Source organism: Variovorax sp. FW305-3-2-15-B-LB1, assembly GCF_058787635.1.
Genome location: NZ_JBYSZY010000032.1, coordinates 1 through 56,663, shown reverse-complemented (window position 1 = coordinate 56,663; position 56,663 = coordinate 1). Strand labels below are relative to the sequence as shown.

Annotated in this window: 49 protein-coding genes (1 of these 49 running past the window's edge); 32 read left to right on the top strand and 17 right to left on the bottom strand. The window is 67.7% G+C overall.

Going from position 1 to position 56,663, the window contains the following annotated elements; translation table 11 throughout:
* The 5 genes in view from AC3WQR_RS19720 to fabG are tightly spaced (at most 20 nt apart) and all read left to right on the top strand, a layout consistent with a single transcriptional unit that may run on beyond the window.
* Positions 1-720: the 3' end of an MMPL family transporter gene (locus tag AC3WQR_RS19720; protein WP_492743218.1), read on the top strand. Its footprint begins 1,686 nt before the window's first position; only the last 720 of its 2,406 coding nucleotides appear in the window; the start codon falls outside the window, past its left edge; its stop codon occupies positions 718-720.
* A 20-nt stretch (positions 721-740) separates the two neighbouring features.
* On the top strand, positions 741-1,574 hold the full coding sequence (locus AC3WQR_RS19715) for a polysaccharide deacetylase family protein (RefSeq protein ID WP_492743217.1): 834 nt from the start codon (positions 741-743) through the stop codon (positions 1,572-1,574).
* Positions 1,571-2,341: a class I SAM-dependent methyltransferase gene (locus AC3WQR_RS19710; RefSeq protein WP_492743216.1), complete on the top strand. Its 771-nt coding sequence runs from the start codon at positions 1,571-1,573 to the stop codon at positions 2,339-2,341. The genes AC3WQR_RS19715 and AC3WQR_RS19710 overlap by 4 nt, the downstream gene beginning before the upstream one ends.
* Positions 2,338-2,811, top strand: a complete 474-nt coding sequence (locus AC3WQR_RS19705) for a hotdog family protein (protein ID WP_492743215.1) — start codon at positions 2,338-2,340, stop codon at positions 2,809-2,811. The genes AC3WQR_RS19710 and AC3WQR_RS19705 overlap by 4 nt, the downstream gene beginning before the upstream one ends.
* Positions 2,808-3,539 (top strand): 3-oxoacyl-ACP reductase FabG, encoded by a 732-nt coding sequence (gene fabG / locus AC3WQR_RS19700; RefSeq protein ID WP_159271769.1) that lies wholly within the window; start codon positions 2,808-2,810, stop codon positions 3,537-3,539. Before AC3WQR_RS19705 ends, fabG begins: the two co-directional genes overlap by 4 nt.
* A 264-nt stretch (positions 3,540-3,803) precedes the next feature.
* Here fabG and AC3WQR_RS19695 read toward each other — a convergent pair whose 3' ends face one another.
* From AC3WQR_RS19695 to AC3WQR_RS19680, 4 genes are all read right to left on the bottom strand, one after another.
* Entirely contained in the window at positions 3,804-4,496 is a 693-nt protein-coding gene (locus tag AC3WQR_RS19695) for a P-loop NTPase family protein (RefSeq protein WP_492743214.1), read from the bottom strand.
* A gap of 79 nt (positions 4,497-4,575) precedes the next feature.
* Positions 4,576-5,874 carry a type II toxin-antitoxin system HipA family toxin gene (locus tag AC3WQR_RS19690; RefSeq protein WP_492743213.1) on the bottom strand — a complete coding sequence of 433 codons (1,299 nt, stop codon included), beginning with the start codon at positions 5,872-5,874 and terminating at the stop codon, positions 4,576-4,578.
* Positions 5,871-6,191 carry a helix-turn-helix domain-containing protein gene (locus AC3WQR_RS19685; RefSeq protein ID WP_070060699.1) on the bottom strand — a complete coding sequence of 107 codons (321 nt, stop codon included), beginning with the start codon at positions 6,189-6,191 and terminating at the stop codon, positions 5,871-5,873. Before AC3WQR_RS19685 ends, AC3WQR_RS19690 begins: the two co-directional genes overlap by 4 nt.
* A gap of 55 nt (positions 6,192-6,246) precedes the next feature.
* Positions 6,247-7,017 carry a hypothetical protein gene (locus AC3WQR_RS19680; protein ID WP_159276935.1) on the bottom strand — a complete coding sequence of 257 codons (771 nt, stop codon included), beginning with the start codon at positions 7,015-7,017 and terminating at the stop codon, positions 6,247-6,249.
* Positions 7,018-7,130: 113 nt separating this feature from the next.
* On the opposite strand from AC3WQR_RS19680, the gene smc reads away from it, so the two are divergent.
* The 5 genes from smc (at position 7,131) to def (ending at position 15,038) form a co-directional block, all read left to right on the top strand.
* The gene (smc, locus tag AC3WQR_RS19675; protein WP_492726847.1) at positions 7,131-10,646 is read left to right on the top strand and encodes a chromosome segregation protein SMC; all 3,516 of its coding nucleotides are present in this window, start codon (positions 7,131-7,133) and stop codon (positions 10,644-10,646) included.
* A 13-nt stretch (positions 10,647-10,659) separates the two neighbouring features.
* Positions 10,660-11,766 carry a cell division protein ZipA C-terminal FtsZ-binding domain-containing protein gene (locus tag AC3WQR_RS19670; RefSeq protein WP_492726845.1) on the top strand — a complete coding sequence of 369 codons (1,107 nt, stop codon included), beginning with the start codon at positions 10,660-10,662 and terminating at the stop codon, positions 11,764-11,766.
* A 26-nt stretch (positions 11,767-11,792) separates the two neighbouring features.
* The gene (gene ligA / locus AC3WQR_RS19665; RefSeq protein WP_492743212.1) at positions 11,793-13,889 is read left to right on the top strand and encodes an NAD-dependent DNA ligase LigA; all 2,097 of its coding nucleotides are present in this window, start codon (positions 11,793-11,795) and stop codon (positions 13,887-13,889) included.
* 119 nt (positions 13,890-14,008) lie between these two features.
* Positions 14,009-14,449 (top strand): hypothetical protein, encoded by a 441-nt coding sequence (locus AC3WQR_RS19660; protein ID WP_307590163.1) that lies wholly within the window; start codon positions 14,009-14,011, stop codon positions 14,447-14,449.
* 49 nt (positions 14,450-14,498) lie between these two features.
* Positions 14,499-15,038 (top strand): peptide deformylase, encoded by a 540-nt coding sequence (gene def / locus AC3WQR_RS19655; protein WP_070060694.1) that lies wholly within the window; start codon positions 14,499-14,501, stop codon positions 15,036-15,038.
* A 20-nt stretch (positions 15,039-15,058) separates the two neighbouring features.
* Here the strand turns inward: def and AC3WQR_RS19650 are convergent, their stop codons facing one another.
* On the bottom strand, positions 15,059-15,448 hold the full coding sequence (locus AC3WQR_RS19650) for a DoxX family protein (protein WP_062471245.1): 390 nt from the start codon (positions 15,446-15,448) through the stop codon (positions 15,059-15,061).
* 179 nt (positions 15,449-15,627) lie between these two features.
* On the opposite strand from AC3WQR_RS19650, the gene AC3WQR_RS19645 reads away from it, so the two are divergent.
* Genes AC3WQR_RS19645 through AC3WQR_RS19635 form a run of 3 tightly spaced genes read left to right on the top strand, consistent with a single transcriptional unit; the run spans position 15,628 to position 18,721 of the window.
* A complete protein-coding gene (locus AC3WQR_RS19645; protein ID WP_492743225.1) occupies positions 15,628-16,671 on the top strand; it encodes an amino acid ABC transporter substrate-binding protein in 1,044 nt (347 codons plus the stop codon).
* Complete coding sequence (locus tag AC3WQR_RS19640; RefSeq protein WP_492743211.1) at positions 16,668-17,666, top strand: amino acid ABC transporter permease; 999 nt, start codon at positions 16,668-16,670, stop codon at positions 17,664-17,666. The genes AC3WQR_RS19645 and AC3WQR_RS19640 overlap by 4 nt, the downstream gene beginning before the upstream one ends.
* Entirely contained in the window at positions 17,663-18,721 is a 1,059-nt protein-coding gene (locus AC3WQR_RS19635) for an amino acid ABC transporter permease (RefSeq protein WP_159271774.1), read from the top strand. Before AC3WQR_RS19640 ends, AC3WQR_RS19635 begins: the two co-directional genes overlap by 4 nt.
* On the opposite strand, the gene AC3WQR_RS19630 is transcribed toward AC3WQR_RS19635, so the two are convergent.
* The 3 genes from AC3WQR_RS19630 to AC3WQR_RS19620 form a co-directional block, all read right to left on the bottom strand.
* A complete protein-coding gene (locus tag AC3WQR_RS19630; protein WP_492743210.1) occupies positions 18,676-19,089 on the bottom strand; it encodes a PPC domain-containing DNA-binding protein in 414 nt (137 codons plus the stop codon). The two genes, AC3WQR_RS19635 and AC3WQR_RS19630, sit on opposite strands and share 46 nt — an antisense overlap.
* 16 nt (positions 19,090-19,105) lie before the next feature.
* Positions 19,106-20,761, bottom strand: a complete 1,656-nt coding sequence (gene pgm / locus AC3WQR_RS19625; protein ID WP_492743209.1) for a phosphoglucomutase (alpha-D-glucose-1,6-bisphosphate-dependent) — start codon at positions 20,759-20,761, stop codon at positions 19,106-19,108.
* Between the two features lie 124 nt (positions 20,762-20,885).
* Positions 20,886-21,128 (bottom strand): helix-turn-helix domain-containing protein, encoded by a 243-nt coding sequence (locus tag AC3WQR_RS19620; protein WP_307693575.1) that lies wholly within the window; start codon positions 21,126-21,128, stop codon positions 20,886-20,888.
* A gap of 198 nt (positions 21,129-21,326) precedes the next feature.
* On the opposite strand from AC3WQR_RS19620, the gene AC3WQR_RS19615 reads away from it, so the two are divergent.
* Entirely contained in the window at positions 21,327-21,959 is a 633-nt protein-coding gene (locus AC3WQR_RS19615) for a LuxR C-terminal-related transcriptional regulator (protein ID WP_307638146.1), read from the top strand.
* A gap of 53 nt (positions 21,960-22,012) precedes the next feature.
* Entirely contained in the window at positions 22,013-22,357 is a 345-nt protein-coding gene (locus tag AC3WQR_RS19610) for a hypothetical protein (RefSeq protein ID WP_056580768.1), read from the top strand.
* A gap of 24 nt (positions 22,358-22,381) precedes the next feature.
* On the opposite strand, the gene AC3WQR_RS19605 is transcribed toward AC3WQR_RS19610, so the two are convergent.
* Entirely contained in the window at positions 22,382-24,991 is a 2,610-nt protein-coding gene (locus AC3WQR_RS19605) for a [protein-PII] uridylyltransferase (protein WP_492743208.1), read from the bottom strand.
* Positions 24,992-25,013: 22 nt separating this feature from the next.
* Positions 25,014-25,838 (bottom strand): type I methionyl aminopeptidase, encoded by an 825-nt coding sequence (map, locus tag AC3WQR_RS19600; protein ID WP_062471267.1) that lies wholly within the window; start codon positions 25,836-25,838, stop codon positions 25,014-25,016.
* Between the two features lie 156 nt (positions 25,839-25,994).
* Here map and purL point away from each other — a divergent pair, with 156 nt between their 5' ends.
* Complete coding sequence (purL, locus tag AC3WQR_RS19595; RefSeq protein ID WP_492743207.1) at positions 25,995-29,963, top strand: phosphoribosylformylglycinamidine synthase; 3,969 nt, start codon at positions 25,995-25,997, stop codon at positions 29,961-29,963.
* Positions 29,964-30,073: 110 nt separating this feature from the next.
* Here purL and AC3WQR_RS19590 read toward each other — a convergent pair whose 3' ends face one another.
* Positions 30,074-30,757: a GntR family transcriptional regulator gene (locus tag AC3WQR_RS19590; protein WP_095745340.1), complete on the bottom strand. Its 684-nt coding sequence runs from the start codon at positions 30,755-30,757 to the stop codon at positions 30,074-30,076.
* A 123-nt stretch (positions 30,758-30,880) separates the two neighbouring features.
* On the opposite strand from AC3WQR_RS19590, the gene AC3WQR_RS19585 reads away from it, so the two are divergent.
* Genes AC3WQR_RS19585 through AC3WQR_RS19575 form a run of 3 tightly spaced genes read left to right on the top strand, consistent with a single transcriptional unit; the run spans position 30,881 to position 33,966 of the window.
* Positions 30,881-31,567: a DUF2848 domain-containing protein gene (locus tag AC3WQR_RS19585; RefSeq protein ID WP_492743206.1), complete on the top strand. Its 687-nt coding sequence runs from the start codon at positions 30,881-30,883 to the stop codon at positions 31,565-31,567.
* Positions 31,568-31,583: 16 nt separating this feature from the next.
* Positions 31,584-32,942, top strand: a complete 1,359-nt coding sequence (locus AC3WQR_RS19580) for an amidase (protein WP_492743205.1) — start codon at positions 31,584-31,586, stop codon at positions 32,940-32,942.
* Positions 32,943-32,979: 37 nt separating this feature from the next.
* Positions 32,980-33,966, top strand: a complete 987-nt coding sequence (locus tag AC3WQR_RS19575) for a Bug family tripartite tricarboxylate transporter substrate binding protein (protein WP_492743204.1) — start codon at positions 32,980-32,982, stop codon at positions 33,964-33,966.
* 48 nt (positions 33,967-34,014) lie between these two features.
* Here the strand turns inward: AC3WQR_RS19575 and AC3WQR_RS19570 are convergent, their stop codons facing one another.
* From AC3WQR_RS19570 to AC3WQR_RS19545, 6 genes are all read right to left on the bottom strand, one after another.
* Positions 34,015-34,800, bottom strand: a complete 786-nt coding sequence (locus AC3WQR_RS19570; protein ID WP_062471282.1) for a peptidylprolyl isomerase — start codon at positions 34,798-34,800, stop codon at positions 34,015-34,017.
* Positions 34,801-34,929: 129 nt separating this feature from the next.
* Positions 34,930-35,208, bottom strand: a complete 279-nt coding sequence (locus AC3WQR_RS19565; RefSeq protein WP_095745336.1) for a BolA family protein — start codon at positions 35,206-35,208, stop codon at positions 34,930-34,932.
* Positions 35,205-35,744 (bottom strand): septation protein A, encoded by a 540-nt coding sequence (locus AC3WQR_RS19560; protein WP_062471286.1) that lies wholly within the window; start codon positions 35,742-35,744, stop codon positions 35,205-35,207. Before AC3WQR_RS19560 ends, AC3WQR_RS19565 begins: the two co-directional genes overlap by 4 nt.
* A complete protein-coding gene (gene msrB, locus AC3WQR_RS19555) occupies positions 35,741-36,154 on the bottom strand; it encodes a peptide-methionine (R)-S-oxide reductase MsrB (protein WP_070060682.1) in 414 nt (137 codons plus the stop codon). Before msrB ends, AC3WQR_RS19560 begins: the two co-directional genes overlap by 4 nt.
* Positions 36,151-37,632 (bottom strand): protein adenylyltransferase SelO, encoded by a 1,482-nt coding sequence (locus AC3WQR_RS19550; protein WP_492743203.1) that lies wholly within the window; start codon positions 37,630-37,632, stop codon positions 36,151-36,153. Before AC3WQR_RS19550 ends, msrB begins: the two co-directional genes overlap by 4 nt.
* A gap of 73 nt (positions 37,633-37,705) precedes the next feature.
* Positions 37,706-38,797: an AraC family transcriptional regulator gene (locus AC3WQR_RS19545; protein WP_139701692.1), complete on the bottom strand. Its 1,092-nt coding sequence runs from the start codon at positions 38,795-38,797 to the stop codon at positions 37,706-37,708.
* A gap of 149 nt (positions 38,798-38,946) precedes the next feature.
* Between AC3WQR_RS19545 and AC3WQR_RS19540 the strand changes: the two genes are divergently transcribed.
* From AC3WQR_RS19540 to AC3WQR_RS19480, 13 genes are all read left to right on the top strand, one after another.
* The gene (locus AC3WQR_RS19540) at positions 38,947-40,791 is read left to right on the top strand and encodes a carboxylesterase/lipase family protein (RefSeq protein ID WP_492743202.1); all 1,845 of its coding nucleotides are present in this window, start codon (positions 38,947-38,949) and stop codon (positions 40,789-40,791) included.
* A gap of 117 nt (positions 40,792-40,908) precedes the next feature.
* Positions 40,909-42,552: a 3-(methylthio)propionyl-CoA ligase gene (locus AC3WQR_RS19535; protein ID WP_070060678.1), complete on the top strand. Its 1,644-nt coding sequence runs from the start codon at positions 40,909-40,911 to the stop codon at positions 42,550-42,552.
* Between the two features lie 140 nt (positions 42,553-42,692).
* Entirely contained in the window at positions 42,693-43,922 is a 1,230-nt protein-coding gene (locus tag AC3WQR_RS19530) for a branched-chain amino acid ABC transporter substrate-binding protein (RefSeq protein WP_062471303.1), read from the top strand.
* A 201-nt stretch (positions 43,923-44,123) separates the two neighbouring features.
* On the top strand, positions 44,124-45,365 hold the full coding sequence (locus tag AC3WQR_RS19525; protein ID WP_062471306.1) for a branched-chain amino acid ABC transporter substrate-binding protein: 1,242 nt from the start codon (positions 44,124-44,126) through the stop codon (positions 45,363-45,365).
* Positions 45,366-45,448: 83 nt separating this feature from the next.
* Positions 45,449-46,402 (top strand): branched-chain amino acid ABC transporter permease, encoded by a 954-nt coding sequence (locus AC3WQR_RS19520; RefSeq protein WP_062471309.1) that lies wholly within the window; start codon positions 45,449-45,451, stop codon positions 46,400-46,402.
* Positions 46,403-46,406: 4 nt separating this feature from the next.
* On the top strand, positions 46,407-47,732 hold the full coding sequence (locus AC3WQR_RS19515) for a branched-chain amino acid ABC transporter permease (RefSeq protein ID WP_062471312.1): 1,326 nt from the start codon (positions 46,407-46,409) through the stop codon (positions 47,730-47,732).
* A complete protein-coding gene (locus AC3WQR_RS19510) occupies positions 47,733-48,509 on the top strand; it encodes an ABC transporter ATP-binding protein (RefSeq protein ID WP_062471315.1) in 777 nt (258 codons plus the stop codon).
* Position 48,510: 1 nt separating this feature from the next.
* A complete protein-coding gene (locus AC3WQR_RS19505; RefSeq protein WP_062471318.1) occupies positions 48,511-49,206 on the top strand; it encodes an ABC transporter ATP-binding protein in 696 nt (231 codons plus the stop codon).
* 237 nt (positions 49,207-49,443) lie between these two features.
* Positions 49,444-51,546, top strand: coding sequence for a 3-hydroxyacyl-CoA dehydrogenase NAD-binding domain-containing protein (locus AC3WQR_RS19500; RefSeq protein WP_492743201.1), 2,103 nt, complete (start codon positions 49,444-49,446; stop codon positions 51,544-51,546).
* A 25-nt stretch (positions 51,547-51,571) separates the two neighbouring features.
* The gene (locus AC3WQR_RS19495; protein ID WP_492743200.1) at positions 51,572-53,050 is read left to right on the top strand and encodes a M20 family peptidase; all 1,479 of its coding nucleotides are present in this window, start codon (positions 51,572-51,574) and stop codon (positions 53,048-53,050) included.
* A 49-nt stretch (positions 53,051-53,099) separates the two neighbouring features.
* The gene (locus AC3WQR_RS19490; RefSeq protein WP_070060672.1) at positions 53,100-54,275 is read left to right on the top strand and encodes an acetyl-CoA C-acyltransferase; all 1,176 of its coding nucleotides are present in this window, start codon (positions 53,100-53,102) and stop codon (positions 54,273-54,275) included.
* 2 nt (positions 54,276-54,277) lie between these two features.
* Positions 54,278-54,757, top strand: coding sequence for a PaaI family thioesterase (locus AC3WQR_RS19485; RefSeq protein ID WP_492696290.1), 480 nt, complete (start codon positions 54,278-54,280; stop codon positions 54,755-54,757).
* An 18-nt stretch (positions 54,758-54,775) separates the two neighbouring features.
* Positions 54,776-56,629, top strand: coding sequence for an acyl-CoA dehydrogenase (locus AC3WQR_RS19480; RefSeq protein WP_492743199.1), 1,854 nt, complete (start codon positions 54,776-54,778; stop codon positions 56,627-56,629).
* Positions 56,630-56,663: the final 34 nt, after the last annotated feature.

Here is a 56,663-nt window from a genome sequence, read left to right as displayed (position 1 = left end):
CGCCTCGGACCCTTCGTGGCCGACGTGGAGGCTGCGCGCAAGCAAGCGCCCGTGCAGCGCGCCGACCTCATGGGCGGCCCGCTGGACTCGGTGGTCAACACGCTGATGTACGAGCGACCGGGTGGTGGCTGGTCCACGCTGGTCGTGCTGCATCCCGGCCCCGGCTTCGAACAGGCGCGCCTCGAGGAGGCGCTGGCCGGTCTGCCCGAAGTGCAGGTGGTGGACGTCGGCCGCGAGCTCGGCGGCCTCTACCAGCGCTACCTGCACGAGGCCTTCGTGCAGGTGCTGCTGGGCGCGCTGGCGGTGGTGGTGCTGCTGGGCGTGTACCTGCGCTCGTGGCGCCGCCTGCTGGCCGTGTGCCAGCCGCTGCTGTTCGCGGTGGTGCTCACGCTGGGCGGCATGGCGCTGGCGCAGGCGGCACTCGGCATCCTGCACCTCGTGGGGCTGTTGCTGATCGTCGCCGTGGGATCGAACTACGCGCTCTTCTTCGACCAGCTGCGCACGACCGGTCGCGCCGACGAAGACACGCTGGCCTCGCTGATGCTGGCCAACCTCACGACGGTGGTGTCGTTCGGGCTGATCGCGATCTCGGACATCCCGGCGCTGTCGTCCATCGGCCGCGTGGTCGCGCCGGGTGCCTTGCTGGCGCTGCTGCTGTCGGCCGCGTTCGCGCGCAACGTGGCGCCCGGGAAGGGCCCGAGCCCGCAGCGGTCGCGCTGATGGGAAAATCCGGACCCACCATGTCGCCGCCTTCCGCCCCTGTCGCCGCTACCGAATCCTGGCCCTGGCCGCCGGCCATGCGCGCCAGCGCGGCCGTGCATGTGGCGGCCCTCGGCGCGGGCGTGCTGGTGCCCGGCGCATGGCCCTGGGCGCTCGGCGCGGTGGTGCTGAACCATGCGCTGATCACCGGCGCAGGGCTCACGCCGCGCAGCAACCTGCTCGGCCCGAACGTCACGCGCCTGCCGGAGGCGGCCGGTGCGCGTCGCGAGGTGGCGATCACCATCGACGACGGGCCCGAGCCCGAGGTCACGCCCCGCGTGCTCGACCTGCTGGACGCCCACGGCCAGCGCGCCACCTTCTTCTGTATCGCCGAGCGCGTGCTGGCGCATCCTGCGCTGGCGCGCGAGATCGTCGCGCGCGGCCACAGCATCCAGAACCACACGGCGCGGCATCGGCACAACTTCTCCTTCCTCGGCCCGCGCGGCTTCGCGGCGGAGATCGCGCGCGCGCAGGACATCCTGACCGACGTGACCGGCCAGCGCCCGACCTGTTTCCGCGCGCCCGCCGGCCTGCGCAACCCTTTCCTCGAACCCGTGCTGCACCGCCTCGGCCTCTCGCTCGTGAGCTGGACGCGGCGCGGTTTCGACACCCGCGAAGGCGACGCCGCCAAGGTGATGGCGCGCCTCGCCCGCTACCTGCAGGCGCGCGACATCCTGCTGCTGCACGACGGCAATGCCGCGCGCACCGCGGCGGGGCAACCCGTCTTGCTGGAAGTCCTGCCCTTGTTGCTCCAACGCCTGCGCACCGATGGATTGCGCGCCGTGACCCTGCCTGAAGGATTGAAGACCGCATGAGCGCCGTGATGCCATCGACGATGACCACCGACCAAGCCTGGCGCGAGCTGCACGAAGCCGCGACCGTGCCCTACAAGAAGGGCGGCACCTTCGCCTGGCAGTTCGCGCGCGGCAAGCTCGGGCGCGACCCGGTGTTCCGCGGCCTGCTCGAACGCGGGCTGATCGACGCGCAGCACCGGCGCGTGGTCGACATCGGCTGCGGACAGGGCCTCTTCGTGAGCCTGCTGGCGTCGATGAGCACGATGCAGCAACAGGGACGTTGGCCGGCCTCCTGGGCCGCCACGCCCGCTGCCGCGGACTACACGGGCATCGAGCTGATGCCGAAGGACGTGGCGCGCGCCGAGGCGTCGGTCGGCCACTTGCAGCCGACGCCGCGCCTGGTGTGCGCCGACATGTGCTCGGCCGCCTTGCCCGACTGCGATCTGGTCGTGATCCTCGACGTGCTGCACTACGTGGACCTTGCGGCGCAGGAGGGCGTGCTGACCCGCGTGCGCGACGCGCTGCGCCGTGGCGGCAACCCGAAGGCGCGCCTGCTGCTGCGCGTGGGCGATGCGTCGAGCACGCGCGGTTTCGCGATCAGCCAGTGGGTCGATCGCACCGTGACGCGCATCCGCGGCCACAAGGTCTCGCCGACCTGGGGCCGCCCGCTGACCGAGTGGATCGCCGTGCTGCAGCGCCTGGGTTTCCGCGTGCAGAGCCTGCCGATGAGCGAAGGCACGCCCTTTGCCAACGTGCTGCTGGTCGCCGACCTGGAGACTGCCGCTTGACGGCACCGCAGACGCTCGACCGCGCGGGCATCGCCGCGCGCATTCCGCACAGCGGCAGCATGTGCCTGCTGGAGCGCCTCGAAGGCTGGGACGGCGAATCGATCCATTGCAGCACCACGACGCACAGCCAGGCGGACAACCCGCTGCGCACCGAGAGCGGCCTGCTTGCACCCAACGCCATCGAGTACGCGGCGCAGGCCATGGCGCTGCACGGCGGCCTGCTGGCCGCCGAGGGCAGCACGCCGTCGGCCGGCTTCCTGGCCAGCGCGCGCAACGTGAAGCTGGCGGTGGCGCGGCTGGACGACATCGCCGGGGCGTTGCAGGTGCGGGCGAAGCGCCTGTCCGGCGACGACCGGCAGGTCTTGTATGAATTCACGGTGGCGGCCGACGACGGCCGCCTGCTGGCCGAAGGCCGGGCCGTGGTGGTCTTGAACACGCCGCTGGCGGACATGGGAAGCACACCGTCATGAGTTTCGAAGGAAAACGCACACTGATCACCGGCGCCAGCGGCGCGCTCGGCGCGGCCATGGCGGAGCGTTTTGCACGCGACGGCGCCACCGTGCTGCTGCATGCGAACTCGCGGCCCGAGGCCATCGAGCAACTGGCCGCGTCGATCACCGCCGCCGGCGGCAAGGCGGAATGCCATGTGTTCGACCTGCGCAGCGACGAGGCCTGCGCGGCCGGCTGCGCACGCATCCTCGAAGGCGGTGCGGTGCAGATCCTCGTCAACAACGCAGGCGTGCACGACGACGCCGTGCTGCCCGGCATGCGCGCCGAGCAATGGCACAAGGTGATCGACGTGTCGCTGAACGGCTTCTTCCGCGTGACCCAGCCGCTGCTGCTGCCGATGATGCGCACCCGTTGGGGGCGTGTGCTGAACATCTCGTCCGTCGCCGCCATCGCGGGGAACAAGGGGCAGGTGAACTACGCCGCGGCCAAGGGCGCGCTGAACAGCGCGACCAAAGCGCTGTCGCTCGAAGTGGCGTCGCGCGGCGTGACTGTGAATGCGATCGCACCGGGGATCATCGCCTCGCCGATGGCCGATGCAGTGTTCGATCCCGCGCTCATCAATCAGATGGTGCCCGTGAAGCGCGCCGGAACGCCGCAGGAAGTGGCGGCGCTGGCGGCGTTCCTGGCAAGCGATGAAGCCGCGTACATCACGGGTCAGGTGATCTCGATCAACGGCGGAATGATCTGAGGCCCGGCTGCTTCGTTCTTCCTTGCGAAGGACAGTGCATCCGTTTCACCCCGAAGCCCGGCAGGCGGTGCGGTGTGGGCGGCCCCTCTGTGCCGCCGAGGAGCGCAGCGTTTCGCGGATCAGGGCTCGCAGCTGTTTGAGCGCAACGCAGTGGAGCGAGTTCTGCGAGACCCCGCGAAACGCGAGCACCGCAGGGGAGCCGCGAAGCGGCCGGCATAGTGGGGCCGACCACGCCGTGCCGCCTGTCGGGCGCCCCCGCAAAGCTCAAAGAGGCAGCGTATCGAACGCAGCGTAGGCAGTAGCCAGCCAAGACTTCACGCGCTGCCGTTCCAGCAACCCAAGCGCATGCGGCCCTTCGCGGTCGTTCACGGCCTTCCAGAAGCTCGTGTTCTGCGCATCGATCTTGCGCATGCTGGCCTCGTGCAGGCGCGGCAAGGCAATCACGCGCGCGCCATTCGCATTGGCCTTCGACAGCGACTGCGACGCCAGCAGCATCCCGAAGTCGCTGCCGCGCCCGTAGTTCTGCACCACGATGTAGTTGGGCCGATTGCCGAAGGTGTCGATCAGCGTGCCGAGCAGGTCGGTGGAGTCCTTGCCGTCGTCCAGCACGTGCCAGAAGTTGACGGTGACGTCGATCTCTTCGACCACGTCGAACAGGTCGGATTCCTTGATCCAGCGCGACAGCGGCGCCAGCGTCTGCGCCGCGAGGTCGACGATCACGCTCTGCTTCGGGTTGGTCTCGAAGCCGTTCACCACTGTGTCCAGGCCTTCGAAGCTGTCGACCACCACGGGCGAGGCAAAGCCCTCGTAGAAGCGCGTGAAGGAGCTGTGCGAACGGTCGGTGTCGAAGCCGGTGAAAGGCCGGCTGCGATCGATGAAGTACTGGGCCAGCACGCGGGCCGTGACCGATTTGCCGACACCGCCTTTTTCGCCGCCGATGAAGTTGATGGAGCTCATGAGTGGTTGCTGCCTCGAATGGGTTGAGGGGTGGAGGAGGGCGGATTCATTCTAGGGGTCGCCTGTCGCACCACTGTGGCTAGTGACCCCGCTTGCTCATGCCCTGCAGCAAGGGATGTGCCTGCAGGCGCTGCTGCAGCCGTTTCTTCCACGGGGCTGGCAGTGCCGACGCGTCGATCATCGCGGGCCACTGGTCGCGCGCGAGACGGGCCGTGTCGGCGACCACGCGTCGCATGCGCGGCTCGTGCAAGCCCGCCGAGAAACAGAATGCGCGCACATTGGCCGGCGTGAACATCGCGGTGCGACGGGCCGCGGCGGCGCCAACCGGGGCTGGCAGCAGCGGCAACGCATGGCCCTCGACGCCCTGCAGCGCCGCATAAGCCACGATGTCGTAGGCCGGCGCCAGGCGCGGCGCGATGCCGTCGGGGTACAGCACGCCGAAGTTCTTCAGGTGGGCATCCGGGTTGCCCAGCAGGTCGTTGACCACGAGCCGGCGCACCAGTTCGAGCACGGCATCCTCGCCCAGCGACGGAAAGGCGCGCATCGCCAGCGCCATGTCGAGGTAGCTTCCGCTGTACTTGTGCATCGGGTCGACCGCGAGCACCTGGGCGAAATCTTCGAAATGGATGCGGCGCGCACCGTCGCGGTCGAAGCGCGTGACGGCCAGGAACTCGGGCTCGTCCGGCAGCGCATAGCTGTGCTCCGCCGCAATGGCCGACAGCGGCGCGAGTTCGGCGTGACACACCTCGATACCCGCCACCCCGGCCATCTGCAGCGAAAGCATCTCGAGTTGCGGCATGTGCGGTCGGCCGGCCACCGGCAGCTTGGCGATCACGCGCGTGCTGGCGCCGGCGCGCACGCGCGCCACGTAGCGCCCGCCCTGGCGGCGCAGACCGAGCTTGGGTTGCACGCCCGAGACCGAGATGCCCTGCGGCATCGGCAACTCGACCACCGACATCTCGAGCGCGTCCTGGTCCTGCGTGATGAGCCGCTGCAGCGTGCCGCGGTCCACCGACACCGGGCGCGCGGCCACGGCGCCGGGGAGGTCGCCGCCGCAGGCTGCCAGCAATTCGAAATGGTCGTTCTCGCGGCAACCGCGCAACTGCGCGATGTGGCTGCGCAGCACGCCCTCGGGCAGCAGGTTCTGGAAGAAGCCGGGCAACTGGCCGCCCTGGGCGTTGAACAGCGGGTTCTTCACGTCGCTCCACAGCGCGGCCTGGGCCGCCGGCTCGCTCGCGACCATCGACAGCGAAAGCACGCCGGGCATCGGGTTGGCGATCAGCTCGGGCTCCGCCACGAAACGGCACAGGTCGGCGTACTGGAACAGCTTGCCCAGGCGGTGCGCGCCGAGTGAAATCTCGAGGATCTTGACGTTCATGGCGGTGAGCGGCGGCCCCGCACGTAGGGTGGCGCGGCAGGCGCTTCGGCCAGCGCACGACCGACGCGCGTGGCGACCGGGCGGTAGCCGGGATCGACGGCCGTGCCTTCGCCGAAGCCCTTGGGCGCGAGTTGCAGCTCGAGCCCCAGCGCATCGACCAGCGCGAGCAGCGACGACAGCTGCGGATTGCCCTTCAGGCTCAGGGCATTGCGCACCGAGCGCTCGGTGAGCCCCGAACGCAAGGCGATCTCGGCGTTCGTGAGGCCGGTGGCCCCGCGACGCGCCGTGAGGGCGGTGATGAGTTCCTGCTTGTCCACGGAAAGATATTACCGCAAATTCCTATTTGGGAAACATATTTCCGATGCAAAGAACCTACTTGGGTATCAGCGTGAAGAGCGGCATGACCACGCCCATCACCCAGTTCTGGCCGAAATCGAGGGCCGCGCGGCGGTATTTCTCGTCGGCCTGCGCGGCCAGCAGGTCGAGCCGTGCCACCACCTTCGACAGCTCGCGGTCGGCCACGAGGTTGCGCCCGCGCTCGCTGATCTCGGTGGCCAGCAGCAGTGGCTGGCCGTCGGGGCCGGTCTTGGAAGAAATGAGCCAGAGCGAAATTTCGAAGTTGCGCGCCGTGCGGTAGCTGTTCTCGGCGTCGACCCCGTCGATCATGGTCTGGTCCCAGGTGTTGCCGTTGGCCTGCTTGAGCATCGAGGCCCACCCGACGACCAGCGCCGCCACGCGGTCGCCCTGGTAGGCCTGCGGGCCGGTTTCGAAGGCCAGGCGGATGGCGTCGATGCCGGTGGCGCCGCGCAGCTCGGGCAACGGCGTGCCCTGCAGGACCGCGTCCCAGGTGCGCTGCGTGGCTTCTTCCATGCTGGCGGCCGACTTGCGCCATTCGCGCGGGTTGCGCCGGTACAAGGTGGTCTGCACGCGGCGCACCGATTGCAGGTTGTCGCGCAGCGACAGGTTGGCGATGCGGTTGGTGCCCGATTGCAGCCATTCCTGGTTGCCGTAGGGCTCGGCGCGCTCGGTGGAACGGAAGGAGGAACAGCCCGTCAGCGCCAGCGGCGCGAGCAGGGCAGCCGCGGTGCCTGCCAGCAGGCAGGTGCGTCGCGCCGCGAGGGGAGAAGCCAGGGAATCGCTCATGCCCTGACGTTATCATCCACGGCTGGGGCGGCGGCCCGCTTCAAGCTGCGGGCCCGTGCAATTTTCCTTACAAATCAATACCTTGGCGCTACGCCAAGGCAGGGCGACAAGTCGTGCGTCTTAACTCCATCAAGCTCTCGGGCTTCAAGTCGTTCGCCGAACCCACCAACTTCCTGCTGCCGGGCCAACTGGTCGGGGTGGTGGGGCCGAACGGCTGCGGCAAGTCGAACATCATGGATGCCGTGCGCTGGGTGCTTGGCGAGTCGCGTGCGTCGGAACTGCGCGGCGAGTCGATGCAGGACGTGATCTTCAACGGCACGACCACCCGCAAGCAGGCCAGCCGCTCGAGCGTCGAGCTGGTGTTCGACAACGCCGACCACCGCGCCGGCGGCCAGTGGAACCAGTTCACCGAAATCGCCGTGCGCCGCGTGCTTACGCGCGACGGCACCAGCAGCTACTACATCAACAACCAGCCGGTGCGCCGCCGCGACGTGCAGGACGTGTTCCTGGGCACGGGCCTCGGGCCCCGCGCCTACGCCATCATCGGCCAGGGCACGATCAGCCGGATCATCGAATCCAAGCCCGAGGAACTGCGCCTGTTCCTCGAAGAAGCTGCCGGTGTCTCCAAGTACAAGGAGCGCCGCCGCGAGACCGAGAACCGCCTGGGCGACACGCGCGAGAACCTCACGCGCGTCGAAGACATCCTGCGCGAACTCAACGCCAACCTCGAGAAGCTCGAGAAGCAGGCCGAGGTGGCGGCGCGCTACAACGCGCTGCAGGGCGACGCCACGAAGAAGCAGCACCAGCTGTGGTTCCTCAAGCGCGGCGAAAGCGATGCCGACCAGGCCAAGATCAAGGCCGATTCCGAAAAGGCCATCAACGACCTCGAATCGCGCACCGCCGACCTGCGCCGCATCGAGTCCGAACTCGAAACCGTGCGCCAGGCCCACTACGGCGCCGGCGACCTGGTGAACCAGGCGCAGGGCAAGCTGTATGAAGCCAGCGCCGAAGTCGGCCGGCTCGAAGGCGAGATCCGCTTCGTGGTCGAAGGCCGCCAGCGCGTCGAACAGCGCCTCGTGCAACTGCGCGAGCAGATGGGCCAATGGGGCCGTCGCCGCGAAGAAGCCGAAGCCGAGATCGAGACGCTGGCCGGTGCCGGCGTCGATGCCGAAGAGCAGGCCATCCTGCTGGCCGCGCAGCTCGAAGAGCACGACGCGCGCCTGCCTGACCTCGAAGAGGCCGTGCAGCGTGCGCAGAACGAAGCCAACACCCAGCGCGCGACGGTGTCGCAGGTGCAGCAGCAGATCCAGGTGCTGGCCGCCGACCAGCGCAACATCGAAGACCAGAGTCGCCAGCTCACGCTGCGCAGCGAACGCCTGCGCGCCGACCAGAACGCGCTGGCCGCGCCCGACGAAGACCGGCTGACCGAAATGCAGGAGCAGCTGGCCGCGGCGCAGGAAACCGCCAGTGAATCCGATGCCCGCCTGCAGGAACTGCAGGAGGCCGTGCCGCAGCTCGACGAAGACCGCCGTGCCAAGCAGCAGGCCGTCAACACCGAGGGCGCCCGCCACGCCGAGTTCTCGGCCCGCCTCGAAGCGCTGCGTGCGCTGCAAGAGAAGGTCAAGACCGACGGCAAGCTCGCCCCCTGGCTCGCCAAGCATGGCCTCGACGGCCTGCAGGGCCTGTGGAGCCGCATCCACATCGAACAGGGTTGGGAGAACGCGCTCGAATCCGCACTGCGCGAGCGCCTGGGCGCGCTCGAAGTCAGCCGGCTCGACATGGTGCGTGCCTTCGGCAACGACGCGCCGCCTGCCAAGCTGGCCTTCTACAGCCCGCCCGCCGCTGGCGTGCCGCAGGGCGCGGGTGCGCTGCCCAAGCTGTCGAGCCTGCTGCGCCTGAACGACGCCGGCCAGCAGGCGCTACTGAACGACTGGCTGCACGGCTGCTACACGGCCGAGAGTTTCGAAGAGGCGCTGGCCCAGCGCGCCACGCTGCAGCCCGGCGAAGTGATCTACGTGCGCAGCGGCCACGCCGTGTCGTCGCACAGCGTGAACTTCTACGCGCCCGATTCCGAGCAGGCCGGCCTCCTGGCCCGCCAGCAGGAAATGGAAAACCTCGAGCGCCAGCTCAAGGCCCAGACGCTCATCAACGAAGAGGCGCGCACCGCGCTGGTCCGCGCCGAAGCGGCCTACGGCGATGCCGCGCAGCGCCTCGTCACGGCGCGCCGCGAAGCCGCCGAAACGCAGTCGCGCGCCCATGAACTGCAGGTCGAAACGCTGCGCATGACGCAGCTCGCCGAACAGACCCGCGCGCGCAGCCAGCAACTGGCCGCCGACCTCGGTGAGGTCGATGCCCAGCTCGAAGAACTGCAGGAAAAGCGCATCGCCGCCGAAGGTCGCTTCGAAGAACTCGACATGCAGCTGGCCGACAGCCAGGAGCGCCATGCGCAGCTCGACGAGCGTGTGATCGAAGCCGGCCGCGCGCTCACGGCCAGCCGCGAACAGCACCGCAGCCTCGAGCGACAGGCGCAGGAAGCCACCTTCTCGCAGCGCACGCTCGAAGCGCGCCGCGGCGAACTGAACCGCAGCATCGAAACCGCCTCGCAGCAGACCGTCTCGCTGACCGACGAAGACGAGCGCGCCCGCGCCGAACTCAGCCGCCTGTCGGATGCCGCCGCGCAAGCCGGCCTGCAGGACGCGCTGTCGCTCAAGCTGGAGCGCGAGACCGCCTTGGGCGCGGCCCGCAGCCAGTACGACGACCTCACGCTCAAACTGCGCGCCAGCGACGAGCGCCGGCTGCAGCTGGAGCGCGAACTCGATCCGCTGCGCCAGCGCATCACCGAGTTCCAGCTCAAGGAGCAGGCCGCGCGCCTGGGCGTCGAGCAGTACCAACAGCTGCTGGACGACGCCGGCGCCGACCTCGAGGCGGTCGCGCAATCGATCGAGACCGAGAAGGTGCGCCTGACCGGCCTGCAAAGCGAAATCGACCGCCTGAACCGCGAGGTGGTCGCGCTCGGCGCCGTCAACCTCGCCGCGCTCGACGAACTCGCGATTGCGAGCGAGCGCAAGATCTTCCTCGACGCCCAGTCGGCCGACCTGAACGAAGCCATCGGCACGCTCGAAGACGCCATTCGCAAGATCGACGCCGAAACGCGTGACCTGCTCGGCGGCACCTTCAAGATCGTCAACGAGCACTTCAGCCGCATGTTCCCGGAGTTGTTCGGCGGCGGCAACGCCAAGCTGATGATGACGGGCGACGAAATCCTCGATTCCGGCGTGCAGGTCATGGCCCAGCCGCCCGGCAAGAAGAACCAGACCATCCACCTGCTCTCGGGCGGCGAGAAGGCGCTCACGGCCATTGCGCTCGTGTTCGCCATCTTCCAGCTGAACCCGGCGCCTTTCTGCCTGCTGGACGAAGTGGACGCGCCGCTGGACGACGCCAACACCGAACGCTATGCCAAACTCGTCTCCGCCATGAGCCGTGAAACCCAGTTCCTTTTCATCAGCCACAACAAGATCGCCATGGAAATGGCCGAACAGCTGATCGGCGTGACCATGCAGGAGCAGGGCGTGTCGCGCATCGTTGCGGTCGACATGGAGTCGGCGGTCTCGATGGTCGAAGCGGCATAAGGCAGGCGCGCGCATGAGCAATCTCACCCTCGCCCTGGCGATCCTCGGCGGCCTCGTTCTCGCGGCCGTCGTGGCCTACAACACTCTGATGTCGCGCCGCAACGCGCCGCGCCAGCCCGATGCGGTCGACGTCGCCCTGGCCGAAGCCGAGCGCGCGCTGGCCGGCGGCAGCGACGGCGGCGTGGAGCCGATGCTCCATGCCGACCCGAGCCAGGTGGCCGGCAGCGACCGCCACGAGCCGCTGTTCGATCCCGACCTGCCCGCGCCCAGCGGCATGCCCGTGCCCACCGGCGAGCGCCGTGGCGGGCTTGATCCGCTGATCGACGTGATCGCGCCCATTTCGCTCGAAGGCCTGGCCTCGGGCGATGCCGCGCTCGCGTCCATGCCGTCGACGCGCCGCGCCGGCAGCAAGCCGGTGGCCATTGAAGGCCTGAACGACCTCACCAGCCAGTGGGAGCCGCCGGCGCCCGGGCAGCGCTACCGCGCGTTCCAGGTCGGCGTGCAGTTGGCCAACCGCACCGGGGCGCTCAACGAGATCGAGTACTCCGAGTTCGTGGTCAAGGCGCAGGCGTTTGCCGACGCGGTGAACGGTGCGCCCGAATTTCCTGAAATGCTCGACGAAGTGGCGCGTGCCCGCGAGCTCGACCAGTTCGCCAGCGCGCACGACGCGCAGCTGGGCTTTGTGCTGCGTGCGCTGCATGCGGCCTGGAGCCCGGGCTACGTGCAGCAGAACGCTGCGCGGCTGGGCTTTGTCGCTGGGATTATCCCGGGCCGCATGGTGCTGCCGACCAGCGAGGCCGGCCTGCCGCCGATCCTCGGGCTCTCGTTCGACACCCAGGCCGCACTGGCCGACGATCCGGCGCAATCGGCGATCCGCGAACTCAGCCTGAGCCTCGACGTGCCGCAGGTCGATCGCGGCGAAGAGCCGTTCCGCCGCATGCGTGAAGCTGCTGCCACGCTCGCCCGCGAGATGGACGGCGTGGTGACCGACAGCGACGGCCAATTGCTGCGCGACGAAACCATGGACGTGATCGGCACCGACCTCGAGCAGCTGTACGACACGCTCGACGCACGCGATCTCGCCGCGGGTTCGCCGCTGGCGCGACGCCTCTTCAGCTGATCCGTCTTTTCCCCGAGGGACACCCCATGACAACGCGCGACGAAGCGGCACGCGAAGCCGCCGCACTGAGCGAGCAGCTGCATCGCCACGCCCATCTGTACTACGTGCTCGACGCCCCCGAGCTGCCCGACGCCGAGTACGACAAGATGTTCCAGCGCCTGCAGGTGCTGGAGACCGAGTTTCCCGAACTGCGCACGCCCGATTCGCCGACGCAGCGCGTGGGCGGCACGGTGCTCGACAGCCTGGCCAAGGTGCGCCACCGGGTGCCGATGCTGTCGATCCGCACCGAGACCGACATCACGCCCGCCGGCGCCAGCGCCTTCGACGCACGCGTGCGCCGCGAGCTGGGCCTGGCCGAAGACGCGCCGCAGATCAGCTACGTCTGCGAACTCAAGTTCGACGGGCTGGCCATGAGCCTGCGCTACGAGCACGGCGTGCTGGTGCAGGCCGCCACGCGCGGCGACGGCGAGGTGGGCGAGGACGTCACGCAGAACATCCGCACCGTGCGCGAGATTCCGCTCAAGCTCAAGGGCGCGGCCCCGCCCGTGGTCGAGGTGCGTGGCGAGGTCTACATGAAGCGTGCCGATTTCGACGCTCTTAACGAGCGCCAGCGCCAGAAGATCGCCGCCGGGCAGAAGAACGAGAAGGTGTTCGTCAACCCGCGCAACGCGGCGGCCGGCGCGGTGCGCCAGCACGACCCGGCGATCGCGGCAGAGCGCCCGCTGAGCTTCTTTGCCTACGGCCTGGGCGAGGTTTCGCCCGCGACCGACGGCGGTCCCGACATCGCGACCCAGTTCGACTGGCTGCAACAGTTTCACGCCTGGGGCTTTCCGGTGGCCACGCAGACCGCGCGGGCGACCGGCGCTATTGAACTGATAGCGTTCCATGAAACCATCGGCCGCCAGCGCGATGCGCTGCCGTACGACATCGACGGCGTGGTCTACAAGGTCGACAGCCTGGAGTTGCAGCGCCAGCTGGGATTTGTTTCGCGCGAACCGCGCTGGGCCGTGGCCCACAAGTACCCGGCGCAGGAGCAGCTGACCGAGGTGGTCGGCATCGAGATCCAGGTGGGCCGCACCGGCAAGCTCACGCCGGTGGCCAAGCTGGCGCCGGTGTTCGTGGGCGGCGTGACGGTGACCAACGCCACGTTGCACAACGAGGACGAAGCCCGCCGCAAGGACGTGCGCGTGGGCGACACGGTGATCGTGAGGCGTGCCGGCGACGTGATTCCGGAAGTGGTGGGCGTGGCGCCCGACAGCCTGGCCAAGCCCGACGACCAGCGCGGCGCGGTCTTCACCATGCCGCACAAGTGCCCCGTCTGCGATTCCGAGGCGGTGCGGGAGGAGGGCGAGGTCGACTACCGTTGCACCGGCGGCCTGTTCTGCGCGGCGCAGCGCAAGGAGGCCATCCTGCATTTCGCGGCGCGGCGCGCGGTCGATGTCGACGGGCTGGGCGACAAGCTGGTCGAACAGCTGGTCGATGCCAACCTGATTCGCACCTTGCCCGATCTCTACAAGCTCGGCTTCGTCACGCTGGCGGGCCTGGACCGCATGGCCGAGAAGTCGGCCCAGAACCTCGTCGATGCGCTCGAAGCCTCGAAGAAGACCACGCTGCCGCGCTTTCTGTTCGGCCTGGGCATCCGCCACGTCGGCGAGAGCACGGCGAAAGACCTCGCCAAGCATTTCGGCAAGCTCGACGCCATCATGGACGCGACCGAGGAACAGCTGCTCGAGGTCAACGACGTCGGCCCGGTGGTGGCGCAGAGCCTGCGCACCTTCTTCGACCAACCGCACAACCGCGAAGTGGTCGAGCAGCTGCGCGCCTGCGGCCTGACCTGGGAAGAGTTCGAGCCCGAGGCCCGTGCCCCCAAGCCTTTGGCGGGACTGACCTTCGTGATCACCGGCACCCTTCCTACGCTGGGCCGCGACGAAGCGAAGGATAAATTGGAGGCAGCCGGCGCCAAGGTGGCCGGCTCCGTCAGCAAGAAGACCCACTACCTCGTGGCCGGGGAAGAGGCCGGCAGCAAGCTGGACAAGGCGCGCGACCTCGGCGTCACGGTGATTGACGAGGCGCGTATGCTGGAGATCCTCGCCAGCGGTGTTCCGCCGGCACCCGACGCCTGAGTCGCCCGGCGCCCGGGATCCAGGCCTTTACCGGCCGTTACGCGACTTCACACCAGCGCAGTCAACAGGGTCTACAAGCGGGCGTTGAACGACTACAGAAGGCCGACAAGGAGTCCCTCATGCAAAAAATTCGTGTTCTCGCTACCAGCCTCGCACTCGGCGGCATCGCGCTGCTGAGCGGCTGCGTGGCCGTTCCTGGCGATCCGTACTACTCCGGCGGCTATTCCGAACCGTACTACTCCGATCCGGGTCCCGTGGTGGTGCCGGCGCCGGTGTACATCCAGGGTGGCGGCTACTACGACAACCGTCGCCCGTACTACGACCGCCGTCCTTACTACGACGGCCGTCGGCCGGCTTACCCGTACCCCGGCGTGCGACCCTCGTACCCGACGACCCGCCCGGGTTGGGGCGGTGGCCGTCCGCCAGTTGCCGTGGTGCCACCGGTGCGACCCGGCGGGGGTGGCGTGCCCGGCATCACGCCCTCGCATCCGCAGCAGATGCCGCAAGGTCGCGCGCGGCTATGGACCTCGCCCGACTCGCAAGGCACCACGCCTCCCTGATCGTGGCGCTGATGTGAGGTTCGCGTGAGGCTGTCGCGATAATCCCGCCATGGCCTTCCGCGAAATTCTCAAGATGGGCGACCCCCGGCTGCTGCGCACCGCGCAGCCGGTCGCCGCTTTCGACACCGACGAACTGCACCTGCTGGTGCGCGACATGTTCGAGACCATGCAGGCGGTCAATGGCGCCGGCCTCGCGGCGCCGCAGATCGGCGTCGACCTGCAGTTGGTGATCTTCGGCACCGACACCGTCAATCCACGCTACCCCGACGCGCCGCCGGTGCCACGCACCGTGCTGCTCAACCCCGTCATCACGCCGCTGGGCGATGAAGAGGAAGAGGGCTGGGAGGGCTGCCTGTCGGTGCCCGGCCTGCGCGGCGTGGTGCCGCGCTTCGCCCACATCCGCTACACGGGCTTCGACCTGTATGGCGACCCGATCGACCGCACCGCCGACGGCTTCCATGCGCGCGTGGTGCAGCACGAGGTTGACCACCTGTTCGGCAAGCTGTACCCGATGCGGGTGCGCGATTTCTCGCGCTTCGGCTACACCGAGGTCCTGTTCCCGGGCCTCGATGCGGCCGACGACGACTGATTCGCCAGTCGCCTCTTCGCTTACTTGTTGTTGAGCCCGAAGCGCCCGCCGCCCGTGAGCGCGAGCGAGATCGCCGCGAACAGGAACATGCCCTGCAGTTCCAGCGCCCAACCGCCTTGCCCGTTCAGCGCGCCGAGGTCCTTGCGGTGGGCCAGCCAGATTGCCACCACCATGTTGATGGCCACGACCAGCGCGGCGGGCCGCGTGAACAGGCCAACGATCAGCAGCACCGGCGCCAGGATCTCGCCCACGTAGACCAGGTAGGCCAGCACCGCGGGCACGCCGTGCGACGCGAGCATGCCGCCGATGCCGTCGACGCCCTTGCCGACTTTGGCAATGCCATGCAGCAGGATGAGGATGCCCAGCGCAACGCGCAGGATGAGCTTGCCGGTGTCGTCGGACTTGACCATGGTGTGATTCCTGTTCGGGAGTGATGAAAGGGCCGTATGGTAGTGAAACTGGCCGCGCCGCCAACCGATCGCCCGCGAGCGGATCGACATATGTATCCAACGCAGGGTTCTTTGTCGGCGGCCTGCATCGCCCCGTACACTGCCTTTTGCCTACTGTTGAGGAGCACACACCAATGATGATGAAGAAGACAAGCACCCGATTCCGCCCGGCACTGCTCGCCGCTGCCTCCGTTCTTGCGCTGGCCGCCACGGCCCCGGCCTTCGCCGGCAAGACGCTCGACGCGGTCAAGCAGCGCGGCACCGTCAAGTGCGGCGTGACCAACGGCGTGGCCGGTTTCTCGGCCCCCGACACGCAGGGCAACTGGTCGGGCCTGGACGTTGACACCTGCCGCGCCATCGCCGCGGCCGTGCTGGGCGATCCCAAGAAGGTCGACTTCGTGCCGCTGAATTCGCAGCAGCGCTTCTCGGCGCTGCAGGCCGGCGAGATCGACATCCTCGCGCGCAACACCACCTGGACGCTCACGCGCGACGCCTCGCTGGGCTTCAACTTCACCACCATCACCTACTACGACGGCCAGGGCTTCCTGGTGCCCAAGAAGCTCAAGGTGACGAGCGCCAAGCAGCTCAAGAACGCCACCATCTGCACGCAGTCGGGCACCACCAACGAGAAGAACGTGTCGGACTACTTCCGCGCGCAGAACATCCCGGTGAAGACCGTCGTGTTCGAGAGCTTCGAGGCCTCGTTCAAGGCCTTCTTCTCGGGCCGCTGCCAGGCCTTCACCACCGACGCCTCGGCGCTGGCCGGCCTGCGCAACAAGGAAGCGCCGAACCCCGACGACTACCTCATCCTGCCCGAGCTGATCTCCAAGGAACCGCTCGCACCGCTGGTGCGCCGTGGCGACGACGAGTGGTTCGCCATCGCCAAGTGGGTGCCCAACGCGCTCATCGAGGCGGAAGAGTTCGGCGTCACGCAGGCCAATGCCGACCAGCTCAAGGCCGGCAGCAAGGACCCGGCGCAGCAGCGCCTGCTCGGCGCCGGTGAAGACCTCGGCAAGCTGCTCGGTCTCGACAAGGACTGGTCGTACCGCGCCATCAAGGCCGTGGGTAACTACGGCGAAATGTTCGAGCGCAACGTCGGACCGAAGTCGGTGCTCAAGCTGCCGCGCGGCTCCAATAATTTGTGGAGCAAGGGCGGCCTGATCTACGCACCACCCGTTAGATGAGCCGCCAGGCCTCGCGCCGCGGCGCCTGGCTGGCTTGGCTCGTGCAGGCCCTCTTGGTGCTGGCCGTCGTGGCCGGTGCCTTCTGGGTGGTGAACCATGCGCTCGAGGTGCTGCGCGCACGCGGCGTGCGTTCGGGCTTCGACTTCCTCACCGAGCCCGCGGGCTTCTCGATCAGCGAAGGCTGGCTCGACTTCGATGCCAGCCAGCCGTCGTGGCGCGCCTTCCTCGCGGGCCTGATCAACACCGTGCGCGCGGCCGTGCCGGCGGTCATCTTCGCGGTGGTGCTCGGCACGCTGATCGGCATCGGTCGGCTCGCGCCGCACGTGCTGCTGCGCGGCATCTGCACCGCGTACGTGGAGCTGCTGCGCAACGTGCCGCTGCTGGTGCAGTTGCTGATGCTGGCGTTCGCGATGGCCAACCTGCTGCCCGACCCGACCGAGCCCGTGCACCTGTTGCCGGGCGTGTGGCTCAGCAAGGGCGGGCTCAGCGTGCCCTGGCCCGTGGCGGGCGAGGGCGGCGGGTGGCCCACGCATTTCGAATGGCCCGAGCGCGGTGACTTCGGCGTGAGCGGCGGCGCCGCGCTGAGTCCGGAGTACGTGACCATCGTCGCCGGGTTGTCGCTGTACTCGGCGGCCTTCGTCGCCGAGATCGTGCGCGCCGGCATCCTCTCGGTCTCGCAGGGGCAGGTGCTGGCGGGGCAGGCGCTGGGCCTGTCGTCGGTGCAGCAACTGCGCATCGTGATCCTGCCGCAGGCGCTGCGCGTGATCGTGCCCTCGCTCACCAACCAGCTGCTGAGCCTCACCAAGAACTCGTCGCTTGCTGTGGCCGTGGGCTATCCCGAGCTGGTGTCGGTGGCCAACACCACCATCGGCTCGAACGGGCGCGCCTTCGAGTGCATCGCGATCATCATGGCGGTGTACCTGCTGCTGTCGCTCGTGATCTCCTTCGGCATGAACCGCTACAACGCGCGCGTCGCGCTGCGAGGCTGGCGATGAGAAACGTCGCGCAAGGCCCCATCGCATGGCGCAGCGAGCTGTGGGGTTCGCCGCTGCGCGCGCTGGCCACGGTGCTGCTGCTGGGCCTGCTGGCCTGGGCCGGCTTTCACGCGTTCGAATGGGGTGTGGTGCACGCCGTGTTCCGCCCCGACGCCGACGCCTGCCGCGCAGTGCAGCACGGCGCCTGCTGGGGCGTGGTGGCCGAGAAGTGGCGGCCCATGCTCTTCGGGCGTTTTCCGTATGAAGAGCAATGGCGTCCGGCCATTGCGGTGGTCGTGCTGTCCGCGGTGACCGTGCTCAGCGCGTGGCCGCGCAGCTGGCGCTGGTGGCTGGCGCCGTTGTGGGGCGTGGCTCTGCTGCTGTTCGTCGGGCTGATGCACGGCGGCGTGGCCGGGCTGAGCGTGGTGCCGACCAGCCGCTGGGGCGGCCTGCCGCTCACCATCGGGCTCGCGGTGGTCGGGCTGGCGCTGGCCTTTCCGCTGGCGCTGCTGCTGGCGATGGGGCGGCGCTCCGAATGGCCTGTGGTGCGCACGCTGAGCGCGAGCTACATCGAGCTGGTGCGCGGCGTGCCGCTGATCTCGGTGCTGTTCATGGCCTCGTTCCTGCTGCCGCTGCTATGGCCAGCCGGCTGGCAACCCGACGTGCTGGTGCGCGTGCTGATGGGGCTCACGCTGTTCGTCGCGGCGTATCTTGCGGAGATCATCCGCGGCGGCTTGCAGGCCGTGCCGCGCGGGCAGACCGAGGTGGCGATGGCGCTGGGCTTCGGCCGTTGGCCAGTGCAGCGCGACATCGTGCTGCCGCAGGCGCTGCGCCTCGTGGTGCCGGCGCTGACCAACAGCGTGGTCGGCACGCTGAAGGACACCTCGCTGGTCACCGTGGTCGGCCTGTTCGAGTTGACCGGCGCGCTCGGGCTGGCACTGGGCGGCGACCCGGTCTGGCGACCGTTCTACCTCGAGGGCTACCTGTTCGTGGCGGCCGTCTACTGGCTGCTGTGCTTCGGGCTGTCGCGCTACAGCGTCTGGCTGGAGCGGCGCCTGGGCACCAGCTCGGCGTAGCCGGTCTGCGCATCGGGCTCGCGCGAGAAGCACCATTCGGGCAGCACCGCGACGAGAATCTCGGCCGTGGTGCGCACCACGCAGCCCGGCGCGGCATGGCCGCCCGACACCCGGCCGGCGCCGTCCGACACGCTGAGATGCAGGTGCGAGCCGTCGGGCGACAGCGTGCCGGCGAGCGTGAGGATTTCAAGGTCGCCTTCGATCCGCGTCGCCGTCTCGGCGCCCGCGAAACGGATGCTCGCGCCGCGCAGGCTGCCGATGCCCGAGACCACGAAGGCCGCGTCGCCGATGCCGGCTTGCTTCAGCACGGCGTCGAGCGCCGCGCGCAGGTCGTCGCCCGGTTGCAGGCGCAGCACGAGCGTGTCCATGCGCGTGCGCCTCGCATCAGCTCGCCGACAGCGCCTTGTCGACCACCTGCTGCGCCTCGCCGAGGATGCGCGCGAGGTGGTCGTCGCCGAGGAAGCTCTCGCCGTAAATCTTGTAGATGTTCTCCGTGCCCGACGGTCGCGCGGCGAACCAGCCGTTCTCGGTGACGACCTTCACGCCGCCGATGGCCGCGCCGTTGCCCGGGGCGTGGCTCAGCACGTTCTCGATCTTCTCGCCGGCCAGCGTGGTCGAGGTGATCTGCTGCGGCGACAGGGCCGACAGGCGTTTCTTCTGCTCGGGCGTGGCGGGCGCGTCCACGCGATCCGACACGGGGCGCCCCAGCGCCTGCGTCAGCTCGGTGAAGCGCTCGCCGGGGTCGCGGCCCGTGCGTGCGGCGATCTCGGCCGAGAGCAGGGCGGGCACGATGCCGTCCTTGTCGGTGGTCCAGGCGCTGCCGTCGTGGCGCAGGAAGGTGGCGCCCGCGCTTTCCTCGCCGCCGAAGCCCAGCGAGCCGTCGACCAGACCGTCGACGAACCACTTGAAGCCCACCGGCACTTCGTACAGCGGGCGGCCCAGCCGCGCCGCCACTCGGTCGATCATGCGGCTGCTGACCACGGTCTTGCCGACGGCCGCCTGCGCTGGCCAGTGCGGGCGGTGCGTGAAGAGGTAGTCGACCATCACCGCGAGGTAGTTGTTCGGCTGCATCAGGCCCGCGCTGCGCGTGACCACGCCGTGGCGGTCGTGGTCGGTGTCACAGGCGAAGGCGATGCCGAAGCGGTCTTTCAGCGCGACCAACCCGTGCATCGCGTCGGGCGACGACGGGTCCATGCGGATGCGGCCGTCCCAGTCGAGCGACATGAAGCGGAAGGTCGGGTCGACCGCCTGACTCAGCACGCTCAGGCGCTGGAGCTTGTAGCGCGCCGCAATGGCGGGCCAGTAGTGCACGCCGGCACCGCCCAGCGGGTCGACGCCCAGGTCGACGGTGCCGCCGCGGATCGCGTCCATGTCGAGCACCTGGGCCAGGTCTTCGACGTAGGTGTTGAGGTAGTCGTGGCGGTGCGTGGTGGACGCCTTCAGCGCCTGCGCGAGTGGCATGCGCTTCACGCCTTCGAGCTTGTTCGCCAGCATCTTGTTGGCGGCCGCTTCGACGGCGGAGGTGATGTCGGTGCCCGCGGGGCCGCCATTCGGCGGGTTGTACTTGAAGCCGCCGCTTTCGGGCGGGTTGTGCGAAGGCGTGATCACGATGCCGTCGGCCAGGCCGCTGGTGCGTCCGCGGTTGTAGACCAGGATGGCGTGCGACACGGCCGGCGTGGGCGTGTACTCGTCGTCCTTCGACAGCATCAGCTCGACGCCGTTGGCCGCCAGCACCTCGACCGCGCTGGCGAAGGCGGGCGTAGACAGCGCGTGCGTGTCGATGCCCAGGAACAGCGGGCCGTCGATGCCTTGCTGCTTGCGGTAGTCGCAGATGGCCTGGCTGATGGCCAGCACATGCCATTCGTTGAAGGCGTCGTCGAACGAGGAGCCGCGATGTCCCGAGGTGCCGAAGGCCACGCGCTGGCTGGGCACGGCCGGATCGGGGCGACCGGTGTAGTAGGCCGAGACGAGGCGCGGCACGTCCACCAGCAGATCAGACGGGGCCGGCTGGCCCGCGAGGGGATGGGAAGAGGTGCTCATGTCGAAAGCGGGTGATGAAAGAGAAGCGCGCCGGCGGTGCCGTGCGCGGCCTTTCAGCATACGCCATGGGCGCGGCCGGCTTGCCGCTTGCGCGCCCGCTCACAGAAGTCCGCTTACAACCCTTTCAATGTGAGCGCCGCGTGCGCACCCGCTCCGGGCCATCACCCGTGGCCAGCCACCGGGCCGGCACCTGGAAGTACGCGGCGATCGCATGCAGGTGCAGGGTGCCTGCGCAGCTGTGCCGGTCGGTGAGCCAGCGGATCACGGTGGGGGCGCTGACGCCGCACTGTCGGGCGAGCTCGGATTTCCATTGGGGCTGCGACCCCGCGACAAGCGAGATCAGTCGGTCTTGAAAACTGGCGTTCATGGTCGGCCCCCTTTGGCGACAACAGCGGTCGGCTCTGAATTTCCTCGAAACGCGCCAGGCACCCAACCCCTCCTTCGCAGGGGCTGGTAGTTTTTTGCATGGAGGGTGATCTAGTTCCGACGCGCGGCGGCTCTACCCGTGGGTGCCAGAGTCAGAATGAGGGTGCATATCGGCCAGAAAGGCCGAAGGGGGTGTGCCATGAAAGTGATGACGCTGGACGACCACGCGTTGTTTCGCGCGGGCCTGCGCATGCTGCTGGAGAGCATGGAGCGCAGCGCCGAAATCTTCGAAGCCGCCACGGTCGACGAGGCCTGCGCCCTGGCGCTGCGCCATCCCGATCTGGCGATCTGCCTGCTCGATCTCGAACTGCGCGGCGAGTACGGCCTGGATGCGCTGGTGCGCCTGAAGGCGGCGGCGCCCGACATCGCGGCCGTGGTGGTGTCGGCCTCGACCGATGTCGACATCATCCGCGGCTGCCTGGAGGCGGGCGCCATGAGCTTCGTGCCCAAGAGCATGCCGGCCGACTTCCTGAAACGGGCCTTCGAGACCGTGCTGGCGGGGGAGGTCTACCTGCCGCAGGAAATCCTGCACCTGGGGCCGAAGAGCACCGCCAGGCCGACGCTCAGCCCGCGCCAGACCGACACGCTGCACGGCCTGGCGCGCGGGCTGCCGACCAAGTCGATCGCGCGCGAGCTCGGCCTGTCCGAGCACACGGTGAAGGAGTACATCGGCACCTTGTTCCAGGCACTGGGTGTGCACAATCGCACCGAGGCCGTGATCACGGGCATCCGCCTGGGGCTGTTGTCGCCGCTGCAGCGCAAGGGGTCATGAGCGGGCCACCGCGGGCGGCTAAGCTTCAGGCTGGTTTCAAGGAGCAAGACAAGATGCGCATGACGTTTGGCCGGCACGGGTTTCTTCTGACGGCTGCGGCCCTGGCTGCGGTGCTCGCGGGCTGCGAGGCCCCGCCCAAGGACCGGCCGCTCACCTCCGAAGTGCCGGCGCCGCCGAGCTTCGCGCCCCCGCCTGAGAGTTGCCAAGCCCCGGAAGTGCGCTTTGCGCTCGGCATGCAGGCGACGCGTCCGTTGCTCGAAGAGATGCGCCAGCGCGCCGGCGCGAAAACCGCGCGCACCGTGCCGGCCACGGCGCCGGCCGACCCGGCCCAGGACGCGACGCGCCTCAACGCGCAGGTCGATCCCACGGGGCGCATCCTCGGCGCGTACTGCGGCTGAGCCGCACACGCCCATTCGGCGGCCTCACTGGGAGGCCAGCGCCTCCATCAGGTCGGTCTCGATGGCCAGCTGCGTCTTCTGGCCCTGCAGTTCCGGCCCGCTGATCAGGAAGGTGTCTTCCACCCGTTCACCCAGGGTCGTCACCTTCGCCAGTTGAAGGTTCAGGTGATGCCGCGCGAGCACGCGCGCCACCGAATACAACAGGCCCGCGCGGTCGCTGGCCGAGATGCTGAGCAGCCAGCGCTGCGCCTTGTCGTCGGGCACGAGGCTGATGCGCGGCTTGATCGGAAAGCTGCGCACCCGGCGTGACACGCGCCCCATGCTCGGCGCGGGCAGGGCGCCGGCCTCGGTGAGCGTTTGCGCCAGGCCGGTTTCGACCATGCTGATCAGGTCGCGGTAGTGGTCGGGCTGGAAGGTCGTCACCACCTGGAAGGTGTCGAGCGCATAGCCGTTGCTCGTGGTGTGGACCTTGGCGTCAAGAATGCTGAACGAGGCCTGGTCGAAATAGCCGCAGATGCGCGCGAACAGGTCGGACTGGTCGGGCGTGTAGACCACGACCTGCAGCCCTTCGCCCACCGGCGACAGGTGCGCGCGCACGATGGGCGGCGCCTTCGGATCGATGGGCACGTTCTTCGGTGGCACGAAGCGCGACAGCTGCTTGGCGTGCCAGGCGATCTCGGTGGCGTCGTGGCGCATGAAGTAGCCGACGTCGAGCGTGTCCCACAGCGCCTTGTGCGCCTCGAAGCGCTGGGCGTGCAGGGCCAGCTGCACCAGCGCTTCGCGCTTGCGGGCCTCGACCTCGGCGTCCGGGTCAGGCATGCGACCGCCCAGGGCGCGCAGGGTGAAGCGATACAGGTCCTCGAGCAGCTTGCCCTTCCAGGCATTCCACACGCGCGGCGAGGTGCCGCGGATGTCGGCCACCGTCAGCAGGTACAGCGCCGTGAGGTAGCGCTCGTTGCCCACGCGCTTGGCAAAAGCGCCGATCACCTCCGGGTCGCCCAGGTCCTGCTTTTGCGCGACCTGGCTCATCACCAGGTGCTCGGCCACGAGGAATTCGATGAGCTTGGCGTCTTCGCGGGCGATGCCGTGCTGCTTGCAGAAGCGCTGCACGTCGCGCGCGCCGAGCGTGGAGTGGTCGCCGCCGCGGCCCTTGGCGATGTCGTGGAAGAGGGCGGCCACGTACAGGATCCAGGGCTTGTCCCAGCCGGCCGCGAGCTGCGAGCAGCCCGGGTACTCGTGCGCATGCTCGGCGATGAAGAAGCGGCGCACGTTGCGCAGCACCATCAGGATGTGCTGGTCGACCGTGTACACGTGGAACAGGTCGTGCTGCATCTGCCCCACGATGCTGCGGAACACGCGCAGGTAGCGCCCCAGCACCGAGGTCTGGTTCATGAGCCGGAAGGCATGCGTGATGCCGTAGGGCTGCTGCAGGATCCGCATGAAGGTCACGTGGTTGACCGGGTCGTTGCGGAACTTGCTGTCCATGACATGGCGCGCGTTGTACAGCGCACGCAGCGTGCGCGCCGACAGGCCCTTCACGCCGATGGTCTTCTGGTACAGCAGGAAGGTCTCGAGCACCGCGTGGGGCTCGCGCTCGTACAGGTCGTCGCTGGCGATCTCGATCAGGCCGGCGCGCTCGTAGAAGCGCTCGTTGATGGTCGTGGGCTGCTCGTCGATGGGCTGCAGCCGCTCGGAAATATTGAGCAGCAGGATCTGGTTGAGCTGCGACACCGCCTTGGCCGCCCAGTAGTAGCGGCGCATCAGCGCCTCGCTCGACTTGCGCTGCGACTCGCTCTCGTAGCCGAAGCTCGCGGCCACGGCGGTCTGCAGGTCGAACACCAGCCGGTCTTCGCGCCGGTTGGCAATCACGTGCAGGCGGGCGCGGATGAGCGAGAGCAGGGCCTCGTTGCGCTTGATCTGCTGCGCTTCGAAGGGCGTGGCCAGGCCGTTCTTGGCCAGGTCGTCCCAGCGGCTGCCGAAGCCGGCGGCCTTGCTCATCCAGAGGATGGTCTGCAGGTCGCGCAGGCCGCCGGGCGATTCCTTGCAATTGGGTTCGAGCGCGTAGGGCGTGTTGTCGAACTTCTGGTGGCGGTGCCGCATTTCCTGCGACTTGGCCACGAAGAAGGCTTGCGGGTCGATGGCCTGGGTGAAGCGGCGGCGAAAGGCCGCAAAGAGCTTCTTGTCGCCCGTGATCAGCCGCGATTCGAGCAGCGAGGTCTGGACCGTGATGTCCTTGGCGGCCTCGTCCAGGCACTCCTCGAGCGTGCGCACGCTGGAGCCGATCTCGAGGCCGGCGTCCCAGCACTGGCCGATGAAGGCCTCGATGCGGGCCGGCTCGACGCCGCTGTCCTGGCCCTCGGGCGGCAGCAGCAGCAGCACGTCGACGTCGGAGTACGGAAACAGCTCGCCGCGCCCGTAGCCGCCCACCGCGGCCAGCGCGAAGGCGTCGCCGAAGCCGGCTTCGTTCCACAGCGCAGTGAGCGTCTGGTCGGCCAGCGCTGAGAGCTGGCGCAGCACCGTGTGGACGCTGCGGGTGGGCGCGCGTGCGAAGCGCAGGGTGTCGAAAAGGGCGAGCTTTTTCGCGCGATAGGCTTCGCGCAGCGTCGCCACGTCGATCTTGGCTGCTTCGATCACGGCGGGGGCGCGCTGGGGCGCGTCAGGTTTTGGTGGAGGTGACGAAGGCCGGCAGCGGCGGGCTGCCTTCGGAGAGCGTCAGCACCTCGTAGCCGGTCTCGGTGACGAGCACCGTGTGCTCCCACTGGGCCGACAGCGAATGGTCACGCGTGACGATGGTCCAGCCGTCGTACTGGCCGCCCTTGAAGTCTTCCTTCACATCGCGCTTGCCGGCGTTGATCATCGGCTCGATGGTGAAGATCATGCCGGGCTTGAGCTCTTCCATGGTGCCCGGGCGGCCGTAGTGCAGCACCTGGGGCTCTTCGTGGAAGCGCTGGCCCACGCCGTGGCCGCAGAACTCGCGCACGATCGAGAAACCCTGGCCCTCGGCGAACTTCTGGATCGCATGGCCCACATCGCCCAGGTGGGCGCCGGGGCGCACCTGCAGGATGCCGTGCCACATGGCTTCGAAGGTGACGTTGCACAGGCGCTTGGCGGCAATGGAGGCGTCGCCGATCACGAACATGCGGCTGTTGTCGCCGAACCAGCCGTCCTTGATGACGGTGACGTCGACATTCATGATGTCGCCCTTCTTCAAGGGCTTGTCATTGGGGATGCCGTGGCACACCACGTGGTTCACCGAGGTGCACAGCGACTTCGGGAACGGCACGCTGCTGGCGCCCATGTAGCCCACCGTGGCCGAGGTGGTTCCCTGCTTGACCATGTATTCGGCGGCCAGCCGGTCCACGTCGTTGGTCGTGATGCCGGGCTTGATGAAGGGCGTGAGGTAGTCCAGCACCTCGGACCCGAGGCGGCAGGCGACCCGCATGGCTTCGATGCCTGCGGCGTCTTTGTAGGTAATGCTCATGCCCCGAATTATCCCATTCGGCAAGCTAAAATTCCGGGTTAACGCGGATGACCCCAGTCAGCGGCCATCCGCCTCGATTCCTTGATTTCCAACGCGCCCCCCGAGGCCCCATCGACCGTGACGCAGCCCGCACCCCAAGCCCTTCCTGTCGTAACCATGTTCGAGGGCGGCAGCGCACTCAGCGACTTCCGTGCGCGGCAGCTGCTGCCGAAGCTGCAGGCCATCGAGCCACGCATTGAGGGCATTTCGGCCCGTTTCGTGCACCTGGTGGTCACCGATGCGTCGCTGGGCGACGCCGACCGCGAGCGTTTTGCCGCGCTGCTGACCTACGGCGAGCCCTTCGAGGCCCCGGCGGCCAAGGCGAGCGCCTCGGTGGTCGTCACGCCCCGCCTGGGCACCGTGTCGCCCTGGGCCTCCAAGGCCACCGACATCGCCCACAACTGCGGCCTGGCGCTGCGCCGCGTGGAGCGCGTCACCCAATACCACCTGAAGCTCAAGGCGCCGCTGATCGGCAAGGCCCCCGTGCTCGAGGGCGACGCCCTGGCCGCCGCGGCCAGCCCGCTGCATGACCGCATGACCGAATCGGTGCTGGCCACCGTCGAGCAGGCGGCCAGCCTGTTCAGCGAGCTGCCGGCCCAGCCGATGGCGCAGGTCGACGTGCAAACCGGTGGACGTGCCGCGCTGGTGGCCGCCAACACCGGCTTCGGCCTGGCGCTGGCCGAGGACGAAATCGACTACCTGGTGGACGCCTTCACCCGCCTGGGTCGCAACCCCAGCGACGTCGAACTCATGATGTTCGCGCAGGCCAACAGCGAGCACTGCCGCCACAAGATCTTCAACGCCAACTTCACCATCGACGGCGTGGCCCAGCCGCAGAGCCTGTTCTCGATGATCCGCCACACCGAGAAGCAGAACCCGCAGCACACGGTGATTGCCTATGCGGACAACGCCTCGGTGATGGAAGGCGCGACCATCGAGCGCTTCATTCCGGCCCACGGCTCGCAGAGCTATCAAAAAGATAGCGCCCTGAGCCATGTGCTGATGAAGGTCGAGACGCACAACCACCCCACGGCCATTTCCCCGTTCCCCGGCGCCTCGACCGGCGCGGGCGGCGAAATCCGCGACGAAGGTGCCACCGGCCGCGGCTCCAAGCCCAAGGCCGGCCTGACCGGCTTCACCGTCTCCAAGCTCTGGCCGGAAGAGGGCCACTACGGCAAGCCCGAGCACATCGCGAGCCCGCTGCAGATCATGACCGAGGGCCCGCTGGGCGGCGCCGCATTCAACAACGAATTCGGACGTCCCAACCTGCTGGGCTACTTCCGCGAATACGAGCAGGCGGTGACGAGCGACCTCGACACCGTGCAGCGCGGCTACCACAAGCCCATCATGATCGCGGGCGGCCTGGGCAGCATCGACGCCACCCAGACCAAGAAGATCCTGTTCCCGGCCGGCTCGCTGCTGATCCAGCTCGGCGGCCCCGGCATGCGCATCGGCATGGGCGGCAGCGCCGCCAGCTCGATGGCCACCGGCGCCAACGCGGCCGAGCTCGACTTCGACTCGGTGCAGCGCGGCAACCCCGAGATCGAACGCCGTGCGCAGGAGGTCATCAACCATTGCTGGCAGCAGGGCGCGGCCAACCCGATCCTCGCGATCCACGACGTGGGCGCGGGCGGCCTGAGCAACGCCTTCCCCGAGCTGACCAACGACGCCGGCCGCGGCGCGCGTTTCGACCTGCGCGCCGTGCCGCTCGAAGAGTCGGGCATGGCGCCCAAGGAAATCTGGTGCAACGAAAGCCAGGAGCGCTACGTGCTGGCCATCGCACCGGAGTCGCTCGAGCAGTTCAAGGCCTTCTGCGAGCGCGAGCGCTGCCCGTTCTCGGTGGTCGGCGTGGCGACCGAAGAGCGCCAGCTGCTGGTGGCCGACGAAGGCGCGGCAGTCCAGCCGGTCGACATGCCCATGGACGTGCTGCTGGGCAAGCCGCCCAAGATGCACCGCGACGTGAAGACCGTCGCCCGCAGCTTCAAGCCGCTTGACCTCACGGGCGTCGACCTGCAGAAGGCCGCCATCGACGTGCTCGCGCACCCGACCGTGGCTTCGAAGCGCTTCCTCATCACCATCGGCGACCGCAGCGTGGGCGGCCTGACGCACCGCGACCAGATGGTCGGCCCGTGGCAGGTGCCCGTGGCCGATTGCGCCGTGACGCTGGCCGATTACAAGGGCTTCGCCGGCGAAGCCATGAGCATGGGCGAGCGCACGCCGCTGGCCGCGCTCGACGCGCCGGCCTCGGGCCGCATGGCCGTGGCCGAGGCCATCACCAACCTGCTGGCCGCGCCGATCGAGCTCTCGCGCGTCAAGCTGTCCGCCAACTGGATGGCCGCCTGCGGCGAGCCCGGCGAAGACGCCGCGCTGTACGAGACCGTGAAGGCCGTGGGCATGGAGCTGTGCCCGGCGCTGGGCGTGTCGATTCCGGTCGGTAAGGATTCGCTGTCGATGCGCACGCAGTGGAAAGACAACGGCGAAGCCAAGAAGGTCACGTCGCCGGTCAGCCTGATCGTCACCGCCTTCGCGTCGCTGGCCGACGTGCGCGGCACGCTCACGCCGCAGCTCGACGCCACCGAAGACGACACCACGCTCGTGCTCATCGACCTCGGCCGTGGCCAGCACCGCATGGCCGGCAGCATTCTGTCGCAGACGCTCGGCCAGAGCGGCGACACCGTGCCCGACCTCGACGACCCGGCGCAGCTGGTCGCGCTGGTCAACGCCGTGAACGCGCTGCGCGCCGACGGCAAGATCCTCGCGATGCACGACCGCAGCGACGGCGGCCTGTTCGCCACCGCCTCCGAAATGGCCTTTGCGGGCCACGTCGGCGTGGCACTGAATGTCGACATGCTCGTCACCGAAGGCGACGGCATTTCCGACAGCCGCATGGAAACCGGCGACGCCAAGAACTGGGCGCACCAGGTCAGCGCGCGCCGCGAAGAGCTCACGCTCAAAGCGCTGTTCAACGAAGAGCTGGGCATGGTGCTGCAGGTGCGCACGGCCGAGCGCAACGACGTCATGCAGGTGCTGCGCGCCCATGGCCTGAGCACGCACAGCCACTTCGTCGGCAAGACGCGCCCGGCCAGCTCCACCATGGACGCCGGCAAGGGCAAGCTCGAAGTCTGGCGCGATGCCAAGTCGGTGTTCAGCGCCTCGCTGCACGATCTGCATCAGGTGTGGGATTCGGTCAGCTGGAGGATCGCCCGCGAGCGCGACAACCCTGCCTGCGCCGATGCCGAGCACGCCGCGGCCGGTGTGCCGAATGACCCGGGCATGCATGTGTTCCTGCCGAACACGCCGGTGGCACCGGCCATCCTGCAGTCGCGCCCCAAGGTCGCGATCCTGCGCGAGCAGGGCGTCAACTCGCACGTCGAGATGGCCTATGCCTTCACCGAAGCGGGCTTCGAGGCCTTCGACGTCCACATGACCGACCTGCAGACGGGCAGGGCGGACCTGGCCGCGTTCAAGGGCGTGGTCGCCTGCGGCGGCTTCAGCTACGGCGACACGCTGGGCGCGGGCATCGGCTGGGCGCGCAGCATCACCTTCAACCCGAAGCTGGCCGAGCAGTTCAAGACCTTCTTCGGTCGCACCGACACCTTCGGCCTGGGCGTGTGCAACGGCTGCCAGATGTTTGCCGAATTGGCCGACATCATTCCGGGCGCCGAGGCCTGGCCGCGCTTCACCACCAACCAGAGCGAACGTTTCGAGGCGCGTCTGTCGATGGTCGAGGTGCTCGAGTCGCCCAGCATCTTCTTCGCGGGCATGGCCGGCAGCCGCCTGCCGATCGCGGTGGCGCACGGCGAGGGCTACGCCAACTTCAAGCACCGCGGCGACGCCGCCAAGGCCATCGGCGCGATGCGCTTCGTGGACAACCACGGCCAGCCGACCGAGCAGTACCCGTTCAACCCGAACGGCAGCGCCGGTGGCCTGACTTCGGTGACCACGCCGGACGGCCGCTTCACCGCCGTGATGCCGCACCCGGAGCGCGTGTTCCGCAACATCCAGACGAGCTGGACCTCGGGCGACAAGAGCGAGCTGAGCCCGTGGATGCAGATCTGGCGCAACGCGCGCAAGTGGGTGGGTTGATCGGGCGACGTCGGGCCGCGCAGGCGACCTGACGACGGCCAACGAAAAATACCCTCCAGGCTTGGGTCTGGAGGGCATTTTTCATGGGGGTGCGCCTGAAGCGCTGTCGATCAACGCTGGCTGTTCAGCATCGACGCCTTGAACGACAGCACATGCGTCTTCGCCGCTTCGGCCGCTGCATCGGCGTCATGCCGCTGCAGCGTGGCGACGATGGTGCGGTGCTCTTCGATCACCTCGGCGAGGTGCCCCTCGGCGGCCAGTGAGATCGCCCAGAAGCGTTGCGAGCGCGCGTGCAACACGCTCAGGATGTCCTGCAGCATCGCGTTGCGCGCCGCCGCCGCGATCTTTTCGTGGAAGAGGCGGTCCAGGTTCATCACCGACATCGCATCGCGCCGCTGCGCAGCCGCTTCGAACTGCTCGGCGATGGCCTGCAGCTCGGCCAGCTCGGCCTCGGTGATGGCCGCTGCGGCCAGGCGCATGCACAGCACCTCGTTCACCAGCCGGACCTCGATCAGCTCCAGCGCGTCGTTGATCGACAGCGGCGAAGCCATCGCGCCCTTGCGCGGAATGATGCGGACCAGGCCCTCGGCCGACAGGCGGTGCAGCGCCTGGTTCACCGGCGTGCGGCCCACGCCCAGCCGCTCCATCACCTGGGCGGTGTTGAGGTATTCCCCGGGCTTGTAGGCCAGGGTCACCAGGGCTTCCTTCAGGCGCAGGTAAGCGGTTTCGTTGAGGGAGATGGCTGCTTCGGGCCGCCGGACGGGGGCTTTGCGGGCGGGCGTGGCTGCGTTCATCGGGGCGGGAGGGTCATGGTGGAGTTCCCCGATGGTACCTGCGGGAAATCCCTTTGAAGTTTTTGTGGACTCACTGTAATATCGTTGTGAAATTTCACTGAAACTTCAATCGAGCTGCCACCCATGAAACTGTCTTTCGAACTTCCCGAGGGAAGTGCCCCGTCAACGCTGAGCTTCGAGGCCCGGCACCTCGTGATCGCTGGCTGGACCGGGCGCGACACCGCCGCCATCGAGCACCACATCGAGGAACTCGCCGAGCTCGGCGTGCCCGCGCCCAGCACCGTGCCGCTGTTCTACCGGGTGGCCACCCAGCAGCTGAGCCAGGCCGATGTGGTGCAGGTGGTGGGGGCCGACACCTCGGGCGAAGTCGAGCCGCTGCTGTTCCTGCACGGGGGCGAGTTCTTCGTCTCGATCGGCTCGGACCACACCGACCGCGCGCTGGAAGCGCACAGCGTGGCGCTGTCCAAGCAGATCTGCGTGAAGCCCGTGGCGCGCAGCGCCTGGCGGCTGGCCGATGTGCAGGAGCGCTGGGACACGCTGGTGCTGCGCTCGTGGATCGAGGAGGGCGGTGAATGGCGCCTCTACCAGGAAGGCACGCTGGCCGCGCTGCGCCCGCCGGCCGATCTGCTGGCGCGCTGCGCCGCGGCCGACGGCGAACCGGCCGACGGCTTCGCGATGACCTGCGGCACGGTCGGCGCCATCGGCGGCATCCGCCCGGCCGCGCGCTTTCGCATGGAACTGGTCGACGAACACACCGGCCGCCGCATCGCGCACGAGTACCGCGCGGTCTCGCTGCCGATCGTCGCCTGACGCACGAGGACCGCACATGTCCGCCGCGATCTCCCTCGAAGCCGCCCGCGCCGAACTGGCCACAGGCCGCACCACCTCCACCGCGCTGACCGCCTCGGCGCTGCAACGCATCGCCGACCCTGCCGGCGAAGGCGCGCGCACCTTCACGCGCGTGCTGGCGGACCGCGCCCAGCACCTGGCGCGCGCCTCCGACAGCCTGCGCCAAGCCGGCGTCGTGCGCTCGCCGCTCGAAGGCCTGTCGGTCTCGGTCAAGGACCTGTTCGACGTGGCCGGTGAAACGACGACTGCCGGCTCCGTCGTGCTGCGCGACGCGCCACCCGCCGCGCACGACGCCGAGGCCGTGCGGCGCCTGCTGGCGGCCGGCGCAGTGCTGGTCGGCAAGACGAACATGACCGAGTTCGCGTACTCCGGCCTCGGCCTCAACCCGCACTACGGGACGCCGGCCAATCCGTGGCAGCGCGGCGAGCGGCGCATTCCCGGTGGCTCGTCCTCGGGCGCGGCCGTGGCGGTGGCCGATGGCATGTGCGTCGCAAGCGTCGGCAGCGACACGGGCGGCTCGGCGCGCATTCCGGCGGCGCTGTGCGGCATCACGGGTTTCAAGCCGACGGCGCGCCGCATGCCCGGCACCGGGCTCGTGCCGCTGTCGCACAGCCTCGATGCGGTCGGGGTGATGGCGCTCGACGTGGCCGGTTGCGTGGCGATGGAGGCGGTGCTGTCCGGCGTGTCAGAGGCGCCCCGAACGCAGCACCTGCGCCAGGCCCGTTTCGCGGTGCCGACCACGCTGGTGCAAGACGGCATGGACGCGCACGTCGCGGCAACCTTCCAACGCGCGCTGCAGCGCCTCTCGACCGCCGGCGCGCAGCTGGTCGAACTGGTGGTGCCCGAGTTCGGCGAGCTCGCGGCCATCAATGCCGCAGGCGGCTTCAGCGCCGCCGAGTCATGGGCGTGGCACGCCGAACTGATCGAGCGCAGCGGCAGCGGCTACGACCCGCGCGTGCTCAGCCGCATCCTGCGCGGCAAGGACTTCACGGCGCGCGCCTACCTCGCGCTGCAGGCACAGCGGGCCGACTGGCAACTTCGCGTGGCCGCGCGCCTGGGCGAATTCGATGGCTGGCTCATGCCGACCGTGCCGCTGGTGGCGCCGCGCATCGAGGCCCTCGAAGCCGACGAGGCGCAGTACGTCGCCGTCAATGCCGCGATGCTGCGCAACCCCTCCATCGTCAACTTCATGGACGGCTGCGCCATCTCCTTGCCCTGCCACGCGGCCGGCGAAGCGCCCGTGGGCCTGAGCCTTGCTGGCCTGCCGATGCGCGACGCCGCGCTGCTCGCGTGGGCCGCCGACATCGAACGCACCCTGCGCGCCACCGCCGATTGACCCATCTGCCACCCCTCAAGAAACTCCGGAGAACCTCATGATCCAGCGCTTCCGTTTCCCGCTCGCCTCGCTCGCCTGCCTTGCCGCCGGCCTGGCGTGCATCGTGCCCGTCGCCCATGCGCAGGACGCCTATCCGTCCAAGCCGATCCGCATGGTCGTGCCGTTCCCACCGGGCGGCAGCATCGACATGACGGCGCGCCTGGTCGGCCAGAAGCTCTCGACGGCGCTGGGCCAACCCGTGCTGGTGGACAACCGTCCCGGCGCCAGCGGCAACATCGGCATGGACTACGTCGCCAAGGCCCCGAAGGACGGCTACACCTTGCTGATGGTGCACACCGGCCTGGCCTCCAACGGGCACATGTTCGCGAAGCTGCCCTATGACCCGATCAAGGACCTGGCGCCCGTGATCCGCGTGGCCGACCAGCCCAACGTGCTCATCATGAATCCCAAGTGGACGTTCAAGAACGTCGGCGAGCTGGTGGCCTATGCCAAGGCCAACCCCGGCAAGCTCAGCGTCGGCACTTCGGGCGTGGGCGGCCCGCAGGACGTGGCCGCGCGCCGCTTCATGCAGATGACCGGCACCGACTTGCTCAACGTGGCGTACAAGGGCGGGGCGCCCGCGCTGTCCGACCTGGTCGGCGGCCAGATCGACATGATGTTCGAGACCTCGCCGACCGCCGTGCCCTATGCCAAGAGCGGCAAGCTGAAGGCGCTGGCGGTCACGGGCGACAAGCGCGTTTCCACCTTGCCCGACGTGCCGACGGTGGCCGAGTCCGGCGTGCCGGGCTATCGCTTCATGGGCTGGGTCGGCCTGGTGGCACCGGCCGGAACGCCCGCGCCGGTCATCGCCAAGCTCAATGAGCAGGTGCAGGCACTGCTCAAGAACGCCGACACGCAAAAGCAGTTCACCGACCTCAGCCTGGAAGTCATCGGCGGCTCGACGGCGGACTTCACGAGTTTCGTGCGCAAGGAGTCGAACGACTACGCCCGGTTCGTCAAAGACTTCAATATCACGCCGCAATGAAAAAAGCCCCGCGACTGCGGGGCTTTTTACTGGGCGATGGCTTGAGGCTTACTCGACCTTGGCCTTCGCGCGCAGGTCTTCCTGGTACTTCTGCAGGCGCTGCTGTTGCAGCTGCTGCGTGATCTGCGGCTTCACTTCTTCCAGCTTCGGCAGTTGGGCCTGGCGGATGTCGTCGACGCGGATGATGTGGTAACCGAACTGGGTCTTGACCGGGGCAGGGGTGGTCTCGCCCTTCTTGAGCTTGATCATCGCTTCCGAGAACTCGGGCACGAAGCTGGCGGGATTGGCCCAGTCGAGGTCGCCACCGTTGGCGCCCGAACCCGGGTCCTTGCTCTGCTTCTTGGCGATGTCTTCGAACTTGGCGCCCTTCTTCAGGTCGGCCATGATCTTCTTGGCCTGGTCTTCGGTTTCGACCAGGATGTGGCGGGCCTTGAATTCCTTGCCGCCGTTGGCTGCCACGAACTTGTCGTACTCGGCCTTCACGTCGGCGTCGGACACCGCGTTGGTCTTGCGGTAGTTCTCGAACAGCGCGCGGATCAGGATGGCCTGGCGGGCGAGTTCGAGCTGGTTCTTATAGTCCTCGGTGGCGTCCAGGCCTTGCTTCTGCGCTTCCTGCATGAACACTTCGCGCGCCACGATTTCCTCGCGCAGCTGGCTTTGCATCTCGGGCGTCACCGGGCGGCCGGCGGCAGCCAGCTGCTGGGCCAGTACGTCCATGCGGGCCTTGGGCACCGGCTTGCCGTTGACGATGGCTGCGTTCTGCGCCAGGGCCGACAGGGGGAGTGCACCGATCAGCGCTGCGGCCGCAACGGCCTGCAAGATGTGTTTTTTCATGAAATGAATATCAGGCTGGAGAGGAAATGCGCGTGTAGGAAAAGGCGCGGGAAAGAAAGCAGGAATCAGGAGAAAAGAAGGAGAGGGTGGGCGGCCGCGGCGAACGCGGCAAGCAACCGATTGGACGACTCAGAGCACCTCGATGGCGATGGCGTGCAGACCCTGTGCGATAAAAACTTGGAGGGCATCATACACAAGCCGATGCCGCGCCACGCGGGGCTTTCCATCGAACAGCGGGGAGGCGATGCGCACCCGGAAATGCGTGCCGTAGCCCTCGGCGTTGGCACCCGCATGGCCCGCGTGGGCGGCGCTTTCGTCGATCACTTCGAGCTGCGTGGGCGAAAGCGAGGCGCGCAGCGCCGCCTCGAGCGCGGCCACGGTGGGCAGGGGGATGGAGGTGGTCGTCATGCGGTCGGCTTGTCTTCCTTGAGGTGCGGCGCGATGTACAGGCCCTGCGCCACCAGGAAGACGATCGGGAACACATAGCCCCAGAGCTTGAAGTTGACCCAGGCCTCGGTCGTGAAGTAGGCCGCCACGTAGCCGTTGATGAGCGCCATGAAGAGGCAGTAGCCGATCCACGCCACGTTGAGCCGGCCCCAGATGCGCTCGGGCAGCTCGAGCTGTGCGCCCAGCAGCATCTTCAGGAAGTTCTTCTTCAGCGCCCACAGCGCCACCGCCAGTGCGACGGCCATGGCGCCGTACAGCACCGTCGGCTTCCACTTGATGAAGCGGTCGTCGTGCAGCACCAGCGTGAGCGTGCCGAACAGCAGGATCAGCACCAGCGTGGCCTTCTGCATCGCCTGCAGCTTGCGTTCCATGGCGTAGATGACGGCCATCTGCACCACGGTGGCGGCCATCAGCACGCCGGTGGCGGTGTAGATGTCGGCGAACTTGTAGGCGCCGAAGAACAGCAGGATCGGAAAGAAGTCGAGGAGCAGTTTCATTTCTTCTTCTGGAAGTCGAGCGAGGCCGAGTTCATGCAATAGCGCAGGCCGGTTTCGGTGGGGCCGTCGGGGAACACGTGGCCCAGGTGGGCGCCGCAATTGGCGCAGACGTTCTCGGTGCGCACCATGCCGTGCGAGCGGTCGACGATGTTGCGGATGGCGCCGGGCACCGCTTCTTCGGAGAAGCTGGGCCAGCCGCAGCCGGCGTCGAACTTGGTGGCCGCCTCGAAGAGCTTGGCGCCGCAGCAGATGCAGTGGTAGGTGCCGTCGTCCCAGTGGGCTTCGTACTTGCCGGTGAAGGGGCGTTCGGTGGCCGCGTGGCGCGTCACCTCGAAGGCGGCGGGTTCGGCGCCCTTCTCAGCGAGCAGGGCTTTCCATTCGGCGTCGGTTTTCTGTACGGGCGTGGTCATGAGGAGCAGCTGATTTCGATCGTGGAGGCCCAGTCGGGCGGGAAGCCGGCGTAGTCGTCGGCACCGGGGTGTTCTTCACATGGGGTTTGGAGCAGCGTCAGCAAGGTTGCCACACCCGCGTGGTCCTTTTGCTGACTGGCTTCGATGGCCTGCTGGCCCAGGTGGTTCCGCAGCACGAACTTGGGGTTCGATTTGAGCATCAAATCGGCCGCATCCGACCGCGAGGTCTGCGAGTGGCGCTCCGAAAAAGAGAGCATCCAGGTATCGAAGCCGGCCCGGTCGAGGAACAGGTCGCGCACCGGCTCGACGTTGCCGTCGGCCATGTGGTTCGACAGGCGGCGCCAGAAGATGGTGTGGTCGACCTTCTCGGCCGCCATCAGCTTGAGCACGCCCTCGATCAGCGCGCGGTCGCCCTCGGCGGGCGCCGACAGGCCCAGCTTGGCGCGCATGCGGTCTTCGAAGGCGTTGGGGAACACGGTCTTGTACGACTCCAGCGCGGCCACGGCGATTTCCTGGTCGCCGATCAGCGGCAGCAGCGCCTGCGCCAGGCAGAACAGGTTCCAGTAGGCGACGTTGGGCTGCTGGTTGAAGGCGTAGCGGCCCTGGGTGTCGCTGTGGTTGCAGATATGGCGCGGGTCGAAGCCGTCGAGGAACTGGAACGGGCCGTAGTCGATGGTGAGCCCGAGGATGCTCATGTTGTCGGTGTTCATCACCCCGTGGCAGAAGCCCACGGCCTGCCACTGGGCGAGCAGGGCGGCGGTGCGCTCGCTCACGGCCTCGAGGAAGGCGGCGTAGGCGTTGCCGTTGAAGCGCGCGGTGGCGCGGCACTCGGGGTAGTAGCGGTCGATGACGTAGTCGGCCAGTGCGCGCAGCTCGTCTTCGCGCTGGTTGGCGGCGAAGTGCTCGAAGTGGCCAAAGCGGATGAAGCTGGGTGCCACGCGGGTGACCACGGCAGCGCTTTCCAGCTCTTCGCGGCGCACGCGGGCGTCCGAGCCGGTCACGCACAGCGCGCGCGTGGTCGGAATGCCCAGGCCATGCATGGCTTCGCTGCACAGGAACTCGCGGATGCTCGAACGCAGCACGGCGCGGCCGTCGCCGCCGCGCGAGTAGGGCGTGCGGCCCGCTCCCTTGAGCTGCACCTCGAGCCCGCCCTCGGTCTCGCCGAGCAGGATCGCGCGCCCGTCGCCCAGTTGCCCGGCCCAGACGCCGAACTGGTGGCCGCTGTAGACCGTGGCGAAAGGCCGCGTGCCCGCGACCGGCAGGCTGCCGGTGAGGGCGGCAAGCGTCGTGTCCGACTCGCGCCAGCCGGGCGGCAGGCCCAGTTCGCGCGCCACGGCGTCGCTGTGGCCGACCCAGTACGGGTCGGGCAGCGGCGTGGGGCGCAATTCGGTGAAAAAAGCGGGGCCCAGCGTCGAGAAGCCGGGCTTCCAGCGCAGGCCCAGGTCGGCGACCGGGGTGTCTTCGGCTAACAAGCTCATGCCCGGATTGTCCGGCAGCGCGCGAAACCCCAGGCCGTTGAGGCCATCGGGCGCGTGGGGTGGATGCCGTCGGTCAGTTCAGCAGCGCGCCGCGCAGCGCCCCGGCGCCGTCGAGCGCGAGGCTGGCGCGGTACTGGGCCGGCGGCAGGCCGAACCAGCGCTTGCAGGCGCGAAAGAAGTTGCTGACGTCGACGAAGCCCAGCCGGTCGGCCACGTCCGCGAGCGTGTGGCGCTGTTCGGCCAGGTACTGCTTGGCGAGTTCGCGGCGGGTGCGGTCGAGCAGCGCCTGGAACGACACCGACTCCTCCTGCAGGCGGCGCTGCAGCGTGCGGTCGGCCAGCCCCAGGCCCGAGGCCACGTCCTGGCGGCGCGGCTCGCCGTGCTGCAGCCGGCGCGCGATCTCGGCGCACACCAGGCTGGCGGTGGTGGTCTGTCCCAGCAGGTTCAGCTGGTCGTCGAGCAGGTGCTCCTGCATCTCCCCCAGCGCCGGGTGGTGGGTGGGCAGCGGCATGGTCATGTCGGCCGACGACAGCAGCACGCGGTTGGCGGGCGCGTTGAAGCGGATCTCGCAGCCGAAGGCCTCGCGGTGCAGCCGGTCGTTGGCCGGCGGCGGGTAGACGAACTCCATGGCCAGCGGCTGCAGCTCGCGCCGCGTGAGCCACTGGCACTGCATGAGCACGGTCAGCAGGGCGTACTCGACGCGCTGGCGCGGAATCGGCAGGCTGCCGCCGGTGTGCTCCATGACCATCCAGCAGCCGCGCGCGTCGGACTGCAGCGAGAACGCGGTGGCGTCGGAGATCACGGCCATGTAGCGCGTGAGCCGCGTGAGCGCCGCGCCCAGGGTGGGGCTGCAGGCCATGGCGTGGCCCACGGTGCCCAGCTTGCTGTGCGTGGCGGCCAGGTCGCGGTCCAGACCCAGCGTGGGCCGCCCGGCGTGCGCCACGGCCACCTGCCACAGCACGGAGATCTCGTCGACCGGGATGCGCGCGTTCTGGCGGTGCAGCGAGTCGGGGTCGAAGCCGGCATCGCGCAGCAGCGTGGGCACGTTCAGCCCCTCGGCCTCGAACATCGACAGCACCCCCTCCAGCCATGCGGCCGAGCTGGTGCGCAGCTCGGGCTGCGGACAGCCGGGGCGGCGCGACGGCCGGCGCGAATGGCGCGGCAGGGGGGCTTCTGAAGTCATTCGATTGGCTCGCTTGCGATAGCGGTGAAAACAGGGCCGGTTCCTAGAATTTTTCCAGTGCACGGCGGCCCGGAGTATGGGTGCCGCGCGCCAAGCCAGGAATTCCGATTAACCCGGTGTGGAGACAAAACATGAAGACAACGACAACAGCACAAGACCAGGGTGCGGCAGGACAGACGGCGATGGCGCGCGCCATCGCCACCGTGGCCACGCTGGCCGCCGCGGCGGCGCTTGCAGCCTGCGGTGGCGGTTCGTCCGGGGCGACCGCCTTTCCCGTGTTGCCGCCTGCACCGGCTCCGGCACCCGCGCCCGCTCCGGCACCCGCCGCCGACGGCCCGATGGTGCGCCAGACCACGGCCGGCAAGGTCGAGGGCACGGACGAGAGCGCCAGGAATGGCACCTGGTCCTGGAAGGGTGTTCCGTTCGCCCAGCCGCCGGTCGGCGCGCTGCGCTGGCGCGCACCGGTCGAGCCCGAAGCCTGGACCGGCATCCGCCCGGCCAAGACCTTCGGCAACGCCTGCCTGCAGATCGGCCGGATCTTCAGCCCCGGCACCAGCAACACCTACGACGCCACCATCGGCACCAACCTGGGCAAGCCGGTCGGCAGCGAAGACTGCCTGTTCGTCAACATCTGGCGTCCGGCCACCACCGAGAAGAACCTGCCGGTGCTGTTGTTCATCCATGGCGGCAGCAATATTTCGGGTTACACGGCCGATCCGCTGTACGACGGCGCGGCGCTGGCCAAGGCCACCAATGCGGTGGTCATCACCGCCAGCTACCGCCTGGGCATCCTGGGCTTCTTGAACATGCCGCAGCTGCGACCGGGCGGCATGGCGGGCGACGACTCGGGCAACTTCGCGTTGCTGGACAACATGGCGGCACTGCGCTTCATCCAGGGCAACGTCGCCAACTTCGGCGGCGACCCGGGCAACGTCACGCTGTCGGGCGAGTCGGCCGGTGCGACCAACTTGCTGGCGGTGATGACTTCGCCGATGGCCAAGGGCCTGTTCCACAAGGCCTTCGAGATGAGCGGCGGCATTTCGCTCAAGACCAATCTGCCGCCTGGGACGCTGCCGACGCTGCAGCCGGCTTCGGCCTCGCTGACGCAGGGCCAGACGATCCTCGAAAAGCTGCTGGTCGCCGACGGCACCGTGGCCGATGAAGCGGCGGCCAAGGTGTACATCGGCACGCGCTCGCCGGCGCAGATCGCCGAGTACCTGCGTGCGCAGGAGGGTGGGGCGCTGCTGACCAAGGTCACGGCAGCCGGGCAGGGTTCCGTTGCGCCCATTCCCGACGGCACGGTGCTGCCGTCGGACCCGATCGGTGCGATCGCGGCCGACAAGTACGTCAAGGTGCCCATGCTCGCGGGCAACACGCGCGACGAAGGCAAGCTCTTTGCGTCGCTGCTGGGATCGCTGGGCATCCCGGGCCTGAAGGCGGGCTGGATCGTCAAGGACGACGCGCGCTTCTCGATGATGTTCAACTTCAATCCGGACGCCGCCCCCACGCTCACGGTGAACGAAATCATCGACGCATCCTACCTTCCGGTAGGTACTCCCGGCACGGGCTACAACGCAGCGACCGACATCGTCACGAAGGGCCTGTTCGGCGCCAACCGCGACAACCTGCTCAACACCATGAAGACGCGCCAGTCGAACATCTGGCACTACCGCCTCGACTGGTCGCAGGAGGCCGCGCCGTGGAACGACGTGTACGGCGCCGCGCACGCCTTCGACCTGCCGTTCGTGTTCGGCAACTTCGAGGGGTCGCTGCTCAGCAACGTGATGGGCGGCAAGGCCAACGAGAAGGGGCGCGTGGCGCTGTCGAAGGCCGTCATGGCCAGCGTCGGGGCCTTCATGCGCAACGGCGATCCGAACACGCCCGAACTCGGTGCAACCTGGGGAACGTGGCCTTCGCAGATGCTGCTGGATGCCACACCAACGGCGGCAAAGATCACGCCGCTGAACGTCCCTTGAAGAGCCGCTTCGTTCAATCATGCAGTGCGGGTTTGTGTCATTGTGCAAGTGGCCGAAGCTTGCGTGAATCTCTCGTTCGCAACGCTTTTTGAAGTCATTTCACATAGGAGTCCGTAGATGCTGGGTTTGATGCAAGACCAACCGCTTTTGATCTCGTCGCTGATCGAGTTCGTCGAGCGCCACAACGGCGACGGCGAGATCGTCTCGCGCCGTGTCGAGGGCGATATCCACCGGTGCACCTGGAGCGACATCGCATCGCGCGCCAGGCAGGTGGCCAATGCGCTGGATGGCGAGCAGCTGCTGTTCAGCGACCGCATCGCCACCCTGGCCTGGAACGGCTACCGCCACCTGGAGCTGTACTACGGCGTGAGCGGCAGCGGCCGCGTGCTGCACACCATCAACCCGCGCCTGCACCCTGACCAGATCGCGTGGATCGCCAACCATGCCGAAGACCAGATCCTGTGCTTCGACCTGAGCTTCCTGCCGCTCGTGCAGGCGGTGCATGCGCGTTGTCCCACGATCCGGAAATGGGTTGCACTGTGTGATGCCGACAAGCTGCCGGCCGACAGCGGCGTGCCCAACCTCGTGAGCTACGAGGCCTGGATCGGCACGCAGTCCACCACCTACGATTGGCCCACCTTCGACGAGAACTCGGCCTCGAGCATGTGCTACACGAGCGGCACCACGGGCAACCCGAAGGCCGCGCTGTACAGCCACCGCTCGACCATGCTGCACGCCTACGCCGCCGCGCTGCCCGACGTCATGCGCATCTCGGCGCAGGACTCGGTGCTGCCGGTGGTGCCGATGTTCCACGTCAACGCCTGGGGCATTCCGTACTCGGCCGCGCTGGTGGGCTGCAAGCTCGTGTTCCCGGGCCCGTCGCTGGACGGCAAGTCGGTGTACGAACTCATCGAGTCCGAAGGCGTGACCTTCGCGGCCGGCGTGCCCACCGTGTGGCAGATGATGCTGGGCCACATGCAGACCAACGGCCTGAAGTTCAGCAAGCTGAACCGCACCGTCATCGGCGGCTCGGCCTGCCCGCCGGCCATGATCACGGCGTTCCAGGAGAACTACAACGTCGAGGTGCTGCATGCCTGGGGCATGACCGAGATGAGCCCGCTGGGCACGCTGTGCACGCTGAAGAACAAGCACCTGTCGCTGCCCGCCGACGCGCAGCTGCAGATCCGCATGAAGCAGGGCCGCGCCATCTTCGGCGTCGACATGAAGATCGTCGACGGCAACGGCGACGAGCTGCCCTGGGACGGCAAGGCCTACGGCGACCTGTTGGTCAAGGGCCCCTGGGTCGTCAAGGAGTACTACAAGGGCGAGGGCGGCAATCCGCTGGTCGCCGACGCTGCAGGCCGCGGCTGGTTCCCCACCGGCGACGTGGCCACCATCGACGCCGAGGGCTACCTGCAGATCACCGACCGCAGCAAGGACGTGATCAAGTCCGGCGGCGAGTGGATCAGCTCCATCGACATCGAGAACATCGCGGTCGCGCACCCGGCCATCGCCATGGCGGCCTGCATCGGCGTGTTCCATCCCAAGTGGGACGAGCGCCCGATCATCGCCGTCGTGAAGAAGCCCGGCGCCGAAGTCACCCGCGAGGAGCTGCTGAAGTTCTACGAGGGCAAGACCGCCAAGTGGCAGATCCCCGACGACGTGGTGTTCGTGGAGGCCATTCCGATCGGCGCCACCGGCAAGATCCTCAAGACCAAGCTTCGCGAACTGCTCAAGGACTACAAGCTGCCGGGCCTCTGAAGCACGGTCAAAGCCCACCCGCACTGTCGCGCACGCGATAGGAAGGCCGCCCCGGCGGCTTTCCTTCCGGGCATTCCCTGTGCGGCGAAGAAAAGGGCGCTTGTACGCTGGCGTCCCGCCTTTCAACCAGGAGACTCTTCATGCACTTCGGTATCAAGTCAGTGGCCGCCTGCGCCATGTTGGTGAGTGTTTCAGCGTCGTTCGCCCAGAAGGGCGAGACCGTCAAGATCGCCTGGCTGGACCCGCTGTCGGGTCTGATGGCGGCCGTGGGCACCAACCAGCTCAAGACGACCCAGTACCTGGCTGACGAGTTCAACAAGAAGAATGCGTCGGGCGTGAAGTTCGAGATCATCGCGATCGACAACAAGCTGAGCCCGCAGGAAACCACCGCGGCGCTGCGCTCGGCGCAGGACCAGGGCGCGCGCTACATCACCCAGGGCAACGGCTCGGGCCCGGCGCTCGCGATCATCGACGCCGTCGAGAAGAACAATGCGCGCAATCCCGGCAAGGAACTGCTCTACCTGAACTACGCGGCGGTCGATCCCGACCTCACCAACAGCAAGTGCAGCTACTGGCACTTCCGCCTCGATGCCGACACCTCCATGAAGATGGAAGCGCTGACCACCTGGATGAAGGACCAGGCCGACATCAAGAAGGTCTACATCCTGGGCCAGAACTACTCCCACGGCCAGCAGGTGTCCAAGTTCGCCAAGGACAACCTCAAGACCAAGCGCCCTGACATCCAGATCGTGGGCGACGACCTGCACCCGCTCGCGCAGGTGCGCGATTTCTCGCCGTACATCGCCAAGATCAAGGCCTCGGGCGCCGACACGGTCATCACCGGCAACTGGGGCTCCGACCTCTCGCTGCTCATCAAGGCGGCGAACGACTCGGGGCTGGACGTCAAGTTCCTCACGTACTACGCACCGGGCGCCGGCACGCCCACGGCCATGGGCGCCACCTCGGCCGGCAAGGTCTACACCGTGGCCTATGCCCACTACAACATGGGCGGCGAAATCCAGCGGCTGCTGACCGGCTACAAGAAGAAGATGAACGACGACCTGACGCAGTCCTCGATCTATCACACCTTCGCCTTGCTCGATGCCGCTTTCGTGCAGACCAAGTCGACCGACCCCGTCAAGGTGGCCGCGGCGCTCGAAGGCATGAAGATCAAGAGCTTCAACGGCGAGGTCGAGATGCGCAAGGCCGACCACCAGCTGCAGCAGGGCCTGTACATCTCGCGCTGGGAGAAGGCCAGCGCCAAGTACCCCTACGACGCCGAGAACACCGGCTACACCAACGTCCCCGTGAAGTATTACGAGTCGTATGTGGCGAGCACGCCCACGACCTGCCAGATGAAGCGCCCCTAGGCGTCTTTGTGAACGCATTTCCTACCCATCGGTAGAAGATACCTACCGCCGGGTAGCAAAAGAAGGAAATGCACTGTCGCCTGCGCGATAGATACGTGCCTTTGCAGCCCCTTCCTTACGGGCATTCCCTGAGGGGTGGGGTGGCAAAGACTTGTACGCTTGTGCAGCGTTTTTGATATCGGTTTGACCAGGAGATATAGATTGAAGTTCGCTCTGAAGATCGCTACCGCCGCCGTGCTCGCGGCAAGTGCCACCGGTGCCCTTGCCCAGAAGGGTGAGACCGTCAAGATCGCGTGGCTGGACCCGCTGTCGGGCCTGATGGCGGCCGTCGGTACCAACCAGCTCAAGACCTTCCAGTTCCTGGCCGAAGAATTCAACAAGAAGAACGTGGCCGGCGTGAAGTTCGAGGTCATCGGCATCGACAACAAGCTCAGCCCGCAGGAAACCACCGCCGCGCTGCGCTCGGCCATGGACCAGGGCGCGCGCTACGTGGTGCAGGGCAACGGCTCCGGCCCGGCGCTGGCCATCATGGACGCGCTCGAAAAGCACAACGCCCGCAACCCGGGCAAGGAAGTCGTGTACTTCAACTACGCGGCCGTCGATCCCGACCTGACCAACAGCAAGTGCAGCTACTGGCACTTCCGCCTCGACGCCGACACCTCCATGAAGATGGAAGCCCTGACCACCTTCATGAAGGACCAGGCCGACATCAAGAAGGTGTACCTGATCAACCAGAACTACTCGCACGGCCAGCAGGTCGCCAAGTACGCCAAGGACAACCTCAAGACCAAGCGCCCCGACGTGCAGATCGTCGGCGACGACCTGCACCCGCTGGCCCAGGTGCGCGACTTCGCGCCCTACATCGCCAAGATCAAGGCTTCGGGCGCCGACACCGTCATCACCGGCAACTGGGGTTCCGACCTGGCGCTGCTCATCAAGTCGGCCAACGACGCGGGCCTGAACGTCAAGTTCTACACCTACTACGCCGTGACCAACGGCACGCCGACCGCCATGGGCGCGGCCTCGGACGGCAAGGTCTACATGGTGGGCTACAGCCACTACAACGCGCCGGGCCCGATCGCGCCGATGATGAACGAGTTCAAGAAGCGCTTCAACGAAGACCTGTACACGACGTCGCCGTACACCGTGTACGCGATGCTCGCCGAAGCCTTCGTGCGCACCAAGTCGACCGACCCCGTGAAGGTGGCCGCCGCCATGGAAGGCATGAAGTTCAAGAGCTTCAACGGCGACGTCGAGATGCGCAAGTCCGACCACCAGCTGCAGCAGGGCCTGTGGATCACGCGCTGGCAGAAGGCCGACGCGAAGAGCCCGTACAGCCCGGAGAACACCGGCTACACGCTGGCACCGGTCAAGTACTACGAGCCCTACGTCTCGAGCACGCCCACCTCGTGCCAGATGAAGCGACCCGGCGGCGCCTCCTGATCGCCTGCTGATCGCCCCCTGACCGGTCGAGGCCCGACTTCAACACTCGGGCCTCTTTCTTTTTCAACCGACACGGAAGACCGATGAACGTCGAATTCTTCGTCATCTCACTGCTCAACGGCGTCAGCTACGGCCTGCTGTTGTTCATGCTGAGCTCTGGCCTTACGCTGATTTTCAGCATGATGGGTGTGCTCAACTTTGCACACGCCAGCTTCTACATGCTGGGCGCCTATTTCGCCTACACCCTGTCAGGCATCGTCGGCTTCTGGCCCGCGCTCTTTCTCTCGCCGCTGCTGGTGGGGGCACTGGGTGCGGCCTTCGAACGCTACAGCCTGCGCCGGGTCCACAAGTTCGGCCACGTGCCCGAGCTGCTGGTGACCTTCGGTCTTTCGTACCTCATCCTCGAGCTGGTCCAGCTGGTCTGGGGCCGCTCCACGGTGCCCTACGGCCTGCCCGAGGCGCTGCAGGGCCCGCTGTTCTCGCTGTACGGCACGCAGTTCCCCAAGTCGCGCTCGTTCATCATGCTGGTGGCGATGCTCATGCTGGTGTCCGTGTGGCTGCTGCTCACGCGCACCCGCATCGGCCTGGTGATCCAGGCGGCGCTGAAGCACCCCGACATGGTCGAGGCGCTGGGCCACAACGTGCCGCGCGTGTTCATGCTGGTGTTCGGCGGCGGCGCCGCGCTGGCCGGCCTGGCGGGCGTGATCGGCGGCAACACCTATGTCACGGAGCCGGCCATGGCCGGCTCGGTCGGCACCATCATCTTCGTGGTGGTGGTGGTCGGCGGCATGGGCTCGCTGGCGGGCGCCTTCCTGGCGTCGCTGCTGATCGGCATCATCCAGACCTTCGCCGTGGCGCTGGACCACTCGCTGGCCACCGCGCTGCAGGCCCTGGGTGTGGCCGTGACCGACCAGACCTTCGGCTACGAGCTGCTCAAGCTCACCATCTCGCAGGTCGCACCGATCCTGCCGTACCTGTTCCTCGTGCTAATCCTCATCTTCCGCCCGAAGGGTCTTCTGGGCACCCGGGAGGACTGACACCATGACCACCGCAACCACCACTTCACCGACGACCCCGACGCGGTACTACCGCTTCAAGCCCTGGAACATCGGGCGCTACCTGGTCTGGGCGCTGTTCGCCCTGGTGCTGATCATCTCGCCGATGCTGTTCAAGAGCAGCCTGGCGCTGACGATGCTCTCGCAGATGGGCTACCTGATCATCATCTGCCTGAGCTACAACATCCTGCTGGGGCAGGGCGGCATGCTGAGCTTCGGCCATGCCGTGTACACCGGCCTGGGCTCGTTCATCGCCATCCATGCGATGAACATGGCGACCAAGGGCGGCCCGACGATTCCGCTGGTGCTCATTCCGCTTGTCGGCGGGCTGGCGGGGATGTTCTTCGCCATCCTGCTGGGCTTCGTGACCACCAAGAAGTCGGGCACCACCTTCGCCATGATCACCATGGGCATCGGCGAGCTCGTGGCCTCGATGGCGTTGATGTTCCCCAGCTTCTTCGGCGGCGAGGGCGGCATCACCACCGACCGCGTGTACGGCCCGAGCTTCTTCGGCTTCACCTTCGGCCCGCAGATCCAGGTGTACTACCTGATCGCCGCATACTGCTTCGTGTGCACCGCCCTGATGTATGCCTTCACCGGCACGCCGCTGGGCCGCATGCTGAACGCGGTGCGCGACAACCCGGAGCGCGTGGAGTTCATCGGCTACAACACGCAGCGCGTGCGCTACTTCGCGTTCATCATCGCGGGCTTCTTCGCCGGCATCGGCGGCGGCCTGGCCTCGATCAACTTCGAGATCGTGAACGCGGCCGACAGCCTGAACGCCATCCGCTCGGGCGGCTACCTGCTGTTCACCTTCCTGGGTGGCGCGGTGTTCTTCTTCGGCCCGATCATCGGCGCGGTGCTGCTGGTGTTCGCCTCGATCCTGCTGTCCGAACTGTCGAAGGCCTGGCAGCTGTACTTCGGCCTGGTGTTCGTGTTCATGGTGATGTTCGCCCCCGGCGGCATCGCCAGCCTGGTCATGATGAACCTGCGCGTGGCCAAGTTCGGCAAGTTCAACCGCTTCTGGGGCCTGTATGCCGCGCTCGCCGTGGCCCTGGTGCCGGTGGTGGTGGGTGCTGCCGCGCTGATCGAGATGATCTATCACATCCAGCTCAACGCGGCGATGGGCCCGGACCTGAAGTTCTTCGGCACCATGCTGAACACGGCGGGCGTGACCAGCTGGCTGGGCGCCATCGCGATCCTGGCCGTCGGCCTGGGCCTGCTCGAGGTGGCACGGCGCCGCTTCGTGCGGGTCTGGGGCCAGGCGCAGGAAGAGATCGAAGCAGAAATCAAACGTCGGGAGGCGGCGTAAATGAGCGCGCAATACGCATTGGAACTGAAGGCGCTGCGCAAGAATTTCGGCAAGACCGAAATCATCCGCGGCGTGGACCTGGCGGTGAAGGCCGGCGAACGCATCGCCGTGATCGGGCCGAACGGCGCGGGCAAGTCGACGCTGTTCAACCTGATCAGCGGGCGGCTCACGCCCACCAGCGGCGAGGTGCTGCTCAACGGCCAGCGCATCGACGGCAAGAAGCCCTATGAAATCAACCGCCTGGGGCTGTCGCGCAGCTTCCAGATCACCAACATCTTCCCGAAGCTCAGCGTCTTCGAGAACCTGCGCTGCGGCGTGCTGTGGAGCCTGGGCTACAAGTACACGTTCCTGCGCTTTCTCTCGAACCTGGACGATGCCAACGCGCGCACCGAAGAGCTCATCAAGCAGATCGGCCTGGAGCGCAAGCGCGACGTGCATGCGGTGAACCTCACCTATGCCGAGCAGCGCGCGCTCGAGATCGGCGTGACCATCGCCGGCGGCGCCGGCGTGATCCTGCTGGACGAGCCCACGGCCGGCATGAGCAAGACCGAGACCTCGCACTTCATCTCGCTCATCAAGCACGTCACCGTCGGCAAGACGCTGTTGACGGTGGAGCACGACATGGGCGTGGTCTTCGGGCTGGCCGACAAGATCGCCGTGGTGGTCTACGGCGAAGTCATCGCCTTCGACACGCCGGCTGCCGTGCGCGCCAATGCACGCGTGCAGGAGGCGTATCTGGGTTCGTCGGTTGCCGACGCGCAAGGGGCGGGACACTGACATGCTGAAGCTTCACGACATTCACGCCTACTACGGCAAGAGCCATGTGCTGCATGGCGTTTCCTTCGACGTCCGCCCGGGCGAGATCGTGGCCCTGCTGGGTCGCAACGGCTCGGGCCGTTCGACCACGGCCAAGGCCATCATGGGCCTGGTGCATGCCGAGGGCACGCTGCAGTGGAAGGGCGGCGACATCCTGCGTCGCAAGGCCTACGAGATCGCGCACATGGGCATCGGCTACGTGCCCGAGAACCGCGACATCTTCCCCAAGCTCACGGTGCACCAGAACCTGCTCTTGGGGCAGAAGGGCTCGGGCAAGGGCAGCCGCTGGTCGTTCGACGACATGTACGGCATGTTCCCGCGCCTGAAGGAGCGCCAGCACACCGAGGCCGGCGTGCTCTCGGGCGGCGAGCAGCAGATGCTCACGCTGTGCCGCACGCTCATGGGCGACCCCGACCTGATCATCATCGACGAGCCCACCGAAGGCCTCGCGCCCAAGATCGTCGAGCTGGTGGGGCAGTACCTGCGCACGCTGAAGGACAAGGGCATCTCGGTGCTCCTCATCGAGCAGAAGCTCACCATCGCGATGCAGATTTCGGACCGCGCGCTCGTCATGGGCCACGGCAGCATCGTGTTCGACGGGACGCCCGACAGCCTGCGCGCCGACGGCACCACCCGCAGGGAGTGGCTGGAGGTTTAAGCAAACCCCCAGGCTTCGCGCACTTCGTGTCGCGCGCGCCTTCCCCCTTGCAGGGGGCAACACCTGCGGCCCGGCAAAGCCGGTTCCGCGGTGTTCCTGGAAAGTCCGGCTCTCTCTTGAGGCCCTTGTCCCGACAGCGACTGCGTGCCATTGTTCGGCCACGCAAAACGCCTAGAATCTTCGAAAAAGAACACTCGTGCTTTTTCTTCTTTTTCTTCACACACCAAGGAACGCAGCATGACGGCTGAATACAAAGTGCTCGGCGATGTCGCCGTGATCACCCTGACCAACCCGCCGGTCAACGGTCTCGGCTTCTCGACACGCATCGGCATCACCGACGGCCTGTCCAAGGCCAATGCCGACAGCGCCGTCAAGGCCATCGTCATCACCGGCGCCGGCAAGGCGTTCTCGGGCGGTGCGGACATCAAGGAATTCGGCACGCCCAAGGCGCTGCAAGAGCCCAACCTGCTGAGCGTGATCCTCTCGCTCGAAGCCTCGCCCAAGCCCATCGTCGCGGCCATCCACTCCGTGTGCATGGGCGGCGGCCTCGAGCTGGCGCTCGGCTGCCACTACCGCGTGGCCGCACCGGGCACCAGCGTGGCACTGCCTGAAGTCAAGCTCGGCCTGCTGCCGGGCGCCGGTGGCACGCAGCGCCTGCCGCGCGTGATCGGCGTGGAAACCGCCCTGAACATGATCGTCAGCGGCGAGCCGGTGAAGAGCGAGCTGCTCGCCAGCCTGCCGGGCCAGAAGCTGTTCGACAAGCTGGCCGCCTCGGCCGAATCGGTGTTCGACGAAGCCGTCGAGTTCGCCAAGTCGGTCGCTGCCAAGGGCGGCGATCTGCCGCTGGTGCGCAACCTGCCGTGCAAGCACCCGCAAGGCGATGCCTACTTCCAGTTCGCCAAGAACATGGTCGGCGGCATGTCGAAGAACTACCCCGCGCCGCTGAAGTGCGTCGACGCCGTGCAGGCCGCGACCAAGATGAAGTTCGACGACGGCATGGCCGAAGAGCGGCGTCTCTTCACCGCGCTGATGTTCACGCCCGAATCGCTGGCCCTGCGCCACCTGTTCATGGCCGAGCGCGCCGCGAGCAAGATTCCCGACGTGCCCGAAGACACGCCCAAGCGCGAGATCAAGGCCGTGGGCGTGATCGGTGCCGGCACCATGGGTGGCGGCATCTCGATGAACTTCCTGAACGCGGGCATCCCCGTCAAGATCCTCGAGATGAAGCAAGAGGCGCTCGACCGCGGCATTGCCACCATCAAGAAGAACTACGAAGCCCAGGTCAAGAAGGGCAAGCTCAAGCAGGACAAGTACGAGCAGCGCATGGCGCTCTTGAGCACCACGCTGAGCTACGACGACCTGAAGGACGCCGACCTCATCATCGAAGCCGTGTTCGAAGAAATCGGCGTCAAGGAAAAGGTCTTCAAGGAACTCGATCGCGTCGCCAAGAAGGGCGCCATCCTGGCCTCCAACACCTCGACGCTCGACGTCGACAAGATCGCCTCGTTCACCGACCGTCCGCAAGACGTGGTCGGCATGCACTTCTTCAGCCCGGCCAACGTGATGAAGCTGCTCGAAGTGGTGCGCGGCAAGGCCACGTCCAAGGACGTGCTGGCCACCGTGATGGCCATCGGCAAGAAGATCAAGAAGACCTCCGTCGTGTCGGGCGTGTGCGACGGCTTCATCGGCAACCGCATGATCGAGCAGTACAGCCGCCAGGCCGGCTTCCTGCTGGACGAAGGCGCCACGCCGCAGCAGGTCGACAAGGCCATCGAGAAGTTCGGCTTCGCCATGGGCCCGTTCCGCATGGGCGACCTGGCCGGCAACGACATCGGCTGGGCCATTCGCAAGCGCCGCGCCGTCGAGCGCGCCGACATGAAGTACAGCCGCACCGCAGACAAGCTGTGCGAACTGGGCCGCTTCGGCCAGAAGACCGGGGCAGGGTGGTACGACTACCAGGCCGGCAAGCGCGACGCCATCCCGTCGGAACTCGTCAACAAGATGATCGAGGACCACCGCAAGGAACTGGGTATCACGCCGCGCAAGATCTCCGACACGGAAATCGTGCAGCGCCTGGTGTTCGCCCTCGTCAACGAAGGCGCACACATCCTGGAAGACGGCATTGCCTCCAAGTCGGGCGACATCGACATGGTGTACCTCACCGGCTACGGCTTCCCGATCTACCGCGGTGGCCCGATGCACTACGCCTCGCAGGTCGGCCTGTACAACGTGGCCGAGACGATGAAGCGCTTTGCGCAGAACCCGCGCGACGACGCCGAGTTCTGGCAGCCCGCACCGCTGATCCAGAAGCTGGTGGCCGAAGGCAAGTCCTTCAGCTGAGACTGACCCAGGATCAAGACCGCCCATGTTGAAACGCATCTTCCTCGGGCTGCTGCTGGTGCTCCTGGCACTCGTGGCGGCCGTGGCGGTCAAGACCTGGACCACGCCATCGCAGCAACTCGCGGTGGCGCCCGCACCCAAGCTGGACATCGATCTGCAGGCGGCTGCGAAGCGGCTGGCCGGCGCGATTCCGATCCGCACGGTGTCGAGCCTGGAAGACGCGGCCGCCAACCTGGCCGAGTTCGACAAGCTGCACGCCTACCTGGCGCAGCAGTACCTGAAGGTCCACGCCACCCTCAAGAAGGAAGTGGTGGGCCAGAAAGCCCTGCTCTACACCTGGACCGGCACCGACGCGCAGGCCAAGCCGATCGCGCTCATGGCGCACCAGGACATGGTGCCCATCGCGCCCGGCACCGAAAAGGCCTGGTCGGTCGATCCCTTCGCGGGCGAGATCAAGGACGGCTTCGTCTGGGGCCGCGGCACGCTCGACAACAAGGGCAACCTGTTTGCGCAGATGGAAGCCATCGAGCTGCTCATCGGCAGCGGCTTCCAGCCGAAACAGACGGTCTACCTCGTGATGGGTGACGACGAAGAGGTGAGCGGCCTGCGCGGCGCGCAGCCCATCGCCGAACTGCTCAAGTCGCGCGGCGTGAAGCTCGACTGGGTGCTTGACGAAGGCCTGCTCGTGCTCGACGGCGTGCTGCCCGGCCTGAGCAAGCCCGCGGCGCTCATCGGCCTGGCGGAGAAGGGCTACGGCACCTTCTTCCTCTCGCTCGATACCGCGCCCGGCCACTCGTCGATGCCGCCCCAGAAGAGCGCCATCGGCCGCATGAGCGCCGCGCTCGCGCGCCTCGAAGCAACGCCGATGCCCGGCGGCATCCAGGGCGTGGCAGGCCAGATGTTCGGCGCGCTCGCCCCCGAGATGGGCGGCGTCAACCGCGTCATGCTGTCGAACCTGTGGCTCACCGAGCCGCTGGTGCGCGGCCAGCTCGAGAAGAGCCCGAGCAGCAATGCCATGCTGCGCACGACCACCGCGCTGACCATCGTGCGTGCCGGCAACAAGGACAACGTGCTGCCCGGCCGTGCCGAGGCCGCCGTCAACTTCCGCGTGCTGCCCGGCGACACGCTGGCCAGCGTCGAGGCGCACCTGCGCAAGGCGCTGGGCGACGACGACATCAAGATCAAGCCGTACCCCGGCAACTCGGAGCCCTCGCCGGTGTCGCCCACCGACAGCAACGGCTACCGCGCGATCCAGCAGGCCGTGCGCCAGAGCTTCCCCGACGCCGTGGTGGCGCCCGGCCTCATGACCGCCGCCACCGATTCCCGCCACTTCAGCCTCGTGAGCGATGCCGTCTTCCGCTTCTCGCCGTTCCGCGTGAAGAGCGAAGACCTGGCGCGCTTCCATGGCAACAACGAACGCCTGGCCATCTCGAACTACGGCGAGATGATCGGCTTCTACCACCAGCTCCTGCGCAACACCCACGCGGCCGCGCCGGCGCAATGACGACCCCGTCTTTTCCCTCTTTTCCCTTCCATCTTCAAAGGACCTCACCATGACCAGCGCCGTCATCGTTTCCACCGCCCGCACGCCGCTCGCGAAGAGCTGGAAGGGTGCCTTCAACATGACGCACGGCGCCACGCTGGGCGGCCATGCCGTGCAGCACGCGGTGCAGCGCGCCGGCATCGACCCGGCCTCGGTCGACGACGTCATCATGGGTTGCGCCACGCCTGAAGGCGCCACCGGCTCCAACATCGCGCGCCAGATCGCACTGCGCGCCGGCCTGCCGGTCACCACCTCGGGCATGACCATCAACCGCTTCTGCTCGTCGGGCCTGCAGACCATCGCCACCGCCGCCCAGCGCATCATCGCGGGCGAGGGAGACGTGTACGTGGCCGGCGGCGTCGAGAGCATCTCGTGCGTGCAGAACGAAGCCAACACGCACATGCTGGCCGACCCGTGGCTCGTGAAGCACAAGCCCGAGATCTACTGGAACATGCTGCAGACCGCCGAGCAGGTCGCCAAGCGCTACAACATCGGCCGCGACGCCATGGACGAGTACGGCGCACAGAGCCAGCAGCGCGCCACCGCCGCGCTCGAAGCCGGCCTCTTCAAGGCTGAAATCGCCCCGATCACCGTGCTGGCCGGCGTGGCCGACCCCGTGATGGGCCTGCGCACCAAGGAAGTCACGATCGAGAACGACGAGGGCATCCGCCCCGGCACCACCAAGGAAGGCATCAGCGGCATCCGCTCGGCCATGCCCGGTGGCCTGATCTCGGCCGGCAACGCCAGCCAGTTCTCCGACGGCGGCGGCGCCTGCGTGGTGGTCGACGAGAAGTACGCACAACAGAAGGGCCTGAAGCCCCTGGGCCGTTTCCTCGGCTTCGCCGTGGCCGGCTGCGAGCCCGACGAAATGGGCATCGGCCCGGTCTTCGCCATCCCCAAGGTGCTCAAGCGCCTGGGCCTCACGGTCAACGACATCGACCTGTGGGAGCTGAACGAAGCCTTCGCCGTGCAGGTCATCTACTGCCGCGACAAGCTGGGCATTCCGGGCGATCGCCTGAACGTGAACGGCGGCGCCATCGCCGTGGGCCACCCCTACGGCGTGAGCGGCCAGCGCCTCACGGGCCACGCGCTCATCGAAGGCAAGCGCCGCGGCGCCAAGAAGGTCGTGGTCACGATGTGCATCGGCGGCGGCATGGGCGCTGCGGGCGTGTTCGAGGTCCTGTAACCATGTCCGGCTTGGGCAATGACCAGGAGGTCTCGCCCGAAGCCGTCCTGGCCTACGGCCGCAGCGTGCTGGCCGCGCAGCCCTTCAGCGTGCTGATCGGCGCCGAGCTGCATGCGCTCGCGCCGGGCCATGCAGAGCTTCAGCTGCCGCTCGGCGCGCAGCTGAAGCAGCAGCACGGTTTCGCCCATGGCGGGATCGTGAGCTACATGGCCGACAACGCGCTGACCTTTGCCGGCGGCAGTGCCTTGCGCGTGCCGGTCGTGACCTCCGAATTCAAGATCAACTACGTGCGGCCCGCCATCGGCCAGCGGCTGATTGCGCGCGCCCGGGCCGTGTACACCGGCAGCTCGCAGGCCGTGTGCACCTGCGAGGTGGTGGCGGTGGCCGACGACGGCACCGAGAAGCTCTGCGCGCTGGCGCAGGGCACCATCGCCAAGCTGCCCGATTCCCCGAAGAAGACTTCGTCGCCCGCGAAGTCGTAGCCTGAAGAAGACATCACCATGAGCCTGCGTCCCACCCTCGACTTTCTGCTCTACGACTGGCTCGACGCCGAGAAGCTCAACCAGAGCGAGCGTTTTGCCGACCACTCGCGCGAGACCTTCGACGCCGTGCTCGACACCTGCGAGCGCATCGCGCGCGAAAAGTACGCGCCGTTCAACCGCGCCGTCGACACGCAAGAGCCGCATTTCGACGGCGAGAAGGTCATCCTGCCGCAGGCCACGCACGATGCGCACAAGGCCTTCGTCGAGTCCGGCATGCTGAGCGCCGCACAGGACTACGACATTGGCGGCATGCAGCTGCCCTACACGGTGCAGGCCGCGGCCAACAGCTTCTTCGCGATGGCCTCGGTGAGCATCGGCTCGAACATGCTCACCAGCGGCAACGCCAACCTGCTCATGGTGCACGGCACCGAGAAGCAGAAAGAGGTGTTCGCCAGGAATGAATTTTCGGGCCGCTGGGCCGGCACCATGTGCCTGTCGGAGCCGCAGGCCGGCTCGTCGCTGAGCGACGTGGCCACGCGCGCCGTGCCCGATGGTGCCGACTATCAGGACGACCCGCTGGGCCCGCGCTACCGCCTCACGGGCAACAAGATGTGGATCTCGGCGGGCGACCATGAGCTGACCGAGAACATCGTGCACATCGTGCTGGCCAAGATCCCCGATGAGAACGGCAAGCTCGTTCCCGGCACGCGCGGCATTTCGCTGTTCATCGTGCCCAAGCGCATGGTGGACACGCAGGGCGAACTCACCGGCGAGCGCAACGACGTGGCGCTGGCCGGCCTGAACCACAAGCTCGGCTGGCGCGGCACCACCAACACGCTGCTGAACTTCGGCGAGGGCAAGTACCCGGTCGGCGGCAAGGCCGGCGCGGTGGGCTACCTGGTCGGCGCGCCCGGCAAGGGCCTGCACTGCATGTTCCACATGATGAACGAGGCCCGCATCGGCGTCGGCACCGCCGCCACCATGCTCGGCATGGCCGGCTACTACGCCTCGCTCGACTACGCCAAGAGCCGCCCGCAGGGCCGGCTGGTGAAGAAGCCCGAAGCCGCCGGCGCCGCCGTGGCCAAGGACTCGGCCGCGCCGCAGGTGCGCATCATCGAGCACGCCGACGTGCGCCGCATGCTGCTCGCCCAGAAGGCGTACTGCGAGGGCGCGCTGGCGCTGGAGCTGTACTGCGCCCGCCTGGTCGACACGCAGAAGACCGGCGACGCCGCGCAGGCCGACGACGCCCGCCTGCTGCTGGAGGTGCTCACGCCCATCGCCAAGAGCTGGCCCAGCGAGTGGTGCCTGGAGGCCAATTCGCTGGCGATCCAGGTGCACGGCGGCTACGGCTACACGCGCGATTTCCCGGTGGAGCAGTACTGGCGCGACAACCGCCTGAACATGATCCACGAGGGCACGCACGGCATCCAGGCGGCCGACCTGCTGGGCCGCAAGGTGCTGATGGAAAAGGGCCGCGGCCTGCAGCTGCTGGCCGGCCGTGTCACCGAGACCATCGGCCGCGCCGCCAAGGTGCCGGCGCTGGCGCCGCACGCCAAGGCGCTGGGCGCCGCGCTGCAGCGCATCGGCAGCGCCACCGAGGCCGCCTGGTCCACCGGCGACCCGGCCGACGCGCTGGCCAACGCCGTGCCCTACATGCAGGCCTTCGGCCACACGGTGCTGGCCTGGATCTGGCTCGACGTGGCGCTGCGGGCCCTGGAAATCGACGCACAGAAGGCGAGGGCGGTAACAGCTGGCAAGATCGGCGCCACGGACTATTTCTTCCACTACGAGCTGCCGAAAATCGGTGCCTGGCTCCAGGTGGTCGAAACCCGTGACCCGACCTGTACCGCTTTGCCCGAGGACGCTTTCTGACAATGGCCAACGCCGCCCCGAACTCACCCCCGCC

What these genes read in the sequence shown, in the direction of transcription:
- AC3WQR_RS19715 (WP_492743217.1), top strand. Translation starts at nt 741, where the DNA reads ATGTCGCCGCCTTCCGCCCCTGTCGCCGCTACCGAATCCTGGCCCTGG.
- AC3WQR_RS19710 (WP_492743216.1), top strand. Translation starts at nt 1,571, where the DNA reads ATGAGCGCCGTGATGCCATCGACGATGACCACCGACCAAGCCTGGCGC.
- fabG (WP_159271769.1), top strand. Translation starts at nt 2,808, where the DNA reads ATGAGTTTCGAAGGAAAACGCACACTGATCACCGGCGCCAGCGGCGCG.
- AC3WQR_RS19695 (WP_492743214.1), bottom strand. Translation starts at nt 4,496, where the DNA reads ATGAGCTCCATCAACTTCATCGGCGGCGAAAAAGGCGGTGTCGGCAAA.
- AC3WQR_RS19690 (WP_492743213.1), bottom strand. Translation starts at nt 5,874, where the DNA reads ATGAACGTCAAGATCCTCGAGATTTCACTCGGCGCGCACCGCCTGGGC.
- AC3WQR_RS19680 (WP_159276935.1), bottom strand. Translation starts at nt 7,017, where the DNA reads ATGAGCGATTCCCTGGCTTCTCCCCTCGCGGCGCGACGCACCTGCCTG.
- AC3WQR_RS19670 (WP_492726845.1), top strand. Translation starts at nt 10,660, where the DNA reads ATGAGCAATCTCACCCTCGCCCTGGCGATCCTCGGCGGCCTCGTTCTC.
- ligA (WP_492743212.1), top strand. Translation starts at nt 11,793, where the DNA reads ATGACAACGCGCGACGAAGCGGCACGCGAAGCCGCCGCACTGAGCGAG.
- AC3WQR_RS19660 (WP_307590163.1), top strand. Translation starts at nt 14,009, where the DNA reads ATGCAAAAAATTCGTGTTCTCGCTACCAGCCTCGCACTCGGCGGCATC.
- def (WP_070060694.1), top strand. Translation starts at nt 14,499, where the DNA reads ATGGCCTTCCGCGAAATTCTCAAGATGGGCGACCCCCGGCTGCTGCGC.
- AC3WQR_RS19650 (WP_062471245.1), bottom strand. Translation starts at nt 15,448, where the DNA reads ATGGTCAAGTCCGACGACACCGGCAAGCTCATCCTGCGCGTTGCGCTG.
- AC3WQR_RS19645 (WP_492743225.1), top strand. Translation starts at nt 15,628, where the DNA reads ATGAAGAAGACAAGCACCCGATTCCGCCCGGCACTGCTCGCCGCTGCC.
- AC3WQR_RS19640 (WP_492743211.1), top strand. Translation starts at nt 16,668, where the DNA reads ATGAGCCGCCAGGCCTCGCGCCGCGGCGCCTGGCTGGCTTGGCTCGTG.
- AC3WQR_RS19635 (WP_159271774.1), top strand. Translation starts at nt 17,663, where the DNA reads ATGAGAAACGTCGCGCAAGGCCCCATCGCATGGCGCAGCGAGCTGTGG.
- AC3WQR_RS19630 (WP_492743210.1), bottom strand. Translation starts at nt 19,089, where the DNA reads ATGGACACGCTCGTGCTGCGCCTGCAACCGGGCGACGACCTGCGCGCG.
- pgm (WP_492743209.1), bottom strand. Translation starts at nt 20,761, where the DNA reads ATGAGCACCTCTTCCCATCCCCTCGCGGGCCAGCCGGCCCCGTCTGAT.
- AC3WQR_RS19620 (WP_307693575.1), bottom strand. Translation starts at nt 21,128, where the DNA reads ATGAACGCCAGTTTTCAAGACCGACTGATCTCGCTTGTCGCGGGGTCG.
- AC3WQR_RS19615 (WP_307638146.1), top strand. Translation starts at nt 21,327, where the DNA reads ATGAAAGTGATGACGCTGGACGACCACGCGTTGTTTCGCGCGGGCCTG.
- AC3WQR_RS19610 (WP_056580768.1), top strand. Translation starts at nt 22,013, where the DNA reads ATGCGCATGACGTTTGGCCGGCACGGGTTTCTTCTGACGGCTGCGGCC.
- map (WP_062471267.1), bottom strand. Translation starts at nt 25,838, where the DNA reads ATGAGCATTACCTACAAAGACGCCGCAGGCATCGAAGCCATGCGGGTC.
- purL (WP_492743207.1), top strand. Translation starts at nt 25,995, where the DNA reads ATGTTCGAGGGCGGCAGCGCACTCAGCGACTTCCGTGCGCGGCAGCTG.
- AC3WQR_RS19590 (WP_095745340.1), bottom strand. Translation starts at nt 30,757, where the DNA reads ATGAACGCAGCCACGCCCGCCCGCAAAGCCCCCGTCCGGCGGCCCGAA.
- AC3WQR_RS19585 (WP_492743206.1), top strand. Translation starts at nt 30,881, where the DNA reads ATGAAACTGTCTTTCGAACTTCCCGAGGGAAGTGCCCCGTCAACGCTG.
- AC3WQR_RS19580 (WP_492743205.1), top strand. Translation starts at nt 31,584, where the DNA reads ATGTCCGCCGCGATCTCCCTCGAAGCCGCCCGCGCCGAACTGGCCACA.
- AC3WQR_RS19575 (WP_492743204.1), top strand. Translation starts at nt 32,980, where the DNA reads ATGATCCAGCGCTTCCGTTTCCCGCTCGCCTCGCTCGCCTGCCTTGCC.
- AC3WQR_RS19570 (WP_062471282.1), bottom strand. Translation starts at nt 34,800, where the DNA reads ATGAAAAAACACATCTTGCAGGCCGTTGCGGCCGCAGCGCTGATCGGT.
- AC3WQR_RS19565 (WP_095745336.1), bottom strand. Translation starts at nt 35,208, where the DNA reads ATGACGACCACCTCCATCCCCCTGCCCACCGTGGCCGCGCTCGAGGCG.
- AC3WQR_RS19560 (WP_062471286.1), bottom strand. Translation starts at nt 35,744, where the DNA reads ATGAAACTGCTCCTCGACTTCTTTCCGATCCTGCTGTTCTTCGGCGCC.
- msrB (WP_070060682.1), bottom strand. Translation starts at nt 36,154, where the DNA reads ATGACCACGCCCGTACAGAAAACCGACGCCGAATGGAAAGCCCTGCTC.
- AC3WQR_RS19550 (WP_492743203.1), bottom strand. Translation starts at nt 37,632, where the DNA reads ATGAGCTTGTTAGCCGAAGACACCCCGGTCGCCGACCTGGGCCTGCGC.
- AC3WQR_RS19540 (WP_492743202.1), top strand. Translation starts at nt 38,947, where the DNA reads ATGAAGACAACGACAACAGCACAAGACCAGGGTGCGGCAGGACAGACG.
- AC3WQR_RS19535 (WP_070060678.1), top strand. Translation starts at nt 40,909, where the DNA reads ATGCTGGGTTTGATGCAAGACCAACCGCTTTTGATCTCGTCGCTGATC.
- AC3WQR_RS19530 (WP_062471303.1), top strand. Translation starts at nt 42,693, where the DNA reads ATGCACTTCGGTATCAAGTCAGTGGCCGCCTGCGCCATGTTGGTGAGT.
- AC3WQR_RS19520 (WP_062471309.1), top strand. Translation starts at nt 45,449, where the DNA reads ATGAACGTCGAATTCTTCGTCATCTCACTGCTCAACGGCGTCAGCTAC.
- AC3WQR_RS19515 (WP_062471312.1), top strand. Translation starts at nt 46,407, where the DNA reads ATGACCACCGCAACCACCACTTCACCGACGACCCCGACGCGGTACTAC.
- AC3WQR_RS19510 (WP_062471315.1), top strand. Translation starts at nt 47,733, where the DNA reads ATGAGCGCGCAATACGCATTGGAACTGAAGGCGCTGCGCAAGAATTTC.
- AC3WQR_RS19505 (WP_062471318.1), top strand. Translation starts at nt 48,511, where the DNA reads ATGCTGAAGCTTCACGACATTCACGCCTACTACGGCAAGAGCCATGTG.
- AC3WQR_RS19500 (WP_492743201.1), top strand. Translation starts at nt 49,444, where the DNA reads ATGACGGCTGAATACAAAGTGCTCGGCGATGTCGCCGTGATCACCCTG.
- AC3WQR_RS19495 (WP_492743200.1), top strand. Translation starts at nt 51,572, where the DNA reads ATGTTGAAACGCATCTTCCTCGGGCTGCTGCTGGTGCTCCTGGCACTC.
- AC3WQR_RS19490 (WP_070060672.1), top strand. Translation starts at nt 53,100, where the DNA reads ATGACCAGCGCCGTCATCGTTTCCACCGCCCGCACGCCGCTCGCGAAG.
- AC3WQR_RS19485 (WP_492696290.1), top strand. Translation starts at nt 54,278, where the DNA reads ATGTCCGGCTTGGGCAATGACCAGGAGGTCTCGCCCGAAGCCGTCCTG.
- AC3WQR_RS19480 (WP_492743199.1), top strand. Translation starts at nt 54,776, where the DNA reads ATGAGCCTGCGTCCCACCCTCGACTTTCTGCTCTACGACTGGCTCGAC.